At 64.4% G+C, this 56949-nt stretch carries 49 protein-coding genes and 1 riboswitch (2 of these 50 cut by a window edge); of the genes, 28 read left to right on the top strand and 21 right to left on the bottom strand.

Annotated elements, in window-relative coordinates:
- The 5 genes from ACWFUC_RS08050 to ACWFUC_RS08030 form a co-directional block, all read right to left on the bottom strand.
- Positions 1-362, bottom strand: the 5' end (the start) of a protein-coding gene (locus ACWFUC_RS08050) for a zinc-dependent alcohol dehydrogenase (protein WP_489624582.1). The gene continues 799 nt to the left of window position 1, outside the view; only the first 362 of its 1161 coding nucleotides appear in the window; it begins with the start codon at positions 360-362; its stop codon lies beyond the left edge, outside the window.
- A 262-nt stretch (positions 363-624) separates the two neighbouring features.
- Positions 625-855, bottom strand: coding sequence for a hypothetical protein (locus ACWFUC_RS08045; RefSeq protein ID WP_489624581.1), 231 nt, complete (start codon positions 853-855; stop codon positions 625-627).
- Between the two features lie 249 nt (positions 856-1104).
- Positions 1105-1530: a DUF4399 domain-containing protein gene (locus tag ACWFUC_RS08040; protein ID WP_121042891.1), complete on the bottom strand. Its 426-nt coding sequence runs from the start codon at positions 1528-1530 to the stop codon at positions 1105-1107.
- A gap of 130 nt (positions 1531-1660) precedes the next feature.
- On the bottom strand, positions 1661-2233 hold the full coding sequence (locus tag ACWFUC_RS08035) for a hypothetical protein (protein WP_489624580.1): 573 nt from the start codon (positions 2231-2233) through the stop codon (positions 1661-1663).
- Positions 2234-2244: 11 nt separating this feature from the next.
- Positions 2245-3060 (bottom strand): ZIP family metal transporter, encoded by an 816-nt coding sequence (locus ACWFUC_RS08030; RefSeq protein ID WP_489625523.1) that lies wholly within the window; start codon positions 3058-3060, stop codon positions 2245-2247.
- Between the two features lie 510 nt (positions 3061-3570).
- Between ACWFUC_RS08030 and ACWFUC_RS08025 the strand changes: the two genes are divergently transcribed.
- Entirely contained in the window at positions 3571-4473 is a 903-nt protein-coding gene (locus ACWFUC_RS08025; protein ID WP_489624579.1) for a manganese catalase family protein, read from the top strand.
- A 47-nt stretch (positions 4474-4520) separates the two neighbouring features.
- Here ACWFUC_RS08025 and ACWFUC_RS08020 read toward each other — a convergent pair whose 3' ends face one another.
- On the bottom strand, positions 4521-6491 hold the full coding sequence (locus tag ACWFUC_RS08020; RefSeq protein ID WP_489624578.1) for a putative bifunctional diguanylate cyclase/phosphodiesterase: 1971 nt from the start codon (positions 6489-6491) through the stop codon (positions 4521-4523).
- Between the two features lie 336 nt (positions 6492-6827).
- On the opposite strand from ACWFUC_RS08020, the gene ACWFUC_RS08015 reads away from it, so the two are divergent.
- Complete coding sequence (locus ACWFUC_RS08015) at positions 6828-9809, top strand: PAS domain-containing hybrid sensor histidine kinase/response regulator (RefSeq protein ID WP_489624577.1); 2982 nt, start codon at positions 6828-6830, stop codon at positions 9807-9809.
- Here the strand turns inward: ACWFUC_RS08015 and ACWFUC_RS08010 are convergent, their stop codons facing one another.
- Both ACWFUC_RS08010 and ACWFUC_RS08005 read right to left on the bottom strand, forming a co-directional pair.
- Positions 9810-10715, bottom strand: coding sequence for an IclR family transcriptional regulator (locus ACWFUC_RS08010; RefSeq protein WP_489624576.1), 906 nt, complete (start codon positions 10713-10715; stop codon positions 9810-9812).
- Positions 10712-11503, bottom strand: a complete 792-nt coding sequence (locus ACWFUC_RS08005; protein WP_489624575.1) for an IclR family transcriptional regulator — start codon at positions 11501-11503, stop codon at positions 10712-10714. The genes ACWFUC_RS08010 and ACWFUC_RS08005 overlap by 4 nt, the downstream gene beginning before the upstream one ends.
- Positions 11504-11845: 342 nt before the next feature.
- Here ACWFUC_RS08005 and ACWFUC_RS08000 point away from each other — a divergent pair, with 342 nt between their 5' ends.
- The 6 genes from ACWFUC_RS08000 to ACWFUC_RS07975 all read left to right on the top strand — a co-directional run bounded on the left by ACWFUC_RS08000 (position 11846) and on the right by ACWFUC_RS07975 (position 19769).
- Positions 11846-12805 carry an MBL fold metallo-hydrolase gene (locus ACWFUC_RS08000; RefSeq protein ID WP_252697296.1) on the top strand — a complete coding sequence of 320 codons (960 nt, stop codon included), beginning with the start codon at positions 11846-11848 and terminating at the stop codon, positions 12803-12805.
- A 52-nt stretch (positions 12806-12857) separates the two neighbouring features.
- On the top strand, positions 12858-14603 hold the full coding sequence (locus tag ACWFUC_RS07995) for an FAD-dependent oxidoreductase (RefSeq protein WP_489624574.1): 1746 nt from the start codon (positions 12858-12860) through the stop codon (positions 14601-14603).
- 43 nt (positions 14604-14646) lie between these two features.
- Positions 14647-14874: a DUF2783 domain-containing protein gene (locus tag ACWFUC_RS07990; RefSeq protein ID WP_121042872.1), complete on the top strand. Its 228-nt coding sequence runs from the start codon at positions 14647-14649 to the stop codon at positions 14872-14874.
- 67 nt (positions 14875-14941) lie between these two features.
- Positions 14942-16309 carry an MFS transporter gene (locus ACWFUC_RS07985; RefSeq protein ID WP_489624573.1) on the top strand — a complete coding sequence of 456 codons (1368 nt, stop codon included), beginning with the start codon at positions 14942-14944 and terminating at the stop codon, positions 16307-16309.
- Between the two features lie 356 nt (positions 16310-16665).
- Positions 16666-18411 carry an ABC transporter permease gene (locus ACWFUC_RS07980; RefSeq protein ID WP_039789481.1) on the top strand — a complete coding sequence of 582 codons (1746 nt, stop codon included), beginning with the start codon at positions 16666-16668 and terminating at the stop codon, positions 18409-18411.
- Between the two features lie 14 nt (positions 18412-18425).
- Positions 18426-19769, top strand: coding sequence for an ABC transporter ATP-binding protein (locus tag ACWFUC_RS07975; protein WP_039789920.1), 1344 nt, complete (start codon positions 18426-18428; stop codon positions 19767-19769).
- A gap of 51 nt (positions 19770-19820) precedes the next feature.
- On the opposite strand, the gene ACWFUC_RS07970 is transcribed toward ACWFUC_RS07975, so the two are convergent.
- Both ACWFUC_RS07970 and ACWFUC_RS07965 read right to left on the bottom strand, forming a co-directional pair.
- Entirely contained in the window at positions 19821-21467 is a 1647-nt protein-coding gene (locus tag ACWFUC_RS07970; protein WP_489624572.1) for a methyl-accepting chemotaxis protein, read from the bottom strand.
- A 327-nt stretch (positions 21468-21794) separates the two neighbouring features.
- Complete coding sequence (locus tag ACWFUC_RS07965) at positions 21795-23249, bottom strand: MFS transporter (RefSeq protein WP_489624571.1); 1455 nt, start codon at positions 23247-23249, stop codon at positions 21795-21797.
- Positions 23250-23377: 128 nt separating this feature from the next.
- Here ACWFUC_RS07965 and ACWFUC_RS07960 point away from each other — a divergent pair, with 128 nt between their 5' ends.
- The 3 genes from ACWFUC_RS07960 (at position 23378) to ACWFUC_RS07950 (ending at position 26778) form a co-directional block, all read left to right on the top strand.
- Positions 23378-24334 carry a LysR family transcriptional regulator gene (locus ACWFUC_RS07960; protein WP_252697222.1) on the top strand — a complete coding sequence of 319 codons (957 nt, stop codon included), beginning with the start codon at positions 23378-23380 and terminating at the stop codon, positions 24332-24334.
- A 22-nt stretch (positions 24335-24356) separates the two neighbouring features.
- On the top strand, positions 24357-24749 hold the full coding sequence (gloA2, locus tag ACWFUC_RS07955) for an SMU1112c/YaeR family gloxylase I-like metalloprotein (RefSeq protein ID WP_489624570.1): 393 nt from the start codon (positions 24357-24359) through the stop codon (positions 24747-24749).
- Between the two features lie 145 nt (positions 24750-24894).
- Complete coding sequence (locus ACWFUC_RS07950) at positions 24895-26778, top strand: AI-2E family transporter (RefSeq protein ID WP_134221313.1); 1884 nt, start codon at positions 24895-24897, stop codon at positions 26776-26778.
- 103 nt (positions 26779-26881) lie between these two features.
- Here ACWFUC_RS07950 and ilvD read toward each other — a convergent pair whose 3' ends face one another.
- Entirely contained in the window at positions 26882-28744 is a 1863-nt protein-coding gene (gene ilvD, locus ACWFUC_RS07945; RefSeq protein ID WP_121042856.1) for a dihydroxy-acid dehydratase, read from the bottom strand.
- A 198-nt stretch (positions 28745-28942) separates the two neighbouring features.
- Positions 28943-30385 carry an MFS transporter gene (locus ACWFUC_RS07940; RefSeq protein WP_489624569.1) on the bottom strand — a complete coding sequence of 481 codons (1443 nt, stop codon included), beginning with the start codon at positions 30383-30385 and terminating at the stop codon, positions 28943-28945.
- 409 nt (positions 30386-30794) lie between these two features.
- Between ACWFUC_RS07940 and ACWFUC_RS07935 the strand changes: the two genes are divergently transcribed.
- The gene (locus tag ACWFUC_RS07935) at positions 30795-31748 is read left to right on the top strand and encodes a 2-hydroxyacid dehydrogenase (RefSeq protein WP_134135567.1); all 954 of its coding nucleotides are present in this window, start codon (positions 30795-30797) and stop codon (positions 31746-31748) included.
- Between the two features lie 68 nt (positions 31749-31816).
- Positions 31817-32737, top strand: a complete 921-nt coding sequence (locus tag ACWFUC_RS07930) for a LysR family transcriptional regulator (RefSeq protein ID WP_489624568.1) — start codon at positions 31817-31819, stop codon at positions 32735-32737.
- 2 nt (positions 32738-32739) lie between these two features.
- Here ACWFUC_RS07930 and mntP read toward each other — a convergent pair whose 3' ends face one another.
- Positions 32740-33321 carry a manganese efflux pump MntP gene (gene mntP, locus ACWFUC_RS07925; RefSeq protein WP_134135569.1) on the bottom strand — a complete coding sequence of 194 codons (582 nt, stop codon included), beginning with the start codon at positions 33319-33321 and terminating at the stop codon, positions 32740-32742.
- A gap of 7 nt (positions 33322-33328) precedes the next feature.
- A riboswitch (yybP-ykoY riboswitch) is annotated at positions 33329-33510 on the bottom strand.
- Between the two features lie 103 nt (positions 33511-33613).
- Complete coding sequence (locus tag ACWFUC_RS07920) at positions 33614-34588, bottom strand: cation diffusion facilitator family transporter (RefSeq protein WP_489637561.1); 975 nt, start codon at positions 34586-34588, stop codon at positions 33614-33616.
- Positions 34589-34855: 267 nt separating this feature from the next.
- Between ACWFUC_RS07920 and ACWFUC_RS07915 the strand changes: the two genes are divergently transcribed.
- Both ACWFUC_RS07915 and ACWFUC_RS07910 read left to right on the top strand, forming a co-directional pair.
- On the top strand, positions 34856-36493 hold the full coding sequence (locus ACWFUC_RS07915) for a flagellar assembly protein A (protein WP_489624566.1): 1638 nt from the start codon (positions 34856-34858) through the stop codon (positions 36491-36493).
- Positions 36494-36604: 111 nt separating this feature from the next.
- Positions 36605-37003 (top strand): hypothetical protein, encoded by a 399-nt coding sequence (locus ACWFUC_RS07910; protein ID WP_209533619.1) that lies wholly within the window; start codon positions 36605-36607, stop codon positions 37001-37003.
- A gap of 21 nt (positions 37004-37024) precedes the next feature.
- Here ACWFUC_RS07910 and ACWFUC_RS07905 read toward each other — a convergent pair whose 3' ends face one another.
- Entirely contained in the window at positions 37025-37873 is an 849-nt protein-coding gene (locus tag ACWFUC_RS07905) for a LysR family transcriptional regulator (protein WP_034331884.1), read from the bottom strand.
- A gap of 123 nt (positions 37874-37996) precedes the next feature.
- Between ACWFUC_RS07905 and ACWFUC_RS07900 the strand changes: the two genes are divergently transcribed.
- From ACWFUC_RS07900 to ACWFUC_RS07880, 5 genes are all read left to right on the top strand, one after another.
- On the top strand, positions 37997-39010 hold the full coding sequence (locus ACWFUC_RS07900; protein ID WP_489624565.1) for a bile acid:sodium symporter family protein: 1014 nt from the start codon (positions 37997-37999) through the stop codon (positions 39008-39010).
- 127 nt (positions 39011-39137) lie between these two features.
- Complete coding sequence (locus tag ACWFUC_RS07895; protein ID WP_034331886.1) at positions 39138-39509, top strand: VOC family protein; 372 nt, start codon at positions 39138-39140, stop codon at positions 39507-39509.
- Positions 39510-39632: 123 nt separating this feature from the next.
- Positions 39633-40382 carry a helix-turn-helix transcriptional regulator gene (locus ACWFUC_RS07890; RefSeq protein ID WP_343741477.1) on the top strand — a complete coding sequence of 250 codons (750 nt, stop codon included), beginning with the start codon at positions 39633-39635 and terminating at the stop codon, positions 40380-40382.
- Between the two features lie 115 nt (positions 40383-40497).
- Positions 40498-40920 (top strand): DUF2325 domain-containing protein, encoded by a 423-nt coding sequence (locus ACWFUC_RS07885; RefSeq protein ID WP_252697210.1) that lies wholly within the window; start codon positions 40498-40500, stop codon positions 40918-40920.
- 177 nt (positions 40921-41097) lie between these two features.
- Entirely contained in the window at positions 41098-41619 is a 522-nt protein-coding gene (locus ACWFUC_RS07880) for a hypothetical protein (protein ID WP_034331888.1), read from the top strand.
- Positions 41620-41717: 98 nt separating this feature from the next.
- Here ACWFUC_RS07880 and ACWFUC_RS07875 read toward each other — a convergent pair whose 3' ends face one another.
- The 3 genes from ACWFUC_RS07875 to ACWFUC_RS07865 form a co-directional block, all read right to left on the bottom strand.
- Positions 41718-42542 (bottom strand): diguanylate cyclase, encoded by an 825-nt coding sequence (locus ACWFUC_RS07875; RefSeq protein ID WP_121042834.1) that lies wholly within the window; start codon positions 42540-42542, stop codon positions 41718-41720.
- A gap of 251 nt (positions 42543-42793) precedes the next feature.
- On the bottom strand, positions 42794-44362 hold the full coding sequence (locus ACWFUC_RS07870; RefSeq protein WP_134221305.1) for a methyltransferase regulatory domain-containing protein: 1569 nt from the start codon (positions 44360-44362) through the stop codon (positions 42794-42796).
- A gap of 54 nt (positions 44363-44416) precedes the next feature.
- Positions 44417-44851 carry a nucleotide pyrophosphohydrolase gene (locus ACWFUC_RS07865; protein WP_489637560.1) on the bottom strand — a complete coding sequence of 145 codons (435 nt, stop codon included), beginning with the start codon at positions 44849-44851 and terminating at the stop codon, positions 44417-44419.
- Between the two features lie 159 nt (positions 44852-45010).
- On the opposite strand from ACWFUC_RS07865, the gene ACWFUC_RS07860 reads away from it, so the two are divergent.
- The 5 genes from ACWFUC_RS07860 to ACWFUC_RS07840 all read left to right on the top strand — a co-directional run bounded on the left by ACWFUC_RS07860 (position 45011) and on the right by ACWFUC_RS07840 (position 49034).
- Positions 45011-45604, top strand: a complete 594-nt coding sequence (locus ACWFUC_RS07860) for an attG domain containing protein (protein WP_489637559.1) — start codon at positions 45011-45013, stop codon at positions 45602-45604.
- 400 nt (positions 45605-46004) lie between these two features.
- Positions 46005-47657 (top strand): methyl-accepting chemotaxis protein, encoded by a 1653-nt coding sequence (locus ACWFUC_RS07855; protein WP_489637558.1) that lies wholly within the window; start codon positions 46005-46007, stop codon positions 47655-47657.
- Positions 47658-47841: 184 nt separating this feature from the next.
- On the top strand, positions 47842-48051 hold the full coding sequence (locus tag ACWFUC_RS07850) for a hypothetical protein (RefSeq protein WP_034331894.1): 210 nt from the start codon (positions 47842-47844) through the stop codon (positions 48049-48051).
- Between the two features lie 81 nt (positions 48052-48132).
- Positions 48133-48759 carry a trimeric intracellular cation channel family protein gene (locus ACWFUC_RS07845; RefSeq protein WP_034331895.1) on the top strand — a complete coding sequence of 209 codons (627 nt, stop codon included), beginning with the start codon at positions 48133-48135 and terminating at the stop codon, positions 48757-48759.
- A 122-nt stretch (positions 48760-48881) separates the two neighbouring features.
- Positions 48882-49034, top strand: a complete 153-nt coding sequence (locus tag ACWFUC_RS07840; protein WP_166675556.1) for a hypothetical protein — start codon at positions 48882-48884, stop codon at positions 49032-49034.
- Positions 49035-49156: 122 nt separating this feature from the next.
- On the opposite strand, the gene ACWFUC_RS07835 is transcribed toward ACWFUC_RS07840, so the two are convergent.
- Together ACWFUC_RS07835 and ACWFUC_RS07830 are read right to left on the bottom strand one after the other, a co-directional pair.
- A complete protein-coding gene (locus ACWFUC_RS07835; RefSeq protein ID WP_489637557.1) occupies positions 49157-50194 on the bottom strand; it encodes a TRAP transporter substrate-binding protein in 1038 nt (345 codons plus the stop codon).
- 80 nt (positions 50195-50274) lie between these two features.
- Positions 50275-51024 carry an SDR family NAD(P)-dependent oxidoreductase gene (locus ACWFUC_RS07830; RefSeq protein ID WP_034331897.1) on the bottom strand — a complete coding sequence of 250 codons (750 nt, stop codon included), beginning with the start codon at positions 51022-51024 and terminating at the stop codon, positions 50275-50277.
- Positions 51025-51308: 284 nt separating this feature from the next.
- Between ACWFUC_RS07830 and ACWFUC_RS07825 the strand changes: the two genes are divergently transcribed.
- Both ACWFUC_RS07825 and tkt read left to right on the top strand, forming a co-directional pair.
- Complete coding sequence (locus ACWFUC_RS07825) at positions 51309-52196, top strand: LysR substrate-binding domain-containing protein (RefSeq protein ID WP_489637556.1); 888 nt, start codon at positions 51309-51311, stop codon at positions 52194-52196.
- A gap of 130 nt (positions 52197-52326) precedes the next feature.
- Positions 52327-54330: a transketolase gene (gene tkt, locus ACWFUC_RS07820; protein ID WP_489624561.1), complete on the top strand. Its 2004-nt coding sequence runs from the start codon at positions 52327-52329 to the stop codon at positions 54328-54330.
- A gap of 529 nt (positions 54331-54859) precedes the next feature.
- On the opposite strand, the gene ACWFUC_RS07815 is transcribed toward tkt, so the two are convergent.
- On the bottom strand, positions 54860-55069 hold the full coding sequence (locus tag ACWFUC_RS07815; protein WP_006461922.1) for a cold-shock protein: 210 nt from the start codon (positions 55067-55069) through the stop codon (positions 54860-54862).
- Between the two features lie 479 nt (positions 55070-55548).
- Here ACWFUC_RS07815 and ACWFUC_RS07810 point away from each other — a divergent pair, with 479 nt between their 5' ends.
- Positions 55549-56949: the 5' end (the start) of an HD domain-containing phosphohydrolase gene (locus ACWFUC_RS07810; RefSeq protein WP_489637555.1), read on the top strand. Its footprint extends 1536 nt past the window's final position; the window shows 1401 of its 2937 coding nt (coding positions 1-1401); its start codon is at positions 55549-55551; its stop codon lies beyond the right edge, outside the window.

Here is a 56949-nt window from a genome sequence, read left to right as displayed (position 1 = left end):
CGGATGCCCTTGTCATTCATGATGGCACCGCGGTCAGGGTTGGTGGTTTCGCAGGCGGCATACAGGTGCTGATCGCAGAAGAAGCACTGGCCGCAGGCGATGACGAAGGGCACTACTACGCGGTCGCCTTTCTTGAGGCGTTTGACGCCAGGGCCGGTCTCGACCACCACGCCCATGAATTCATGGCCGAGGATATCGCCGGCCTTGGTGGCGGGAATCTTGCCGCGATACAGGTGCAGGTCGGAGCCGCAGATGGCCGTGGCGGTGACTTTCAGGATGATGTCGTCGGCCTCCTGAATGATGGGATCGGGAACGGACTCGACCCGCACGTCATGGGCGGAATGGTAGAGCAGTGCGCGCACAGTGCCTCCTTGGCTGTCAAGATAAAGAAATGCAACAGCCTTCCACCCTACTTGTACCTGTCACCGCCGGCCATCAGCGCGCTCCGCCCAGCCGTGTGGGCAGTCGCTGTCGGACGCGTCAGCGCGGCTTGATGAGCGCACCAGTCACTGTCGGAAACCAATCCACGGGTGCAGCAACATCATCCCGCATGGCGGCCGTCGTAGTGCCGGAGAACTGATCTGCCTGGCAGATCAATGACGCTCGGCGAATCAACACCGCAGATCAATCCTCGCGGTCGAATTCGGCCAGCACCATCTCTACCTGCAGGCACTGCAGTTTCAACTCCTTCACGGCCCGGCGATAGCGACGGAAATTGCGCCGCTCTGGCACTCCCTCGCCGCCCTTGCTGACCCGCACGACCTCATGCACGATGCCCTGCAGGATCGCTGCCGCCTGCTCGTGCGAGGCCTTCAGACGATTCACGCCTTCGAACAGCGCTTGTTTCTTCTTCATTCTGGTATCCCGGTTTTTGCCGACATGGCAGAGCGTCCGCCGGTGCGACGGTTCCGCCCGGCGGTGCTCGTGCAATGAGTTGAACAAGCCATGGAGTGCTTTGCCGGACGTTGGTTCCAAGGCTCGCCTCTCGCGTCAGCGGCGCACACGCAAGCGCATTCATCGCTGGCACAGACCGATCGATATGCATTCATCTAGGCTATCGATCAATGCAATGCACGCAGGCCATGTCGTCAGTGCAAGTGCCGGTTACTTGACGGTGATGTTGATCCCGTGCGCCATCATGTGGCCGTAGGAGCGATGCTCGCCATCGGCGAACTGGGCCGTGAGCTTGTACTTGCCGGGAGGAAGCGACACCATCGTTTCGGTCTGCCCGTCATCCAGGTGGATATGGGTCTCGTCGTGCGGAATGACTTCGCCCTTCCCCACGGCACCGTGATTGATGAGCAGGTGATGATGCCCGGTGCCCTCCACCACCTTGCCCGCCGGCCGGGTCGTCATGGAATGCGCCGCCAGACGAACGCGGAAGGGACTGGTCACGGTCTGCCCGGTCTTGGGTTCGAGGATGCTGAGCGTAGGCTCATCCGCACGGGCGGGTGCGGCCTGCAAGGCCAGCATCAGCAGGCTGCCGCAAGTGGCGGTCAACAGGGTACGTCGGAAAACAGGGTTCAGCATGGTGGGCTCCTGGTGAGATGAAAGAAGAGGAATGACGTGCACATGGCGTGTACATAGCGTGCATATGGCGTGAACAGCGCGTGCAACCGGGTCACAGCAATCCGGCTGCGCTCAGCCTTTGCGAAGGTCTTCAGATGGACAAGGGGCTGCGCTCCTCGGGCGGCAGCCGCGCATGCAGCTTGGCCAGCAGGCTGCGCAACTGGGCGCGGTAATCGAGCACCACACTGCGCTCGCAATACGGGCTCCATGCCGGGTCGAGGGCCAGCTCGTCCGGGTCGCCTGCCATGGCGGAGAGCGAACGGCGCGCCGTCGATATGCCCGGCGGCGGCAGCCGTACCTGTGTTGCCTGGCCCAGGCTGTGACGCAGTTCCAGCAAGGTCAGCGCCACGGTGCGGTACTTGCGGGGTGGTTCCAGTTCCACGCCGCAGGCGGCGCAGATCAGCAGCAGCTTGCTCCGGGCGTCCTGCGTGCCATGCGCCTGCCGGCCTTCGTTCCAGCCGACACCGAACAACAAGGGTCCAGCATGGTTGAGATAGGCTTCCAGGCAGAACGACAGCATCATCAGCACCGACAGATAGACCCAGCGCGAACCGGACTGCTCTTCGCCCGCTTTCCTGATGAGCACTTCGGCACCGCGCCAGAGTTCCACATAGGTGAGTGACCCAGGGGCGAAGTCCGGTTCGGCAACAGTGAGGTCGTTCATGATCGCATTCCTCATGACAAGGCCGTGTCCATCACCATCATCAGCACGAAGCCGATGATGAGGCAGCAGGTCGCTGCCAATGCATCGCGTCGCCGGTGCGGATCGGGAATCACCTCATGCGCCAGCACGAACAGCATGGCACCGGCCGCCCCACCCAGCGCCCACGGCAGCATCGCTGCCGAGAGCGACACCAGCCCCGCACCTGCCACCGCAGCCAGCGGCTCAACCAGTCCGGAAAGGATGCCGCAGCCGATCGCATCGGCGCGGGAATAACCGATCCCGCGCAAGGCAGTCGCCACGATCATGCCTTCCGGGATGTCCTGCAGCGCGATGCCGAAGGTCAGCACCGAGGCCTGCTCGGGTGCCACGCCGCCATACGCCACGCCGACGGCCAATCCTTCAGGCAGGTTGTGCAGCCCGACCGTCAGCACGAACAGCCAGACACGGCGCAAGGCTGCCTGGCGCGCGAGATCATCATGGCCCTGTCCGGCGCGCTGCAAGGCCAGTACCAGCAGCGCACCACACAGTACGCTGGCACCGGCGATGAGACTGGCCATCTGCTTGCCGGTCCCGGCTTCCTGCAGGCTGTGCAGGGCGGGCAGGATGAGCGAGAACACCGAGGCCGCCAGCATCACGCCGGCACCGAATCCGGTGCAGCAATCGGCCATGCGCGGCGAGAAGCGACGCGAGAAGAACAGCGGCAAGGTGCCCGCTGCCGTCGCTGCGGCAGCGGCCATGCCGCCGCAATAGGCGCGCCAGATGCGTTCATCCTGCGCGCTCCACCAGCCGATGAGCGCCGCCAGCACCAGCACGCCGCCGGCCACCATCGGCCAGCTCAAGCGGATCGCGGCAGGCTGCTCGGCCGCCCCTGCGACTTCGGTGTAAGAGGCACAGGAGGTGGCGGTGGCAGCGGCCGGCTCCAGCGGTGCCAGATGCGTCAGTGTGGTCACGGAGGGCTCGACGTTCTTGAGCATGTTGTCCTTGCTTGTGTGCTGTGCTTGAGCCTGTCCTCCGTGCGCAATGATGACCGTCACGGAGGAGGATGAAAGTCTCCGAGTCTAGCGATGCTCCGCCGCGGCTTCCATCGGACTAACACTGAATGTCGGACCTGTGGTCGTCCGACGGCGGCTGCTGCCGCGCTAAGGATCTCCGACACGTTTCGTCGTTACCGCGCACCGTAAGTTTTCCGCTCCCGCCGATGGTATGGCTGAGCACTCGCCTCCTAGCATGAAGACTCTGTTGGACGTATCGCCTCAAGCCACGCTGCCAAGCGATCACGTCGATCACGTCCAGCATCTTTCCCCGTTCAATCCCTCGACCTCAACAAGGAGTCCGACATGTTCGCTCACAACAAGCGCCTGCAATACACGGTACGCGTCGCCGGCCCCAATCCCGGGCTGGCCAATCTGATGCTGGAACAATTCGGCGGCCCGCAAGGCGAACTCGCTGCCGCCTGCCGCTACTTCACCCAGGCCATTGCCGAGGACGATCCTGGCCGCAAGGACATGCTGTTCGACATCGCCACCGAAGAACTGAGCCACCTGGAAGTGATCGGCAACATCGTCGTCATGCTCAACAAGGGGGCCAAGGGCAAGCTGGCCGAAGGCGTGGAAGAAGAAGGCATCCTCTACAAGGAAATCACCGGCGCCGGCAACGACAGCCACATCACGCAAGTGCTCTACGGGGCTGGCGCACCGCTGGTCAATTCGGCCGGCGTACCGTGGAGTGCGGCCTATATCGACACCATCGGCGAGCCCACCGCCGACCTGCGTTCCAACATCGCCGCCGAGGCACGTGCCAAGATCGTCTACGAGCGGCTCATCAACCTCACCGATGACCCGGGCGTGAAGGAAGCGCTGGGCTTCCTGATGACGCGCGAGATCGCGCACCAGAAGTCGTTTGAAAAGGCGCTCTATTCCATCCGCCCCAATTTCCCGCCGGGAAAGCTGCCTGGCGATCCGCGCTTCTCCAAGATCTACGTCAATCTCTCGCAAGGACTGGGCGAACAGACCGGACCGTGGAATGACGGCAAACAGTGGGAACGCCTGGACGGTGCCGACGCACTGACCCCGGTCGACGGCGGCGACGGCCAGGCCACGGTCGAGCTCAATGCAGAGGAACAGGCCATGCTGGACCAGATGGCGGCGCGTACCGCATCCGCCCAGGATGGTGAGCCGCTGACCGGCGCCGAGATTGGCTCGGCCGAGCAGGATGTCAATTCCAAGACCCGAAAGCCCTGATTGCCATCCATGGAAGCAAATCGGCTGCCGCAGGCCGCCGATTTGCTTCAACCGTGCGACTGAATGTCGCGCGGGTTCAGGGAGGCCTGCTGTGCCTGCAGCCAGGGTTGGACCTGGTCCGCCGCCAGCGGCACCGCAAACAGGTAGCCCTGTCCATACATCGCCCCCAGGCCGCGCAAGCTCTGCAGATGCGCCGGCGTTTCCACCCCCTCCACCACACAGGCCAGTTGCATGTCATGCGTGAGTGCGAGCAGTGACTTCACGATCTTGTGGCTGACCGCATTGTGCTCAATGTCGGCGACGAAACTCTTGTCGATCTTGATGCGCGTCAGGGGCAAGGCGTGCAGGTGGCTCAGGCTGGCATAGCCGGTGCCGAAGTCATCGAGCGTGATGCCACAGCCCAGCTGACGCAAGGTCGTGACCAGCTGGCGCGATTTTTCCAGATCCTGCAGCACCGCCGTCTCCGTGATTTCCAGATCCAGCCGCGCGGGATTGAATCCGGACGAGCTGATCACCTGCACGATCTGCGCCATGCCTTCGCTGGTGTTGATGTCGTTGGCCGAGAGATTGAACGACAGCCGGAGCGAGGGCGGCCAGCTCGCCGCAGCCTGCAGCGCCTTCTTCAGCAGGATCACGCTCAACTGGTTGATGATGCCCATGCGTTCGGCAGCGGGAATGAATTCCATCGGCGCCACGCTGCCCTTGACAGCGCTGTGCCAGCGCGCCAGGGCTTCAAAGGCGATCGGCCGGCAATCATCCAGGCGCACGATGGGCTGGAAGAACACCGACAGTTCGCGATCGAAGTCGGCCAGTCGCAGGGCCTGCTCGATGTTAGCATTGCGCTGGATCTGCGCCTTGTCCTGTTCCGAGAACAAGGTGACGGTACCCCGCCGTTCGCGCTTGCCCTGATACAAGGCATAGTCGGCATGCTCATAGAGCGAGCTGGCATCCACCGCCATGTCGGGGAAGGTGGCTACGCCTACCGAGGCAGCAATCTGCACCGTCGCCTTGTAGAGTACGAAAGGCCGGCGCAGCGCGGCGCAGATACGGTCGCCGAATTCGGTGAGGACCGCATTGCTGAGATCGGCATCGATGATGATGGAGAACTCGTCGCCGCCCAGGCGTGCCAGGTGGAAACGCTCGTCCAGGCACACGGCCGTCAGCCGCTGCCCCACTTCCACCAGCAACTGGTCGCCATGGGTGTGGCCATACAGGTCATTGACGGCCTTGAAACCGTCGAGGTCGAGGATGGCCACGGCAAAGCGCTGTCCATTGCCGGTGGCGCGGGTACAGATCTCGTTGAGCTGGGCGAAGAACTTGCGGCGATTGGGAATCTGCGTGAGCGAGTCGAGGTTGGCCAGGCGCAGGTTCTCGTTGCCCAGCAGCGCCGTCTTGACCTGCGCTTCGATGAGCCGCGTGAAGTCGTTGTAGTGACTGTTGACGATGGCCAACATGCCGATGGTCACCAGCACCACGTTCATCGCTGCCGCCACGAAGGTCGGGATATGCGTATTGAGGAAGAAGACCGTGAAGATGCCGTTGACGATCAGCGCCACCGACAGCGCCGCCGAGCGCAGGTACATCAGGCAGAAGATGCAGCAGATGACGGTGATGCCCATGTAGAAGGCCACGTGGGCCTGGGCATAACTGTCGCCGTAGGGAAACAGCATCACCGACCACAGCGAGAAACTCAGCGCAATCGGTGTTGCCAGGAAATTGGTGCGCTTGAGCGCCGCCGCGGCCATGCCGGGCGTCGGGTCGACATGCCGTCCGCGCCACCAGAAGATCAGGCGCGTCACGCACAACACCGTCAGCATGGCCGGGAAGTACAAGCTGAGCCAGTGCGGGGCCAGCGGGTAATAGGTTTGTGCCAGTGCCCAGCTGTTGATCAGCAGGATCAGGTACATCATCGGCATCTTGCCGGAGAACGCACGGTACTGCGCGATCAGCAGCTCGGGCTGATCGTAGCCGACGCGCCAGTAGGCGCGCACCATGCTCATCAATGAAGAAGCAGACATCCTGTGCTCTTGCCTTTTCTACTTTTACGCCGCAGCCAGGGAGCCTTGAGGGACCGGCATCAGCCATGCAAGCATTTGTCATCCGGGCTTCGATTATAGGCGGACGCGGGACACCGCAAACTCAGGAAAAGCCTGATGTAACCCCGCTTTCCGTCCGATGAGGCGCATTTGCCACGCATGCCGGAACGCTGCGTTCCGCGTGTCCCCACGGGCAGCTTCAAGGAAGAGCTGGAACGCATCTTTCAGCTCCAGCGGCCTGCAAGTCAGCTGCTTGTCCTACAGCATCCTCACAAAGGCTCATCTACAATCGGGCGACCACAGAAATCAAGGTCCGCCATGTCCGAGCATTTTTCTCGCGCTGATTCCTTGCCGCCTGCCGCCGGATCAGCCGTTGCCCTCCTCCCCGCCACGCCGCCGGCCCGCTACCCGGCCGCCTATCTTGCGCTCGATGCGCACTGGCGCGTGGTGTATGCGGACGACGCTGCGCGGGCGCTGCTGGGCTCATCGCCGGGGTCGGGCGAAGCGACGGCGGGTGCCGTGCTGTGGCAGGTCTGGCCGGCACTGGCGGGCAGCCTGCTGGAAGAGGCCCTGCGCGCCACCCTGGCCGATGGCCAGAGCCGCCAGTGCCTTTACACCCCCGCCGGGCAGACGCAGTCGTATGAGGTGATCTGCACGCCGCAAGCGCAGGGCGTGGCGGTCAGCCTGCGGGCCGGCCGGCGCGAAGCCCAGCAGCTCCAGCAGCAGCGCACTGACCGCAAGCTGCACGAGAGCGAGACACGCTTCCGCCTCATGACCGGCGCGATCCCCCAGATCGTCTGGATCACCAATGACGCCGGCGTGCTGGAATTCATCAATGACCAGTGGCACCAGTACACCGGAGAGGCGCTGCACGAAGGCCTGGCCAGCCTCGACACCATGATCGTGCGCCACATCCATCCCGAGGACCGGGCGGACACCATGGCGGCCTGGCAACACGCACGCAGCGCCTGCATGGAAGTCGCCATCGAACACCGCATCGCCGATGCCCGCGGGCAATACCGCTGGTTCCTCACGCGCGGCAAACCGCAGCTGGAGGCCGGGAGCGGGCGGATCCTGCACTGGTACGGCACCTCCACCGACATCCATGTGCACAAGGAAGCCATCGCCGAACTGGCCTGCCTCACGCGTGAGTCCGAACGACGACGGCGCTTCTATGAATCCTTCCTCTCCACCACGCCCGACCTGGCCTATGCGTGGGATCTCAATCACCGTTTCACCTACGCCAACCGGGTCTTGCTGCAGATGTGGGGCAAGACCTGGGATGAAGCCATCGGCAAGAACTGCCTGGAGCTCGGCTACGAGCCCTGGCACGCCGAGATGCACAGCCGCGAGATCGAACAGGTGCGTGCCACCAAGCGCCCGGTGCGGGGCGACGTCCCCTTCAACGGGACCTTCGGCCGCCGCATCTATGACTACATCATCTTCCCCGTGCTCGGGCCTGATGGCGAGGTCGAGGCCGTGGCCGGCACCACCCGCGACGTGACCGAACGCAAGAACAGCGAGGCGCGCCAGCACGCCCTGTTCCGGCTGGCCGAAGCGATTCGCTCGGCCGGCTCCCTGGGCGACATCGCCAGCGCCGCCGCCCAGATCATCGGCGATGCGCTGACCGCACGCTGGGTCAGCTACAAATCGCTGGGACCTGCGCAGCAGGTCGAGGAACTGGGCCAGTGGAGCTTCCATCAGGACGCCAGCGCCCTCGCCGCCCTGGCCTTGCATGACGAGCGACGCGTCGCGCAGACCGTGCGCAGCGGCAGCGTGATGCTGGTCGCTGACGTCGACACTGATGCGCGCACCGCGGCGCTGCGGCGGGAGCACCTGGCCTGCGGTGTGGCGTCGTACATGGACGTGCCGCTGCTCGACCACGAAAAACTGGTCGGCATCGTTCATGTCAGCAGCAACCTGCCGCGCACCTGGACCGACAACGAACTGGCCATCGTGCGCGAGGTCAGCGAACAGACCCGTGCCGCCTTCGAACGCATCCGCAACCAGCAGGCACTGGCGGCCAGCGAAGCGCGCCTGCGCGAGATCAACGAATCGCTGGAAGCGGAGGTCAGCGCCCGCACCAGGGAACTGATGGCCACCGAGGAGGCCCTGCGCCACTCGCAGAAGATCGAAGCCATCGGCCAGTTGACCGGCGGACTCGCGCATGATTTCAACAACCTGCTCGGCGGCATCACCGGCAGCCTCGACCTGATGCGCGTACGCCTGGTCCAGGGACGCGGCGACGAGCTGTTCCGCTACATCGACCTGGCCGCGCGCAGCGCGCAACGGGCCGCCTCGCTCACGCAACGGCTGCTGGCGTTTGCGCGGCGGCAGACGCTGGATCCGCGCCCCACCAACGTCAACGCCCTGATCGGCGGCATGGAAGAACTGATCCGCCGCACCATCGGCCCGGCCATCACGCTGGAGGTGGTCACGGCCGTCTCCCTGTGGCCGACCTTCGTCGATGGTCCGCAACTGGAAAGCGCGCTGCTCAACCTGTGCATCAATGCCCGTGATGCCATGCCCGACGGCGGACGCCTGACCATCGAGACCGCCAACAAGTGGCTGGATGACAAATGGGCGCAGGAGCGCGATTTGCCGGCGGGCCAGTATGTCTGCGTCTCGGTGACCGATAACGGCAGCGGCATGCCGCCGGATGTGCTGGCGCGCGCCTTCGATCCTTTCTTCACCACCAAGCCGATCGGTGAAGGCACCGGCCTGGGCCTGTCGATGGTCTATGGCTTCGCGCGCCAGTCCGGTGGCCAGGTGCGCCTGTATTCGGAAGTCGGACACGGCAGCACGGTCTCGATCTACCTGCCCCGCCACCAGCAGAATGCGGACACCGAGGAAGCCGAACCGGCCCTGGCCCCGGCGGCCGCCGGCAGTGGCGAAGTGGTGCTGGTGGTGGACGACGAAGCCCCGATCCGCCTGCTGGTGGCCGAGGTGCTCAACGAGGCCGGCTACGTCACACTGCAGGCGGAGGATGGCCCGTCGGCACTGCGCATCCTGCACTCGGCGGCGCGCATCGACCTGCTCATCACCGATGTCGGCCTGCCGGGCGGACTCAATGGCCGCCAGGTGGCCGATGCAGCGCGGGCGGCACGGCCCGGATTGCAGGTGCTCTTCATCACCGGCTATGCGGAAAACGCCGCCGTCGGCAATGGCCACCTGCCCGCCGGCATGCAGTTGATGACCAAGCCGTTCAAGATGGACATGCTGGCACGGCGGGTGCAGGACATCCTGGAAAACCGCACCAAGGCCGAGCAATTACCAAACGATATAAATAATTATGAATGATTAATCGTTGCGATCGCTCTGGCCGTTCTCATCGTTCTCATCGCCCTGACCGCTCGCCTGCGGCGATGCTTGTGCAAACGCACCCAAGCGCCACGATACGTTATGCGCCGCCGCCCGCAGCAGGCGTGCCACCACGCCGTCGGCTGCGGTATCGAAACTGCCGCTGCTGCCCATGACGGCCATCACCAGCGCCAGTTGTCCGGCGTGATTGAAAACCGGCGCGGCCAGCGTATGGATGCCCGGCACCGGGCGGCCCAGTGCCTGGTCCAGGGACAGTGTGCGAATCTGCCGCAGGCGCTCGGCGTAGTCATGGCGCAGGCTGCCGTCTGGATGGCTGACGCTGTCGGGCTGGGCCCCTTCCATGCGGATCGGGTCCATCGCCAGCGCACCGGCCAGCATGTCCGGCGGCAAGTGCGCCGCGCACACGCGCCCGATGGCGGTGTGCACCATCGACAGCACCGTACCGATGCGCAGGCTCACGTGCTGCGGCCGTGACGACTCCTCCAGCCGCACCACCGTCGGCCCCAGCGGACCAAACACCGCCAGCGCGACCGACAGGCCGGTGGCCTGCACCAGGGTAGCCACTTCGGCCTCGGCTTCGCGCAAGGGCGAGAGGCGTTGCAGCGCCGCCAATCCGAGGTCGAGAGCCAATGCCCCGGGAAAGAAATTGCCCTGCGCGTCGCGCGCCAGCATGCCGATCTTCTGCAGGCTCACCAGATGCGGAAAGGCCTTGGCCGCCGGCATCCCGGCCAGGCGGGCCAGATCGCCCAGCGGCAGCGGACGAGCGGCTTGCAGCAAGGCATCGAGCAAGGCACCGGTGCTGTCGAGCGACTGGATGCCACGCTGGCTGCGGGTGCCGTCCTGATCGTTGTCCTCCGGTTCGGCTGCGGAACGGGTGCGCTTCATGCCGCCTCCTCTGCGGCTGCCGAAGCCTCGGCCAGCGTGGCCGCGATGGCATCGATGCAGAGCCGCAACTGGCGCGCCACCGTGCCGCGCCAGCCGGCATCGATCACGCCGCTGGAACCGATCACGGTGACCAGCAGCAGCAACTGCTGCTGTCCATCCAGCAAGGGCATGCACAGACTGGTCACGCCCGGACTGGGCAGGTCGACGGCGCGCTCCATGCCCCGCTTGCGGATGCCATCGAGTTCTTCCTGAAATTGCCTGAAGCGGCTCTTCGGCTGGCCCGGATGCTGCACTTCCCACAGCGCGTGCCAGTGCGCGGGCGCAACGAAGGCGCAATAGGTGCGTCCGGTGGCGGTTTCCGACAGGGCCATGACGGTTCCCACATGCAGGTTCACATGCAGCGGTTTGCCGGCATGGGCGTAATGCACGATGGTCGGGCCGGCCGGGGTAGGCAGCGTGATGGCCACGCTCAGGCCAGTCTCCTGGCTCAGCTGCTGCACCTGCGGCAAGGCCAGCCGATAGGCCGGCTCCTGCGCCAGCCGCGCCATGCCCAGGCGCAGGGCCAGCGGGCCGGGTTCGTAGTGGCCATCGCCGGGGGTGCGCTTGATCAGGCCCAGCCGCAGCAGGCTCACCAGATAGGTATGGGCTTGTGCCGAGGACAGCTCGGCGGCAGCTGCCAGCGCCACCAGCGGCAAGGGCTGGCGCGCTGCTGCCAGCGCCTGCAGCAGACGCCCGGCCACTTCCACGCTCTGGATGCCACGTTGTGTCTTGACGGGGGATGGACTCATCCGATGTTTCCAGGTTGACGATTTGCAATGCGGCCAATGTGGCACAACGGTCACGCCAGCGCGCTTCCTGCCCCATGGCACGGGAGCCTGGATTTTAATCCAACTCACGTGCAGCGCAGCACAAACAAGCCTTGGTGCAGAAAACGTCAATTAATCTTCAACAAGCATATTTGCCATTGACTAATCAAATGGCGATGACTAAGATGCCATCACCCTGCTCACCACAGGCAACAACAAGATTTGACCTGCATTGATCCATGACGGGTTGGACGGAGACCTCCCTTGATGGCGCAAGCCATGTCCAGCCACGTCTCCAACCCATCGACACTGAACGAGGCAGACATGGCCAAGGCTTTTGCATCCCAGGCGGATCTCGACGCCAAGAAGATCACCTTTGAACGCATCTCGGAAAACGCCTACGCGTACACCGCCGAGGGCGATCCCAACTCCGGCGTCATCATCGGCGACGACAGCGTGATGGTCATCGACACCACCGCCACCCCCGCCATGGCGCAGGATCTGATCGCACGCATCCGCAGCATCACCGACCTGCCCATCAAGTACGTGGTGCTGACGCATTACCACGCGGTGCGCGTGCTGGGCGCCTCGGCCTACTTCAAGGAAGGCGGCGAGCAGGTCATCGCCAGCCGCGGCACCTACGAGATGATCGTCGAGCGCGGCGAGGCCGACATGAAGTCCGAGATCGAACGCTTCCCGCGCCTGTTCGCCGGCGTGGAAACGGTGCCGGGCCTGACCTGGCCGACCATGGTGTTCGAGAAGGAAATGACGATCTTCATGGGCAGCCTCGAAGTGAAAATCGCCCATCTCGGGCCGGGCCACACCAAGGGCGACACGGTGGTGTGGATCCCCGGTCAGAAGGTGCTGTTCTCGGGTGACCTGGTGGAATACGACGCCGCCTGCTACTGCGGCGACGCCCAGCTCGAACCCTGGCCAGCCACCCTCGATGCGCTGGCCGCGCTGCAGCCCGAAGCCCTGGTGCCGGGCCGCGGACCGGCGCTGCGAGGGCGTGAACAGGTGGCGCAGGGCATCGCCTACACCAAGGATTTCGTCTCCACACTGCTGCGTGCCGGGCGCGAAGCGGTGGCCGGAAAGATGGGCCTGAAGGAAGCCATGGCCCACACGCGCCAGCTGATGGATCCCAAATTCGGGCAAGTCTTCATCTATGAGCACTGCCTGCCCTTCGATGTCACGCGCGCCTATGACGAGGCATCCGGCATCAGCCATCCGCGCATCTGGACTGCCGAACGCGACAAGGAAATGTGGGCCGCACTGCAGGCCTGACCCGATTTGCCCGCGCCAGCACACAGAAGAGAAAGGACAGCGAGGAGACACCATGCATCCCACCCCAGCGATCGATTACCAGCAGCAACGTTTCATGTACCAGCCCTGCCTCGAACAAACCCGTCCCGCCGATGCGGCCTTGCATCCGGTGGTGGTGATCGGGGCCGGTCCGGTCGGGCTGGTGACCGCCATCGACCTGGCCCGCCAGGGTATCCGCGTGGTGCTGGTGGATGACGACGACACCCTCTCCACCGGCTCGCGCGCGATCTGCTTTGCCAAGCGCACGCTGGACATCTTCGACCGCATCGGCTGCGGCCAGCGCATGGTGGACAAGGGGGTGGGATGGAACCGGGGCAAGGTCTTCCTGCGCGAGGAGGCGATCTACGAGTTTGATCTCTTGCCCGAATGCGGCCATGCGCGCCCGGCCTTCATCAATCTGCAGCAGTACTACGTGGAAGGCTATCTGCTGGAGCAGGCGCGACAGCACAGCCTGATCGAGCTGCGCTGGAAGAGCCGGGTCAGCGCCATTGCCCATCATGGCGATCACGAAGCGCTGACGGTGGAGACTCCCGAAGGCAGCTATCTGCTCAAGGCGCGCTACGTGGTGGCCGCCGATGGCTCGCGCAGTCCGCTGCGCAAGATGATGGGGCTGGAGAGCGTGGGCCATACCTTCCGCGACCGCTTCCTCATCGCCGACGTCAAGATGGCGGCCCCCTTCCCGGCCGAGCGCTGGTTCTGGTTCGATCCGCCCTTCCATCCCAACCAGTCGGTGCTGCTGCATCGCCAGCCCGATGATGTCTGGCGCATCGATTTCCAGCTCGGATGGGATGCCGATCCGGTGCTGGAGAGAGCGCCCGAACGCGTGATCCCGCGCGTGCAGGCGCTGCTGGGCAAGGACGCTCAGTTCACCCTGGAATGGGTGAGCGTCTACACCTTCTCCTGCGTGCGCATGGACCGCTTCCGCCATGGCCGGGTGCTGTTCGTGGGCGATGCCGCGCATTGCGTCTCGCCGTTCGGCGCGCGCGGTGCCAACAGCGGCATACAGGATGCCGAGAACCTGGCCTGGAAGCTGGCCTTCGTCCTGCAGGGCAAGGCCCCCGAAAGCCTGCTGGACAGCTATGCCAGCGAGCGTGAATTCGCCGCCGACGAGAACCTGCTCAACTCCACCCGCTCCACTGACTTCATCACGCCCAAGAGTGCGGTCAGCCGCTGCTTCCGCGATGCCGTACTGGCGCTGGCGCGCGAGCACGCCTTCGCGCGCAGGCTGGTCAACAGCGGACGCCTCTCGTTGCCGGCCACGCTGCACGGTTCGCCCCTGAGCAGCGCCGACAGCGCGCCTTTCCACGGCGCGATGCAAGCCGGCGCCCCTTGCACCGATGCGCCGGTGCTGACCGACACCATACCTGGCTGGCTGCTGCCGCATCTGGGCGACCAGTTCGTGGCGATGATCTTTGCCCCGCCGGCCTCCCTCTCTGCCGCGCTGCTGCCGGCGCTGGTGCGGCTGACCGAAGGCAGCCTGCCGCTGCGCCTGCTGTTCGTCAGCGGCGCGCAGGCGAGTGCGGAAGACCACACCGTGCTCTCGGCACTGGGAGACGGTGCCGTGCAGGTACAGGACATCGAGGGCCTGGTGGCGCAACGCTACGACGGCCAGCCGCATACCTGCTACCTGATCCGCCCCGACCAGCACGTCTGCGCACGCTGGCGCACGGTCGATGCAGCCGCACTGGAGCAAGCCCTGCAGCGCGCCACCGGCCACGAGCCCGCTGCGCAGCCGGCCACGGTGCTGGACGCGGCCTGATCCCTTTGCATGACCTGACAACACTTTCAACAAGGAGACGAGCATGAGCCTCAATACCGCCCCCAACCTGACGCGTCCGGACGACTTCTATGAAGCCCTGATCGAGATGCATCGCGGCCTGGACGACGCCACCAGCCAGGACGTCAATGCGCGCCTGATCCTGCTGCTGGCCAATCACATCGGCGGCCACGAGGTGCTGATCGAAGCCATGCAGCGCGCGCGTGCCGGGGTGGACCCGGCAGCATCGGCTGCGCTGGCCGAAGCAGCCTGAGCGACCCACCTCTTTCATCGACATCCACAAGAGCACCGCCACAGGTGCCTGTTCAACGGAGACTTTCATGATGACCCCATCCCCGGGTGCCGGCACGCTGGCCGCCCCTTCCGCACTCAAGCTGAGCGTGGCGGCCGAAGACGCGATCTATCGCAAGGTCTGGCTGCGCATCATTCCCTTTCTTTTCATCTGCTATGTGGTGTCCTTCCTGGACCGCATCAACATCGGCTTCGCCCAGTTGCAGATGAAGCAGGACCTTGGCTTCAGCGACGCCATGTATGGCCTCGGCGCGGCGGTGTTCTATGTCGGCTATGTCCTGTGCGAGGTGCCCAGCAACATGCTGCTGGCCCGCTTCGGCGCACGCCGCACCTTTTCGCGCATCATGGTGCTGTGGGGCCTGGCGTCGGTGGGCATGATGGCCGTCAGCGACGCGACGCATTTCTATGTCTTGCGCTTCCTGCTCGGCGTATTCGAGGCAGGATTCTTTCCCGGCATCGTGCTGTATCTCAGCTACTGGTTCCCGGCACGCCGCCGCGCGGCGGTGATGGCGATCTTCTTTGCCGGGGTGGCGGTAGCGGGCGTGTTGGGCGGACTGGTCTCGGGCTGGATCATGCGTGACATGGCGGGCGTGATGGGCCTCTATGGCTGGCAGTGGATGTTTGCCATCGAGGGCGCACCGGCGGTGTTGCTGGGGGTGCTGGTGATCTTCCTGCTGGCCGACGGACCGGCGCAGGCCACCTGGCTCACGCCGGAAGAACGCGGCTTCCTGCAGAACCGCCAGAGCCAGGAAGCGCTGCGCACGCATCACGTGAGCGCCCACTCGCTGACGGCGCTCAAGCAGGCGCTGTCGCATCGGCCGACCTACCTGTTCGCCTTCATCTACTTTGCGCTGACCTGCGGCTCGCTCACGCTGAACTTCTGGATGCCGCTGATGATCCGCGACTTCGGCATCAAGGATGTGGTGCAGGTCTCGCTCTACACCGTGATCCCCAACGCCATCGGCGCCATCGGCCTGATCCTGATCGCGCGCCGCTCGGATCGCCGCAATGAACGTCACGGCCACTTCCTGGTATGTACCACCGGCGGTGCGCTGGCACTGGCGGCGCTGACTCTGCATCCGTCGAGCTTTGCGGTGTCGCTGGGGCTGCTGTCGGTGGCGGCGGTGCTGATCTTTGCGGCCCTGCCGATCTTCTGGTCGCTGCCGCCGGGCTTGCTACCGTCCCAAACCATCGCGCCCGGCATCGCCTTCATCTCCAGCGTGGGCATCACCAGCGGCATCGTCAGTCCCTGGCTGATCGGCCTGGTCAAGACGCGGACCGGCAATATCGATATCGCGCTGTATATCCTGGCGGGATTGCTGTTGCTCAGCGGCTTGACGATGTGGACGATGATCCCGCGCAAGGGGGTGCCGGAAGGGCAACGGCAGCCCGCCTGAAACGGTCCTTCACTTCGATGCGCGAAGCCGTCCTGTGAAAACAGGGCGGCTTTTTTGTTGGCGACATGGCGATACGTTGCGGATCGAATTCGGCGGACGTCAGCCTTTTTCGTCTCCAAGGCGTTAAGCCACAAGTTTGCTTCCAGCGAAGAACCAAATGTCGGCCTCCGGAAAGCTGGTCAAGAAACTGTCAGAATTCCTTGATACAGTGACGCGCCGGTCCCGGGGGGTGACGGATCGGTCATGAATGGATCGTGCACGACCGGTCTCGGCGCGCCTGACCATGCCTTGCCGAGCCAACACCGCCACAACCGCACTTACCGCCAACACCGCCATCCAGCCTCGCCGCCATGACAATGAAGACCACCTCGCCGCAACTGACGGCCTATGAAGAAGTCAAGCCTGGCTTCGGCTGGATCGATGCGCTGGTGCTGGCGGTGCTGTTCGGCCTGCTGTGGAGCGCCCTGCACTTCGGCAAGGGCATGCTGGTGCACTTCGATCCGTCCGACCAGTTGGAGGTCGACAGCTCGCCCGCCATGATCCCCTATTACGCCGGCCGCACCCTGCTGCGCATGTGGATCGCCTTCGCGTTTTCCTTGTTCTTCGCCATCGGCACCGGCTACCTGGCCGCCAAGAGCCGCCGCGCGCGTGCCCTGATCCTGCCAGCGCTGGACATCCTGCAATCGGTGCCGGTGCTGGGTTTCCTCTCGGCCACCGTGGCCGGCTTCATGGCACTGTTCCCGGGCAGCCTGATGGGCGTGGAATGCGCGGCCATCTTCGCCATCTTCACCGGCCAGGTGTGGAACATGGCCTTCGGCTTCTATCACTCCATGGTCACCATCCCGACCGACATGCAGGAAGCCGCTTCCACCTACCGCCTCACCGCGTGGCAACGCTTCCGCACGGTCGAGCTGCCAGCTTCGGCGCACAGCCTGATCTGGAACTCGATGATGTCCTTCGGCGGCGGCTGGTTCTTCGTGGCGCAGAGCGAAGCCATCAGCGTCATGAACAAGGACCTGAAGCTGCCCGGCCTCGGTTCCTACATGGCCCAGGCGATCGACCAGGGCGACCATACGGCGGCACTGTGGGCGGTCATCGCCATGCTGGCGCTGATCCTGGTGAGCGACCAGCTGGTCTGGCGGCCGCTGCTGGCCTGGGCCGACAAGTTCAAGATCGAACTGACCGAATCGACCTCGCCGCCGACCTCGTGGGTGTATGACCTGCTGCGCGGCTCCTACGTCTTTACCTGGCTTGATGAAAAACTGTGGCTGCCGCTGGGCGACTGGCTGGCGCGCCGTCGTCCGGCCACCTCGGCCGCGCCCACGCCGGCCCGCATCACCCGTGAGCGCTGGACCAAGCGCGTCATCACCGGCGCGATCTGCGGCCTGCTGATCTTCGAAGCCCTGCGCGGACTGGTGGCCGCCATCGATGCCTTGCACGGGGCCATGAGCTGGAGCCTGTTCGGCCACATCGTCTGGCTGGGTTTCCTGACCATGCTGCGGGTGCTGGCCATGACCGTGATTGCCACCCTGATCTGGACCCCGGTGGGCGTGTGGATCGGCTCCAAGCCGCACATCGCCCGCTTCGCCCAGCCGCTGGCGCAGATCGGCGCGTCCTTCCCGGTCAACATGACCTTCCCGCTGGTGGTGGGCTGGTTCGTGGCCGCCAACGTCAGCATGAACTGGGGCAGCATCCTGTTGATCGCCATGGGCACGCAGTGGTACATCCTCTTCAACGTCATCGCCGGTGCCATGGCCATTCCCAATGACCTGAAGGAAGCCGCCCGCATGTATGGCCTGTCGCGCTGGAATTTGTGGAAGACCCTGATCCTGCCGGCCATCTTCCCGTTCTGGGTGACCGGTGCCTGTACCGCCGCCGGTGGCGCATGGAATGCCTCCATCGTGGCCGAGCTGGCCAGCTGGGGCGATGTCTCGCTCAAGGCCGATGGCCTGGGTGCTTATATTTCGGCAGTCACCAAATCCGGTGACACGCCCCTCATCATCGCCAGCATCGGCGTGATGTCGATGTTCGTCGTGTTGATGAACAAGTTTGTCTGGCGTCGCCTGTATGCCTTCGCCGAACGCCGTTTCCGCCTCGATTGACCTTGAGCCACGCCATGACCATGACTTCTCCGCAACAACGTCCCGCCGTCGCTGAACTGTGCGCCGTCAGCAAATCCTACAACACCGCCGGCGGCCACGAGCTCAAGGTGCTGGACAACATCGACCTGGCCGTGCACGAGGGCGAACTGCTGGCCCTGCTGGGCCAGTCCGGCTCGGGCAAGTCCACCATCCTGCGCTGCCTGACCGGCCTGGTCGAACCCAGCTCGGGCCACACCATGGCCGCCGGCAAACAGCTCAATGGCGTCAATCGCGATGCCTCGGTGGTGTTCCAGACCTTTGCGCTCTACCCGTGGCTGACGGTGGAACAGAACGTGGCCGTGGGCCTGATGTCGCACAACCCGACCCGCGAGGAACGTGATGCGGCAGTGGACCGCGCCATCGAACTGATCGGCCTGGGCAACTACCACAGCGCCTATCCGCGTGAGCTCTCGGGCGGCATGCGCCAGCGCGTGGGCATTGCGCGCGCGCTGGTGTCCAAGCCCAAACTGCTGTGCCTGGACGAAGCCTTCAGTGCCTTGGACGTGCTGACCGCAGAGAACCTGCGCCAGGAATTGATCAGCCTGTGGCGTGCCCCGGACAGCGGCCTGACCTCCATCTTCATGGTCACCCACAACATCGAGGAAGCGGTGGAAATGGCTACCCGCATCGTCGTGGTATTCCCGCGTCCGGGCCGCCTGGGCCTGGTGCTGGAGAATCCGCTGCCCTATCCGCGCGACTCCAAGAGCCCGGAATTCCAGCGCCTGGTCAACATCATCCACGAAGCCATCACCACGCTCTCCCTGCCCGACCTGCCGCCGGAAGTGCATGTGCCGGGCGAGCCGATCTCGCGCGGACGCAAGCGCATGGAATCCATCCCGCTGATCCCGGTGGGCCAGATCCTGGGCCTGATGAGCCTGCTGCACGACGAGCCGGAACTGAACAACATCTACGACATCTCGGACGAGATCGGCAAGGAATTCGGCGAGACCATCGGCACCGTGAAGGCCGCCGAGATCCTGGAACTGGTGGATACGCCCAAGCAGGAGGTCTACCTGACCGACCTCGGCCGCCGCTTCGTGGCCGCCGACCGCAAGGGACAGCGCGCCATCTTCGCCGAGCAGGTCTACAAGCTGCGCCTGTTCCACATCATCCTGGCGGTGCTGGGCGAAGCGGAAGAAATCGAGGCCGAACGCGTCTTGAAGGACATCGGCAGCGCCCTGCCCTACGACAATCCCGAAAAGACTTTCGAGACCATGATCGCCTGGGGCCGCTATGCCGGTCTCATGGATTACAACGCCAAGACCGGCATGGTCTTCGTCCCCAAGGACGAAGACGAGGAAGACGGCGGCCAGGGCTAAGGCTCGCTGGGCCGGCAAGCGCCGGCCTGCAACTGCTTCGCGCAGCCAGTCTCAGTGCAGGGCCGCCAGCGGCGCGCCCTGCAAGCCCGGTGCAGCAGGCGATGCATGGCCACTGCCGGGCATGGTCGAGGCATCCTGGCGGATCTTGAAGATCGACACCACCTTCAGCAAGCCACTGGCCTGTTGCGACAGCGACTGCGCTGCCGCACTGGCTTCTTCCACCAGTGCCGCATTCTGCTGGGTCACCTGATCCATCTGCACGATGGCCGTGTTGATCTGCTCGATGCCGCTGCCCTGTTCCTGGGTCGCGGTGGCGATCTCGTTCATGATCTCGCCGAAGCGCTGCACCGAGGCCACGATGCCGCTCATCTGCTCACCGGCGCTGGCCACCAGTTGCGAGCCAGCGCCAACATGCGCCATCGATTCCCCGATCAGGTCCTTGATCTCCTTGGACGCCACCGCACTGCGCTGCGCCAGCGAGCGCACTTCCGAGGCGACCACCGCAAAGCCGCGCCCCTGCTCACCGGCACGGGCCGCTTCCACCGCTGCGTTGAGGGCGAGGATATTGGTCTGGAAGGCGATACCTTCAATCACGCCGATGATGTCGGCCATCTTGCCCGAGCTGGCCGAGATCTTGTCCATGGTCGAGACCACGCGATCGAAGGCTTCGCTGCCGGTGGCTGCCGTCTCGGCCGCACCACCCGACAGGCGCAGCGCCTCGGCGGCGTGGCTGGTGTTCTGGCGCACGGTGGTGGTCAGCTCTTCCATGCTGGCGGCGGTTTCTTCCAGCGAGGCGGCTTGTTCTTCGGTACGTTGCGAGAGGTCGAAGTTGCCCTGTGCGATCTGGCCGCTGGCCACCGAAATGGTCTCGGCCGCCGACTTGATGCCGTGTGCGATCACGTTCAACTGGTAACGCATCTGCTCGATGGAAGCCATCAGGCTGGAGCCGTCGCCGTCCCGCAGGCGCACCGTGGCGGTGAGATCGCCCGAGGCAATCTCGCGCGCGATGGCCTGCGCCTCCGACGGCTCGGCTCCCAGCTGGCGCAGGATGCTGCGCGCAATCAGAGCCGAGGCGGCAATACCCACCAGCAGCGCCAGCACGACGGCGGTCAGCATCACCGTGCGCAGCCAGGCGTAGGTAGTACGTGCATCGGCGGCAGCTTCCTCATTGAGCTGGTCTTCAAAATCGGCCAGCTCGGTAAGCGAATTGATCCAGGCCAGTTGCTTGGGCCGCACTTCGGTGATGAGCACCTTCACGGCATCGGCCGGCTTGTTGTCCAGACCCAGCTGCAGCGCCTTGGCCATCAGCGGCACGGTGGCGGCTTCATCGGCCTTGATCTTCGACAGCAGCTGCTTCTCGCGCTCGGTGGTAGCGGCTTCCGTGCTGAACATCTTGTCGAGCGCAAGCAAGGCATCGGCGTAAATCTTTTCCTGCCGCGCCAATGTCTGCGACTCCACGCGCATGCTTTCCTGATCTTCCAGCAAGGCAATATTGCGAATCGCGATGGCGCGCTGACTCAATGCGTTGCGCAAGACGGTAACCAACTTGGTTTCGGCATTATTGATGGCAGTGATGTCGGTGAGTGCATCATTGATGCGCGACATGCCTGCCATGCCCAGTACGGAGATGCCCAGCAGAAACACGAGAATCAGGCCGAAGCCCAACGCCAGCCTGGTCACGACTTTCAACTTGCCCATGGTATTGCCCCCTTTTGCGGTATCCCCCGGCCGATGGAAGGTGAGGCCGGAGAGAGTTTGACGGAGCTTGCCCGGGAAGGACTGCGGGACCTGAACGCTTGAGTGGGCGAGGAGGGGTGAAGCGGGACGCTGTTGTGATTGTGGTTCGCCCTGTTGCAGTCAATCCGCCGGCAAGCAGAACCAGTCTATGCTCCTGCCTGCCGGGACAAAGCGAGAATCAGCGAGGATTTATCGGCTCACTAAAAAGTTACCAATTTGGGTACATTTCAGTCAATGATGAGCTCGGCGGGCGTTGACGTTTTCTGCACCATGGCCCGCGAGGGCAGATCAGGCGGGCGATTGCGCCTTGCGCCGAAGACGGCTGGCGCTGACCGCAGTCGCCAGCGCCGTGGCCAATACCGCGATCCACAGCGCGAGACGAATCGCCTCGCCATCCTGCGCCGCACTCATGCGCACTTCCCCTTGCGCGACGGCACCGGCGGTGTAAATCGCCAGGACCGTACCCAGCAAGGCGGCGCCCAGGCACTGGCCGAAGGTGCGCATGATGGCCAGCACGCCGGAGGCATTGCCGCTGCGTTCGCGGGCAACGTTGGACAACATCTCGCGATTGTTGGGACTCTGGAAGAAACCGAAGCCCATGCCGCACACCAGGGCACGCCAGCCGATGTCCCAGGCCTGGGCGTGATCGGGCAGCAGCGCCAGCAAAGCCAGGCCTACCGTAAAGAGCGCCAGGCCCAGGCTCGACAGCAGCGCGGGGGAATGGCGGTCCGCCAGTTTGCCCGCATGCGGCGCCACAAGCACGATGCCCAGCGGCCAGGGTGTGAACAGCGCCGCCGATTCAAACGCGGTATAGCCATAGCCGTTCTGGAACAGGAAGGGCAAGGCCACGAAGGCGATGCCCTGCCCCACGAAGGACGCCAGCGAGGTCAGTGCGGCCAGCGAGAAACGCGCATTGGCAAAGATGTCCAGCGGCAACAGCGGCTCCGGCACGCGGCGCTGCCCGCGCACGAAAGCGGTGCCGGCCAGCAGCGCCACCAGCGCGTAGGCTGCCGCCTCCAGCATGGCATGAGTGCCCTGCCCCGGTTCGGCAAAGCGCGCACAGGTGTCGGCGGCCATGATGATGGCACCCATGGCCAGCGCCGACCACAGCGCACCGGCCACGTCGAAGGGTGCCTGGACCGGTTTGCGTGTTTCCGGAATGGCACTCCACGACAGCAGCACGGCGACGATGCCCAGCGGGACGTTGATGAGGAAGATCCACTCCCAGCCCAGCGCGGCCAGCAAGGTGCCGCCCAGTACCGGACCGACGGCGGTGCTGGCGGCCACCAGCACGGCATTGAGGCCAAGGATGCGGCCCAGCAGGCGATTGGGAAAGACGGTGCGATGGATGGCCGGCGCTATGCTCAGCATGGCCGCGCCGCCCAGCCCTTGCAGCACGCGCATGGCAATGAGCAGATCCACCGAGCGCGACAGGGCGCAGCCCAGCGACGCCAGCGTAAACACGGCGAGCCCGGCCGTGAACTGGGTACGAAAGCCCAGCCGTGAGGACAGGGCCGCAAACGCGGCCAGCGTCATCGCGGTGGCCAGCAGGTAGGCGTTGGCCACCCACACGGAAGCCGCGGCCGAGGTCTGCAGGGCCAGGCTGATCTGCGGCAGGGCGACGTTGATGATGGTGCCGTCGAACACGGCCATGGTGGTGGCCATCATGACAGCCAGCATGGCGCGGCGGCGCTGCACGCCCGGCAGGCCTTCGTCGCCGGGCAGGTCGGTAAAGAGTGACATGGGGATCGCTTGGGAAGATCGAATCAGGTCTTCACTATAGCCAGCCGCGAGACAAGGCGGAAGACGCATGGCTTGCATTGGATCATTGCACGGGACGCCATGTCACCCCTCGCATGCTAGGATGCACCATGCCCGATACCGACCTCAACCTCCTGATCGCTCTGGATGCCCTCATCGCCGAAGCCAGCGTGGCCGGGGCTGCGCGCCGCCTGGGCCTGAGCGCCTCGGCCATGAGCCGCACCCTGACGCGCCTGCGCCAGGCGACCGGCGACCAGTTGCTGGTGCGGGCCGGGCGGCAGATGGTCCTGACACCCTGCGCGGAAGCGCTGCAGGAGCGTGTGCGCAACGTGGTACATGAAGCGCGCTCGGTGTTGCGCCCTTCGGTACCGGAACTGGATGTGGCGCGGCTGGAGCGCGACTTCACCATCCGCGCCAACGAGGGCTTCATCGAAGCCTGTGGTGCCGCGCTCATCCGTGCCGTCACCCGCGAAGCGCCGCTGGTGCGCCTGCGCTTCGCGCCCAAGGTGGAGCGCAGTCCGCTGCCCCTGCGTGAAGGCAGTGCCGATCTCGAAATCGGCGTGGCCAGCGAGATGGGACCGGAGGTGCGCCTGCAGACCCTGTTCCGTGACCGTTTCGTCGGTGCGGTGCGGATCGGCCATCCGCTGGCGGCCCTGCGGCGCGTGAGTGCCGAGCGCTATTGCGCCTATGAACATGTGAGCGCTTCGCCGCGCGGCGACCGCGCCAGTCCGCTCGATGCCGCGCTGGCCGAGCGCGGTCTGGTGCGCAAGGTGGTGGCGGTGGTGCCGAGTTTTCCCGGTGCGCTGGCGGTGGTGCGCAACTCCGACCTGGTGGCCATGGTGCCGCGCTCCTTCCTGACCACGGCCGGCGCGCCGCGCAAGGATGGCAGCGCGTCCGGCATCCATCTGTTCGAATTGCCGATCGCGACCGCTCCCATCATCGTCTCGCTGATGTGGCATCCGCGCGTGGAGCTGGACCCGGCGCACCGCTGGCTGCGCGACAAGGTGCGCGCGGTCTGTGCCGGACTGGCGCAGCACGGTGCGGGTGCCAAAGGCCGTCCCGGCTGAACCCTTTTCCTGAAAGCATTCCATGCAACTGCAAGGCATTCATCATGTGGCCGTCATCTGTTCCGACTATGCCGTCTCCAAGGCCTTCTATGTGGACCTGCTGGGTCTGGGCGTGATCGCCGAACATTACCGCCAGGCGCGCGACTCCTGGAAGCTGGACCTGGGCCTGCCCGATGGCAGCCAGATCGAGCTGTTTTCCTTCCCTGAACCGCCGCCCCGTCCTTCGCGCCCCGAGGCCTGCGGCCTGCGCCATCTCTCCTTTGCCGTGGCCGACGTGGCTGCCAGCAAGGCTGAGCTGGAGGCCAGTGGCGTGGTGGTGGAAGACATCCGCGTGGATGAATACACGGGCCGGCGCTTCACCTTCTTCGCCGATCCGGATGGGCTGCCACTGGAACTGTATGAAGTGATCCGCTGAACTGGCCCGTCCGCAAGCCGCGCCACAGCTGAGCTTGCGCGGCATGGTGCAGAAAACGTCAAGCCGCCATGCGCGCACCGCAAGGGCAACGGCTATACTCGCGCTGCATTCCTGACCGGCCTGCCTTCCTGCCCACATCCACGCCATGCAAAACCTCAAGACTTCCGCCTTCTCGCGCCTGAGCTCCACTACCTTGCTGGGGGCTGCCGTGGTGCTGGGCATGCTCTACTTCGGCCGCGACATCCTGGCTCCGCTGGCCGTAGCCGGCATCGCCAGCCTGATCATCCTGCCGCTGGTGAGGAAACTCGATGCCCTGGGCCTGAACCGGGCGGCGGCGGCCATGGTCTCGGTGCTGCTGGTCGGTGGCTGCCTGGTGGCACTGGCGGTGGTGCTGACCTTCCAGCTGGTGAGCGTGACCAGCGACCTGCCGCAATATCGCGAAGGTATCCAGGACAAGGTGGAAAGCGTGCGCGCCATGGCCGAGCGCCCCTTCGCCAGGCTGGAAGCCGAACTGAGCGCGGTAATCCCGCAGCCGGTTCCGGAGAGCGCGCGCAGCGGCAAGAAAAACAGCCGGACCGCAGCCGCCGCCGCTGCAGCGGCGGCCACGCCCGAAGCCGATACCCGCATGTCGGTACGCGGCGCCTTGCGGCGGCTGTTTGCGCTGGCCTGGGGGCCGATCGGCCAGGCCGGCATCGTGCTGGTGCTGCTGGTGTTCATCCTGCTGGAACAGGAGTCCCTGCGCGAACGCCTGATCCGCCTGGCCGGGCTGACCGAGATGAGCCGCACCATGCAGGCGCTGGGCGATGCTGCCGAGGGCGTGTCGCGTTTCTTCTTTTCGCAGTTCGTGGTCAACCTGGTGTTCGGACTCATCATGGGCGCGGTGCTGGCCGCCGGCGGCGTACCGCACGCGGTGCTGTGGGGTGCGCTGGCCGGGGTGCTGCGTTTCGTTCCTTACCTGGGCGCGCTGGCGTCCGGACTGATGATTTCGGTCTTCATCGCCGCCATTGATCCGGGCTGGTGGCTGGCGCTGTCCTTCCTCGCCTTCTACGTGGGGCTGGAAGTGATCGTGGCCAACTTCATCGAGCCGCGCGTGTATGGTCACAGCTCCGGTCTCTCTCCGCTGGCGGTGATCGTCTCGGCGCTGTTCTGGGGCACGCTGTGGGGCCCCATCGGCCTGCTGCTCTCCACCCCGTTGACGCTGTGCCTGGTGGTGGCCGGACGCCACGTGGCCGCACTCGAACCGATCACCATCCTGCTGGGCGAAGCGCCGGACATGACGCACGCTGAGCGCTTCTACCAGCGCGCCCTGGCCGGTGAATCCGAGGCCATCATCCGCGATGCACGCGGCCATCTTCAGAAGCAGAGCTTCGCCAAGTATTGCGACCAGATCCTGCTGCCGGGCCTGGCCTTGGCGGCATTGGACCTGCGCCATGGCCGCATCGAGGGTGCGCAGCAGGAACGGCTGCTGCATTCGGTGTCGCAGCTCACCGAAGTGCTCACGCAAAGCCCGGGCGCACCACGCAGCCTGCGTCGCCGGCGCGAAGTGCCATTGCTCAACAGCGGCGTCGGCGCACACCTGCGCGAACTGCGTCAGGCGCGGCTGGGCCGCTGGCAGGGTTCGCTGGATGTGCCGCAGGGCTCGGTGGTGCTGTGCGGCGGCTTGCGCGGGGAGCGCGATGACCTGCTCTCCGAACTGCTGGTGCATGCGCTGCGCGTGACCGGCATCGATGCCCGCAGCATCACGCTGGACCAGCCCGAGGATGAACAGCCCGATACCAGCAAGGCGGAACTGGTATCCATCGTGTTCCTGGTCTATCCGGTGCGCGAGAAGCTGGAGGCGTGGATGGCGGTGGTGCATGACCTGCGCGAGAACCTGCCGCATGCGCTGCTGGTCACCATCCGCCCCTCATTCTTCAATGAAGAGGTAGAGGCCACGACCGTGAAAGAACAGGTGGACATGGTGCTGTCGTCCTTCGAAGAAGGGCTGGCGTTTGCGTCTACGCATATGCGACCGGCGATCAAGGCGTAAGCCCGCGCAACCTCAATGCGCAGGAGAAAAAAACCGCCCGGCTCGCACCGGGCGGTTTTGCTTTTGCAGCGTCGTTTCGTCGCGGTCAGTGACGTCGCACGTATCAACGCTTCAACTGCGACAAATCACGCACGGCACCGCGATCAGCCGACGTGGTCAGCGCCGCATAAGCCTGCAGTGCCTGCGAGACCACGCGCTGGCGGTTGCCCGGCTGCCACGCGGCATCGCCACGGGCGTCCATCTCGCTACGGCGCTTGGCCAGTTCTTCACCGGAGATGCGCAGGTTGATGGTGCGGTTGGGGATGTCGATATCGATCATGTCGCCCTCTTCCACCAGGCCGATGGCACCGCCTTCGGCCGCTTCCGGCGACGCGTGGCCGATCACCAGGCCCGAGGAACCGCCGGAGAAGCGGCCATCGGTGAACAGCGCGCAGGCCTTGCCCAGGCCCTTGGACTTGATGTACGAAGTCGGGTACAGCATTTCCTGCATGCCGGGGCCGCCCTTGGGGCCTTCATAGCGCACGATGACCACATCACCGGCCTTGACCTTGTCGCCCAGGATGCCTTCCACAGCCGCATCCTGGCTCTCGAAGACGCGTGCGGTGCCGGAGAACTTCAGGATGCTTTCATCCACGCCAGCGGTCTTGACGATGCAACCCTTCTCGGCGATGTTGCCGTACAGGACCGCCAGGCCGCCGTCTTGCGAGTAAGCGTGTTCGCGATCGCGGATGCAGCCGTTGGCGCGGTCCAGGTCGCTGTCTTCAAAACGCTCTTCCTGCGAGAAGGCCGTCTGCGTGGGCACGCCACCGGGGGCGGCACGGAACAGCTTGTGCACGGCCGGATCGCTGGTGACGCGGATGTCGAATTTCTCGATGGCTTCGCCCAGGGTCTTGCTGTGCACGGTCGGACGCGAGGTGTCCAGCAGGCCGGCACGGGCCAGCTCACCCAGGATGGCGATGATGCCGCCGGCGCGGTGCACGTCTTCGATGTGGTACTTGTTGGTCATCGGCGCGACCTTGCACAGGCAGGGGACCTTGCGCGAGATGCGGTCGATGTCGGCCATGGTGAATTCCACCTTGGCTTCGTGGGCTGCGGCCAGCAGGTGCAGCACGGTGTTGGTGGAGCCGCCCATGGAGACGTCCAGGGCCATGGCGTTTTCCCAGGTTTCCTTGGTGCAGATGTTGCGCGGCAGGATGCTGTAGTCGTCCTGTTCGTAGTGGCGCTTGGCCAGTTCGACGATCAGGCGGCCAGCGCGCAGGAAAAGTTCCTTGCGGTCGGCGTGGGTCGCGAGAACGGTGCCATTGCCCGGCAGCGACAGGCCCAGCACTTCGGTCAGGCAGTTCATCGAGTTGGCGGTGAACATGCCCGAGCAGGAACCGCAGGTCGGACAGGCCGAGCGTTCCACTTCGGCCACGTCGGCGTCGGAGATGTTCTTGTCGCCGGCCTGGATCATGGCGTCGACCAGGTCGAGCTTGATGACCTTCTTGTCGGTGTTGACGGTCTTGATGACCTTGCCGGCTTCCATCGGGCCGCCGGAGACGAAGACCACGGGGATGTTCAGGCGCATGGCGGCCATCAGCATGCCCGGAGTGATCTTGTCGCAGTTGGAGATGCAGACCATGGCGTCGGCACAGTGGGCGTTGACCATGTATTCCACCGAGTCGGCGATCAGGTCGCGCGAGGGCAGCGAATACAGCATGCCGTCGTGGCCCATGGCGATGCCGTCATCCACGGCGATGGTGTTGAATTCCTTGGCCACGCCGCCGGCCGCCTCGATCTCGCGCGCCACCAGCTGGCCCAGGTCCTTCAGGTGCACGTGGCCGGGCACGAACTGGGTGAAGGAGTTCACGACCGCAATGATGGGCTTGCTGAAATCGCCATCCTTCATGCCGGTGGCACGCCACAGCGCACGCGCGCCGGCCATGTTGCGGCCTTGGGTGGTGGTATAGGAACGGTAGGTCGGCATGATGGGTGTCTCCTCAGGGCTGCTTAGGGAAAAAGGGAGCCCAAGAGTGCCTTCGGGGAGAGTGTTTGTCCAATATATAATTCGATGCCTATTAATATCCGTAGGATATTATTCCAAAACAACATGGATAGCCTCTTCAGGCAAGCAAAAGGCCCGCACCATGGCGGGCCCTTCGCGCTTTCACGGCTCAGATGAGACTCAGGCTTCCTCTCCGGCCTTCCTCACGGTAATCGGTTCCACCACGCTCAGCAGCAGCACCAGGCACAGCAGCGAGGTGCCGACCATGTAGAGGAAGACACTGTTCCAGTCATAGCGATCCAGCAGCATGCCCACCGCCAGGGGGGCGCAAGCCCCACCGATCTGCCCCAGCGAATTGACGATGCCGAACGCGGTCGGATAGGTGGACTTGGTCGCCAGCCCCATGGGATAAGCAGAATACCCGGCAAAGCCGATGCCCAGCATCAGGCCCGACAACATCAGCATGGCCCCGAGATACAGCACGCTGTCCGGCGCTTCCACCAGCATCAGCGTCATCACGGCCGTGCCCAGCGCACCCAGCAGCATCATGGGCTTGCGGCGGCCACCGAGCAGGCGATCCGAGATGATCCCGCCCAGCATGTTGCCGGCCACCGCACCGATGAACGGAGCCGAGGCCAGGAAACCCATCTTCACCGAGGCAAACCCCTTGACCGTCACCAGGTAGGTCGGGATCCATGACATGAAGATGTTGCTGATGCCGATCATGCAGCCATAGCCGATGGCCACGCCGATCACGTTCCACGAGGTGAAGACCTGGCGCAGCGTTTCCAGGCGCGGCACGCGGCGGGTACGGTTGATGCCGTCCAGCCAGGGCATCGGTGCCACTTGCGCGCCCTGGGCCGGGCGTGCGCCGCTGCTGGCTAAACCGGCCGGCACGTCCTGAGTGATGTAGCGGCGTTCGGCCTCATTGCAGAAACGATTCTCGGCCGGCGAATTGGTCACCAGGAAGAACCACAGGATGGCCAGGAAAATGCCCGGCACCGCAAAGACGTAAAAGATTTCGCGCCAGCCCCAGAGCTGGATGACGATGATGCAGACCGTCGGCACGATCAGCGGGCCGAGCTTGGAGGCGGCAATCCAGAGCCCGGTGGCGGTGCCCTTTTCCTCGGGCGGGAACCAGCGATTGATGACGTTGGTACAGCCGATGCCCAGCGGACCTTCCGACAAACCCAGGCCGACGCGGTAGAGCTGCAACAGCAGCACCGAGGAGGTCGTGCCCATGAGGCCGGTGAACAGCGAAGTCAGCAGCATGAAGACGGAAAAGAGAATGCCGGTGGTCTTCTCGCTCAGGCGCTTGTACATCAGCCCGACCGGAATCTGCACGATGCCGTAGGCAAACGAAAACAGGCTCACGATCAGCCCGGCTTCGGTATTGGAGATGCCGTATTCCTTCTTCATGTACGGCAGGGCGATGCCGAAATTGGCGCGGTCGGCGCAGGCAATGGCCCAGATCATGAAGATCAGGCCCATCACCACCCAGCGATAGCGGGTCGGTTTCTGCTGGGCCAGCGGTGCGGACGCGCTGGCGGCCGGGGCTGCGGATGAGGCGGATGCGGCGGAACTGCGGCGGCCGACCGGGTCGGCGGCGTCGACGTGATTCATCGTCGGACTCCTTGGGCGTGTCTCGTGTTTATCGTTATGGATGGCGGCAATGGCGTGGCACTGCCGCGCTCAGGACGGCAGCGTGCGGCCGGTCCGGGGTGATCCCAGGTTCATGCTTGTCTCCTGTGCGGGTGGCGGGCTTTGTTGTGTGTCCCCGGAGGGATCTGTTGACGCCCGGCATTCATTGCGGCCCCTGCGTGTCTCGGTGGCCGACGCTGGGAATCATGGCGGCGGCCCTGCATGGCGTCCAATCTTTTCTGGCTATCAGGTGATGTGCGGATTGAATCGATACTGATACCGAATCAGTCACCATTTCGTGAATCAATTGATAGCCTTTTCGGATTGGACGCCCTGCCCGAATGCCCGCATCATCCGCCGGCATTGCCACCGAACGAGAAGGAGTCCCCCCATGAAACGCCACGTGCTGCAGCTCAATCCCATCCTGGTCCCGGCCATCAACGACAAGCTGGAAAGCCTCTATCACATGCACCGCCTGTTCGAGCAGGACGACAAGGAAGCCTACATCGAGCGCCATGGTGCGGTGATCGAAGGCGTCATCACCGGCGGCCACACCGGCATCAGCAATGCGCTCATGGATCGCCTGCCGGCGTTGAAGGTTGTGGCGGTCAATGGTGTCGGGACCGATGCGGTGGACCTCAACCATGCGCGCAGCAAGGGCCTGCCGGTGACCGGCACCTTCGGCGCGCTGACCGAGGATGTGGCTGACCTGGCCTTGGGGCTGATGCTGGCGGTGAGCCGGCAGATCTGTCCGGGCCATGCCTTCGTGCAGCGCGGTGACTGGGTGCGCCATCCTTCGCCGACGGCCATTCCACTGTCGCGCCGCCTGAGCGGCAAGCGCGTGGGCATCGTCGGCATGGGCAAGGTGGGCCGCGCCATCGCCCAGCGCGCAGCGGCCTTCGGCTGCCCGATCGCCTATACCGACCTGCGCGCCATGGAGGACCTGCCCTACACCTTCCAGGCCGAGCTGCTGCAACTGGCGCGCGAGAGCGATGTGCTGGTCCTGGCGGCCGCCGCCGACAAGGCGCAAGGCATCATCAATGCCGCCGTGCTCGATGCGCTCGGACGCGAAGGCATCCTCATCAACATCGCGCGCGGCAAGCTGGTGGTGGAAGAGGATCTGGTGGATGCCCTGCAGCGCGGCGTGATCGCCGGTGCGGGTCTGGATGTGTTCGTGGATGAACCCAACGTACCGGCGGCCTTGTTGCAAATGGACCAGGTGGTTCTGCAAGCCCATCGCGCCAGCGCCACCGTGGAGTCGCGCACGGCCATGGGCGAGATGGTGCTGGCCAGCCTGGCGCAAGGTCTGGCCGGACAGCGGCCGGAGGGCAGCCTCACCACCTGAACAGGATCATGGCCGTGGCCGGGAGCGTAACTGCCTATAATGCACGCTCCCCTTACCGGCGAATCCCCATGCTCGATCTGGCTCAAGTCCGTTGTTTCGTGGTCGCTGCGACCGAACTCAATTTCCGTCGTGCAGCGGCGCTGCTGAACATGACCCAGCCGCCCCTGTCACGGCAGATCCATCTGCTGGAACACAGGCTGGGCGTGCAATTGTTTGAACGGGTCGGACGCACCGTGCGCCTGACCACCGAAGGCCGGGTGTTCCTGGCCGATGCTTCACGCCTGCTGCAATTGTCGGAGCAGGCCGAGAGCACGGTGCGCCGCGCCAGCCAGGGCAAGACCGGGCGGGTGCGGGTCGGCTTCACCGGTGCGGCCGGCTATGAGCTGATTCCTGAGCTGCTGATGCAGGCGCGCAAGAGCCTGCCCGAGATCGACGTGGTGCTGTTCGAACTGATTTCGGTGTCGCAACTGGAAGCCTTCACCGCCAACACCATCGACATCGGCTTCCTGCGGCCGGTCTCATCACGCCAGCCGCTGGAATTGCAACTGGTGGATGACGAGCCACTGGTGCTGGCCATGCCGCAAGGCCACGCGCTGGCCGCGCATGAGCGCATCGCCACGGCCCAACTCGATGGCCAGCCCTTCATCATGCATTCGCCCACGCATGGAAAATATTTCTACGAACGCATCATGGCCATGCTGGGTGCGGCGGACGTCAAACCCGATTTCACGCAATACATCGACCAGAGCCACACCATCCTGTCGCTGGTGCGTGCCGGGCTGGGCGTAGGCATCCTGCCCGCCTCGGCCCAGCGCTTCCATTACGACCGGGTGGAATTCCGTCCGCTGGCAGGCGACATGCCGCGTGCCGAGATGAGCATGGCCTGGCGCGCGGACCAGGACAATCCGGCGGTCACGGCCTTCCGCCTGATGGCCGCCGACTACTGTGCCGAACGCGCAGCCAGGCTGCGTCCGGCGGCACCAGCCTGATATCAGCCGCCCACGCGGCTCAGGTGTTCATAGAGGATCGCCGCGCCCACGCCAATCAACACCACGCCACCGATGATCTCGGCGCGCTTGCCGATCAGGTGGCCCAGCACGCGGCCGACCATCACGCCGATGGTGACCATGGTGGTGGTGGCCAGGCCGATCAACAGCGCGGCTTCGAGGATGTTGACGTCGATGAAGGCCAGGCCCACGCCCACGGCCATGGCATCGATGCTGGTGGCCACCGCAGTGAGGGCCAGCATGACCACGGATTGCTTCTGCGGGGTAGCACTGGCCTCTTCTTCCTCATCATCGTCGCTCAAGCCTTCGCGGATCATGCGCGCACCCAGCACCAGCAGCAGCACGAAGGCGATCCAGTGATCCCATTCCGAGACCCACTTGGTCGCGACAGAACCGGCGAACCAGCCGATGAGGGGAGTGATGGCTTCGATCACGCCGAACAGCAGGCCGATGCGCAGTGCCTGCAGGAAGCGTGGCTTCTGCATGGCGGCACCCTTGCCGATGGCGGCCGCAAAGGCGTCGGTAGACATCGCCAGCGCGAGGAGAAGGAGAGCGGGGAAATTCATGAGCGGGGATTCCTTGGCCGGGCGAAAAGTCCATGGACGCGCCTGCGCGCCCAGCCTGGCCGCAGGATACGTCTATGGTCTCGCCTACCTGGATGGCTACCCGCGCCACGGCAGCGATGCTGCCGAGAATGTTGACACGGGCTCTTCCGGATGACCCGGAAGCTGGCTACTCCCCAAAGAGAAGCCCGGATTTTAAACGAAGACGGCCGCGCTAGACAAGTTGTCGTGCCGGGTTCGTCAGAATGCTGCGGCGTACGCTACACAATGTATTGCCAGGCAGACATTGTGACGATCAGTACGCATCACCCTGCTCTACCGCATCGACCGCATCGACCGCATCGACCGCATCGACCGGATCCACATGCGTCATCACATCCAGCACAGGATGCGCTTCCAGCACCCGGCGCCGCGCGTCGATGGCAATGGCATGGCCTTCGGTGACGGTGAGCGTGCCATCGATTTCCAGATGCACGTCCACCAGCGTGAGATCGCCCATGCGCCGCGTGCGCAAGTCATGCACCCCCTGCACTCCGGGCGTGGCGAGGATGGTAGCGCGGATGGCCTCGCCTTCTTCAGCGGACACGGCGCGGTCCATCAGGTCATGCAGCGCGCTCCAGAAAAATCCCCAGCCGGTGCGCACCACCATCAAGCCCACCACCGCCGCAGCCACCGGATCCAGCAAGGTGAAGCCCGCCAGGCTGCCGACGATGCCCAGCGCCACCACCAAAGAGGAAGCCGCATCCGAACGCGCATGCCAGGCATTGGCCACCAGCATGCTGGAGCGCACGCGCTCGGCGATGCGCAGCATGTAGCGGAACAGCAGTTCCTTGGCCAGCAAGGCCGCCAGCGCCACCCACAAGGCCGCCACATGGACCGGTGGCGTTTCGCCATAGTGCTGGATCTTCTGGGCCGCCGACACCAGCATGCCCAGGCCCACCGCCAGCAGCAATGCACCCAGCGCCAGCGAGGCCGCCGTTTCGTAACGCTGGTGACCATATTGGTGATCGTCGTCAGCCTGCTTGCGGCTGTGATGGCCCGCCAGCAGCACCACGAAATCGGAAATGAGATCGGACAGCGAATGAATGCCGTCCGCAATCAGGGCCTGCGATCCGGAGAACACGCCGGCCGTGACCTGCAGCATCACCAGCGCGATATTGACCACGATGCTCACCAGCGTACTGGTGCGGCCAGCGCGATAACGGGCCGCACTCAATGCCTCATCGCGAGGATCTTCCCCCTTGAAGTCTTCTATTTGGGTACTTAACATAAAACCAACGATAAGAGCCTAATCTAGAGCCAAAATTGGCAAAACTTGTGCTATCGAACAAATTACTGGATCATCTTGCCACATTACAATGTCATCCGTATTGCGTCAGGGGGACTGCCGCCGCTTTTTTGCCGGTGCGGTCAGCAACGCGCCGGATCACGGCCCGCACCTCCATCGCACGACAAGACATCCCCGCGTACCTGGCTGGCGCCATGACACGCCAGCGATCCGAGACAGACCCGGTGCAGCCTTACATCGAGGAACAGCATGAACCAAGCAACTCCGCAACCGCTGTCGTTTGCGTTCGACAGGGCCAGCGGCGAACTGAGCGCCACCTGGCAACCCATACAGGGATTCCCGCCGCTGACGCTGGCCTTCCTGAAACAGGCCATGACCGATCATGGGCTGACCAAACTGTTTTTCCAGGATTCGGTCCTCAATGGCTTCGTGCGCAAGGCCGAGGATGCCAAGGAACCCATCACCCAGGTCATCGCCGAACGGCGCGATGGCGAGTTCTCGCTCGATGTGGCCGATGACCTGATGACGGCCTCGCTGACCCTGGTGCCGCCCTACGGTGGCCGCGCCAAGAGCGTGGAAGTGGTCAACGCCATCCGCGCCGCCGGCATCACTTACGGCATCCTGCACGAGCAGCTGCGCGGGGCGCTCTCTGCGGGCTTCTGCAACAAGCTGGTGGTGGCACAGGGCCTCATGCCCACGCCTGCCGAGCCGGCCCGTTTCGAGAGCCTGCTGGAAGAGAAGGAAGAAGAGCTGGCCGACATCGACGAAGATGCCGTGGTCTCCTATGCCGACATGGGCCACATCCTGCTGGTCAAGGTCGGTGATCCGCTGATGCGCCGCACGCCACCGGTACCGGGCCAGGATGGCATCGACATCCGCGGCGGCAAGGTGCCGGCACGGCCGATTGCCGACGTGCCCTTCGCCAAGGAATGCATCGGTGCCGAACCGAGCGAGGAAGACCCCGACCTGCTGGTGGCCATCGTGCCGGGCCAGCCCACGGTCATCAAGAATGGCGTGAAGGTCAACCCGGTGCTGGATGTGGAAAACGTCGACCTCTCCACCGGCAACCTGAGCTTCGAAGGCACGGTGCGCGTCTCCGGTGACGTGCTTACCGGCATGAAGATGAATGTGGGCGGCGACGTGGTCATCAACGGCACCGTGGAAGCGGCCGAGATCGTGGCCGGCGGCAGCGTCACGGTCAAGGGCGGCGTGATCGGCCACAGCGAAGGCGTCACCGCCCAGGCCGGCACCACCGCCATTGCCTCGCGCATCAGTTCACAGAAATCGGTGCAGGTGATGTTTGCCGAGAGCGCCCACATCGAAGCCGCCGACGACATCCTGGTACTCGGCAACGCCCGTCACTGCGAGCTGCTGGCCGGCAACGAGATCACGGTCGGCAAGGGCAATCCGCGTACCGGCCACATCATCGGCGGCCGCGTGGAAGCGACCAACATCATCCGCGCCAACGTGATCGGTGCGTCCACCACCACGCATACGCGCGTCCAGGTCGGCCTCGATCCGTATCTGGAAGAGAAGATCGCCATCAAGGAACAGGAATACACGCGCAAGGTGGCCGAGCTGGATCGCACCATCAAGCAGCAGAGCTATTACAAGCTCAATCCCGAAAAGGCCACCCCCGAACTGCTGCATGAGACCAGCGACAAGCGCAAGGCGCTGGCCTACGAGGTCAAGGTGCTGCTGGAAGAAGTGAGCCAGATGAAGGAAGGCATGGTCGCCGCCGAGGACGCACGCATCATCGTCGCCAAGGCCGTCTACGAAGGTACGGAATTGCGCATCGGGCACGAAGTGTGGCCGGTGCAATCCGACCTGGGTGGCGGCACCGCACAGCTGTTCGAAGGGGATATCCGCTACAACCCGAAAAAGTAGTTTTCCCGGGTTTTTCTTGTTTTCCGCCAGCCTGTGGATAAATCGTTTATAGCATTTGCACTTCGGTTATCCACAGGCCGTTCCGCGCTCACGCACTGATTGCTCCCGCTCATGCAAGACCTGCTCCCCCATCCGGACCTGGCGCAACTGCGCGCCCTGGCAGCCGACAGTGCGGCCATCACCATGGATTGCAATTGCCGCGCGGCCGACAGCAGCGGCTGGATCAGCCTGCCGCTGTCGCTGCCGGAAACGCAACTGGTGGACGTGGCCACGCTCATTGCCGATCCCTACGACGAACCGACCTTCACCGAATACCATCCGCAGGGCACGCGCTACGCCTCGCCCGAGGCTCCCATCGCGCCGGCCTGGTATCCGTACAACCGCTGCAATATCGCGCGCTGCACGCAATGCGCACGCCACTATCTGCGCTACATGGAAGCCGGTGGTTATTTCGTGGATCGCCGCATCCGTTCACTGAATGCTCCGGCGCTGATCGTCGAGGCGGCCTGAAACCCGCTCCCGCTGTGCTGTTCAGCCCCGGCTCAAGCGGCTGGCCATCAGGATCTGGTACAGCGTGTCCGCCGGCCGCGACAAGCGCCGCGCGGTGAGCGCCACATATTCCACATCCGGCAGGCGCGGCAGTGCCGCATGATTCAGCGGCACCACCAGGTCACGCGAGGCCAGATGCTGCGGCAATGCCGCCAGCCCCAGCCCGCCGCGCGCCGCCGCCATGCAGCCCGCATGACTGCCGCTGGTGCAGACGATGCGCCAGTGATGGCCTGACTTGCCCAGTGCCTGCAAGGTGGCCGCACGCGTGATGCTGGGCTCGGGCAGCAGGATCAGCGGCAAGGGTTCGGTGAGGTCAACCAGGGTATCGGGCCGCGTGAGCCACTGCATGGGCGTGGAGAACATGCTGTGCCCGCGCGATTCGCCGGCCCGCCGCTTGCCGACCAGCAAGTCCAGCTTGCCTTGGTCCAGCGAGGCATAGAGCTCGCTGGTGAGGCCGATGGTGATTTCCAGTTCGACTTCCGGATGCTGGCTGCGAAAGGCCGCCAGCATGTCCGGCAGCGGGCCCATGGCGAGGTCGTCGGAGGTGCCGAAGCGCACCCGGCCACGCAGGCGCGGGGCGCTGAACTGCGCTTCGGCGCGGGCATGCGCCTGCAGGATCAGGCGCGCATGGACCAGCAGGCTTTCGCCATCAGCGGTCAGTGCCAGCGAATGCGTATCGCGCACGAAGAGGCGACGGCCCAGGCTCTCTTCCAGGCGGCGGATGTGGTCGCTCACCGTCGATTGCGTCAGCCCGAGCTGGCGCCCGGCCTCGGTGAAGCTGGACGAGGTCGCGGCAGTAGCGAAGGTCTGGAGCCAGAGCGGATTGAGCATGCGGCCATTATCATCGGAGTTTCCGATGACAGTCAACGTGATCAGAGGGGTTCCCGATGGCCGTGCGCTTTCCTATCATGAGGGCAACCCGAATCGTCCCTTCATTTTTTCCGCGAGCGCGCCATGAACCGCTTTCTCCCCGACCGCTTCACCCAGTTGCTCATCGGCACCGTGCTGCTGGCCACCTTCTTCCCGGCCACCGGCAGCTTCGAGCACTTCATGCACATCGCCAGCAATGCGGCCATCTCGCTGCTGTTCTTCCTGCATGGCGCCAAGCTCTCGCGCGAGGCGGCGCTGTCCGGACTGAAGCAGCCGCGCCTGCACCTGCTGACGCTGGCCTCGACCTTCCTGCTGTTTCCCCTGCTGGGCCTGGCCTTGAAGAGCATCGTGCCGGATCTGCTGACGCCACAACTTTGGATGGGCGTACTGTTCGTCTGTACGCTCTCCTCCACCGTGCAATCCTCGATCGGCTTTACCTCCATCGCGCGCGGCAACGTGCCGGCGGCGATCTGCGGTGCCACTGCATCGAACCTGCTGGGCATCGTCATCACGCCGCTGCTGGTGACCTTGCTGCTGCATCGTCATCACGAAGCCAACGGCATGTCGCAGGTGCTGAGCATCCTGCTGCAACTGCTGCTGCCCTTCGTGCTGGGCAACCTGATGCGTCCCTGGATCGGTGACTGGATCAATCGCCACAAGGTCATCGTCAATGTCGTCGATCGCGGCGGCATCCTGCTGTCGGTCTATGCCGCCTTCAGCGTGGCCGTGGCACAGGGCGTGTGGCACCTGTTCCCGCCGGGGCAACTGGCCTTGCTGGTGCTGGTCAATGCGGTGCTGCTGGGAACCGTGCTGCTGGTGACCACCTATGGCGCCCGCGCCCTGAAGATGCCGCGCGGCGATGAAATCGTGCTGGTCTTCTGCGGCTCCAAGAAGTCGCTGGCCTCGGGCATCCCCATCGCGTCGGTGCTGTTTGCCGGCAGCGGGGCAGCGGTGGTGCTGCTGCCGATCATGCTGTTCCACCAGATGCAGCTGATGCTGTGCGCGGTACTGGCGCGGCGCTATGCGGCTCGCCAGGAAAGTGAACAAAGCGGCGAGCACCCGCAGCAGGAGGGCGTAACAGCGGTGGCGACGCGCTGATTGGTGACCGTTTCTTCCCGGGCGCGCGAGGGCTACTGACAGGACGTTGTCAGTAGCCCTCGCGCATGATGCGTTCCATGCCAGCCGGCATAGAAAACGCTCCCCTCCCAAGAAAAGGAAGACCACCATGCAAACCCAAGTCAACTGGTTCGAGATCGCCACCAAGGACCTGCAGCGCGCCACCCGCTTCTACGAAGCCGTCTTTGCCACCAGGCTGCGCCAGGAGCAGCTGTCCGAGGAAGGCCCCATGGCCATCTTCGTGCGCGATGACGGGCAGTCCATCGGCTGCCTGACCGCGCCGGGTTGGCTGGAACCCACGCGCCAGGGCACGCTGATCTACCTGGATGCCGGCCCCTCGATCCAGGCGGTGCTGGACCGCGTCAAGGCGGCCGGCGGTGAAGTGACCATGGAGCGCTTCCAGCTGCCCAACGATATCGGCTACATCGCCCAGTTCATCGACAGCGAAGGCAATCGTCTGGCCTTGCACGCAATGCATTGAACGGACCGGATCGGCTCGCCAGCCCAGCGCCATGCCCGCATCTTGCACAGCAGCATCGAAGTTCGTGGCGGGCCAGGAGCATGCGTGCCAGAATGGCGCGCATCATTTTTCCCTCCGCCTGTCATGCGTCGAGCCGACCGCCTGTTCCAGATCACCCAGTACCTGCGCGGACGCCGTCTCACCACGGCGCGCCAGCTGGCGCAATGGCTGTCGGTGTCGGAACGCACGGTCTATCGCGACATCCGCGATCTTTCGCTGTCGGGCGTGCCAGTGGATGGCGAAGCCGGGGTCGGCTACCGCATCAAGCCTGGCTATGACCTGCCGCCGCTGATGTTCAACGCCGATGAAATCGATGCGCTGGTGATCGGCATGCGGATGGTGCAAGCCTGGGGCGGCCCTCAGCTGGGCGCCTCGGCGGCCTCGGCACTGGCCAAGGTGGTGCTGGCCCTGCCCAAGGAAAAACGCGATTTCGTCGAGGCCACTCCGCTCTTTGCGCCGGCCATGCAGGACGACTGCGGCCAGGGCGAGCGGCTGGAAGCCATCCGCCAGGCCATCAACAGCCGTCACAAACTGCTGCTGCATTACACCGATGCCCAGCAACGCAGCAGCCAGCGGGTGGTGTGGCCGCTGGCGCTGGCCTTCTTCGGCGGCACCTGGCTCTTGGCCGCCTGGTGCGAAACGCGTGACGATTTCCGCTCCTTCCGCCTGGACCGCGTCCGGCAGATGAGCGAACAAGGCCATTATCCTGACCGCAATGGCCGCCGCCTGCCGGACTTCGTGCGGGCCATGCAGCGACAGGTGCGCGCACAGCAATCCTCGGCGGCAGCTCCGGCAACACCACCGACGCCTGCCGCCCCACCGCCCGCTGCCTGACCGGGCGTGGCGCTGCGCCAACGCAAAGCGCATATGCTGCTGCAAATTGATTCGTTCGCAAGCCGGGGCACCGGGGTTAGGCTGGGACCGTCACTCACTTCCTGCGAGTCCCTTCATGCGTGCTGCTGCCTCTGCTTCCGCTTCGGCCTCCACGGCCGGCCCCATCGCCTTGTCCCTCGATGACCGCTGTGTGCTCTGCGTCGGCGGCCTGACCGGTGCCCGCAATCACTACCGGGCCGAGATCGAAACCCGCGCCGGGCGCTTCCTGCATCACGATGGCGGACGCGAGGACAACCTGCACCGGCTCACGCCCATGCTGGCCGCCGCCGACATCGTCATCTGCGCCTCCGGCAACATCAGCCACAACGCCTACCACCTGGTCAAAAGCACCTGCAAGAAGCTGGGCAAGCCCTGCGTGCTGGTCAAAGGCACCGGCATCGCCTCTTTCCTCGATGGCCTGGGCCACCTGGCCGCCAGCGAAGCACCGCAGGAAGGACGCTCGGCCCGCGGCGACCGGGTGTTGCGCGGCAAGCGCTAGGGCCTGTTCCCATGCAATCTGCGAGATGCATGGGAACAGGCCCCAGACGATTCCTGCCAGCAACAAAAATATCCTGCTGTTTGGAAAAAATCTCAAATCCCCCCTACAATCGACTCCCCGGCCCGCCCTGCGTGCCGTACCGACAACATGCCAAGACGGCAATTTCCGGGAGTTCGTTTGAAGATCGTATCTCGCCTGCGCACCTGCCTGCGCCCGCGCCTGTGCGCGCTGGTGCTGACGCTGGCCGGTGCCGTGGCCGGCGCACCGGCGGCGCAGGCCGCGCCACAACCCAGCTTCGGCATTGAGGTCGGCAATGCCTTGCTGTGCCTCAACCAGCTCAACAGCAAGTATTTCTTCGATTACCTCGTGGCCGCCTTCGGCCCGCCCTACAAGACCGAGGGCGGGGCCTACTGGTTCAAGGCCACCAATGTCACGCTGTGGGGCATGCAGGCCACCGATTTCCTGGTCAATGACAGCAGCAGCCAGGCCGACTTCATCGGCGCGTATTTCAACACCACGCCGGTCAAGCTGACCGATGCCATCAAGGGCGCATTGGGCATTCGCTTCACCCCCGAGGATGATTCGGCCTATCCGATGAGGCAGTCGCAGGCTGGCAGCAAGATCGTCTACAACGATACCAACGCCAAGATGTATTGCGCCAAGTCCAAGTTCCTGGTGCCGGGGCCCGAGCAGCCCTGAACGCGGAGCGTCGAAGAACCATGAAAAATGCGGCCCGGTGGGACACCACGGGCCGCATTTTTCATTGGGGCAGCGGGTAGCGGCTAGCGCTATGCAGCTCAAGCCTTGCGGAAATCGTCGGTGGTGCGGATGCAATCGCGCCCCGCTGCCTTGGCCAGGGCCAGCGCCTTTTCCGATTCGCGCAGCACGGTATCGGGTTCGTCGACCTGACGCTGCGGGGCCACGGCGGCGATGCCGATGCTGATGGTCACGCGGCCGGTCGGGCTGGCACTGTGCTCGATGTTGAGCTGTTCGATCGACTTGCGGATGCGTTCGGCCACGATCAGTGCGCCATCCAGGCGCGAACCCGGCAACAGCACGGCGATCTCCTGGGTACCGAAACGCGAGAGCAGATCTTCCGGACGCACGTTGGTATCGCGGATGGCGCTGCCGACCCGGCGCAAGACCTTGTCGCCGGCCATGCGGCCATAGCTGGCGTTGTATTCATCGAAGAGATCGATGTCGATCATGATGATGGCCAGCGACAGGTTGGTGCGCGCCGCGCGGTTGAATTCTTCCAGCAGGCCGCGCTCGAACTGGCGGCGGTTGGCCAGGCCGGTCAGCGCATCTTCCAGGCCGACGCGGGCCAGGGTCTTTTCCATTTCTTCCAGGTGGGTGCGGGCATCATCGCGTTGCTCCACCAGTTGCTTGTGCTCTTCCTGCAGCTGCTGCATGCCGGCCTCCAGACCGGACAGCGGTTGCAGCAGTTGCCGCGCCAGCACCCAGGACAGCAGGGCCGACACCAGCACCAGGACCACGGCGGCGACCGCCAGGCCCTGCGTGCTGCCATTCATGGCCATGGCGGTCAGCACGATGGCGGTGAGCAGCGCAGCGGCGGTGCCGGACAGGGTCAGGCGTGTTTGGAGTTGACGGGACAGGGACATAAGCTGAAAACCGACTTTCCTAAAAGAGAGGTTCGGCACCGGCAGGACAGGCGCGGCAGGCACGGCAGTGATGGGCGGCAATATGGCCACGCGAAATCGTACAGGCTAGTTCGCTGCGATGCAACGCGATTGCCGCCCTGCACGCAGGATCGCCGTGCTTGTCAGGGGGCTGTCATGCGGACGTCAGGCCGGGTGTGAAGAATCCACGACAAATCGCCGCGGCAAGCTCATCCATGGCATCGGCACGCGCATCACGCCACCTGCAGCGCCCGCAGCAAGGGCAGCCTGGTACGCGCGAAGAGCCGCGCCTGCGTCGCCAGTTCAGCCAGGTTCTCGTCCTCGGCTTCCAGCCGCACGCCATCGCGCACCAGCCGCTTGCCCTGCGCAGCGATGTGCTGCCAGGCCTGGGCGGGCCAGGCTTCGACATCGTCACCGCAGACTTCGCGCGCCAGCAGGAACAACTGCTCGACGCGGTCCACCTTCACGCCACCGCCGGTCAGCGGGCTGACCAGATGAGCGATGTCGCCCTCCTGGCTCTCCGGCAGCACCAGCGCTGCGCGATGCAGGAGATAGGCATTGAGGTCGGCCGTGCGGCGCGCGATCTGGGCCTGGGTGGCGGCATCCAGCTCGGGGGGCAGCGGAGCGGCGTGGCCGGTGCCGATCAGCATCAGCGCCGAATCGATCACCTGCGACAGGTTCAGGTTGCGATGCGCCAGCGAGGCCGCCAGGTCCACCAGCGTGTGCGGCTGGTAGTCCGAGAGCGCCTGCAGGATCGGTTCGTAGATGAGCCGGTTGAGGGTGATCTCGGCGGCCACGTTCTGAATCGTCAGCGGCACCTTGTCCGGCTCGGTCAGCAGCACCACGCTTTGCAGCGCCAGCGCCTGCACGCGCTGGCGCTCATCCAGCACCTGCCCGCCGCGCACCCAGTAATCGCGGCGGAAGGTCTGGTTGACCATGAAGTCGCGCGTGCTCTGGTACAGCACCGGGTCGTCGATCTCGGCCAGGCACTGGCGCTGCGCCGGGGTCAGGTTGGCCATGTCGAGGTGATCGATGTAGTGCGCCGGGCAGGCGAACTGCAGACCGGCCTGCGAGAAGCGGCGATGGATCTCGGCAAAGGGCTCGGCGTGCCAGTCGCGATTGAAATATTCGTGTGCGAGGTAGCTGCGCGACTGCTGCTGCAGCATTTTGAAGCGGTCGCGCATGAAGGGGTTGGCCTGGGCATAGACCGGGTCGGTCTCGAAGAGCCGTGTGGCAAAGGCCAGCGCGGCCTCGATGCGAGCGGCCGTGGGCAGGCCGCGTTCCTCGTTGCCGGCCAGTTGCGTGTGCTGCACCAGCAGGTCGCGCAGCGGCATGAAGGCCGACCAGCCCGGCTGGGTGTTGTAGCTCAGATAGAGCACGCCGCCCGGCTTGAGCTTGCGGTCGATGAAATCGAGAATGATCTCGCGGTTGTCCTCGGAGACCCAGCTCCAGATGCCATGCAGGGCGATGAAATCGAAATCCGGCAGATCATCGCGGCGGCAGAAATGCGAGAAGCTGGAATCCTCCAGCTGCGCACCGCTGCCACTGGCCGCCGCCAGTTCCTGGGCGAAGGCCGCCTGCAAGGGATTGAAATCATTGCCCCACCAGCGCGTGGTGGATGCCGCTGCGTGAAAATTGGTCGACAGGCCCTGCCCGAAACCCAGCTCGCAGGCGGTCTGGATGGCCGGTGCCTGCAGGCCGTGGAAGGCGAAGGCCAGCGGCAGGCGGGCCGGATTCATGCCGGGGTAATAGCCGTAGGTGTAGGCGATGTCGACGACGTAACCGTCATTCCAGTTGGTCAAGGCGAGCTCCGGGCAGCGAACATGAGAGGGAGGAAAGCAAGGACAGCGCCAGCCTCAGCCGGCACCGGAGGCATCATCGCCGACGTCGGTACCGGCAGCCGGCCCGGCCAGTGCGCTGTATTTGCGCGCATTGCCACGGGCCAGTTCAACCGGATACTTGCGGCGATTCAGTTCCATTTTTTCCAGCACGGCGCTGCGCAGGTCGACGCCGGTATGGTCGGCCAGCTGGATCAGATAGACCAGCACATCGGCCATCTCATGACGGATGCCTTCGCGCGCGGCGTCATCGAGTTCATGATCGGCACCCGTGGGTAGCCACTGGAAGTGCTCCATCAGCTCGGCCACCTCCACCGAGAGGGCCATGGCCAGGTTCTTGGGCGTATGGAAACGCAGCCAGTCGCGTTCGCTGGAAAAGCTACGGATGATCTCGCGCAATTCGTGCAGATCGGAGGGGGCAGCAGCGGGCTGGCCGAAGGGAGAAGCGGTCATGGGCTTGGCGTGGGTCTGGATGTTGTCGTCTTGGCCTTGTTGTCGGCAAGGTACTTTATCACCAACCCACACAAACCGGCCTCCACACTTGATCTGCGACAGCTTGTATCCCACGGGAATGATGCACAATGTAGCGCAACACACGACATTCTGACGAACATGCTGACACTTTTACGATCTCCGCTGCGTCTTCTGTCCTGCACCCTGCTGGCCGCCACGCTGCTGGCGACCGGCTGCGACCGCCACATCGACCAGGAGCTGGCGGCGCACGAAGCGGCCCAGACCACGCTGGGCCTCACCCCCAAGCAATTTGCCGATCGCTTCAACAACCGGCTGGCTGACGTGCTCAGGGACATGAAAGTGGAAGAGCCCGAGCACATGGCCCACCTCTACATGCTGGACGCGTCGCGCCTGCATCCGGGCAAATATGAATACGTGCTCGACACCCAGGTCGGCCCGGCCCGGACCACGCTCATCGGCACGCTCAACAAGAAGGGTGAGCTGCGCAACGTGGGCGTGATGATGACCAACAAGGTCCCCGGTGCCCGTGACGAATTCCTGATCTGCGCCTCCAGTGCCGCGCGCAGTTTCATCTCCGGCAGCGAGGACAAGCTGCTGCCCCTGATTACCCGCCTCACCACGGTCGCCCTGGACAATCCCGGCCAGCGCATGACCGAGGTGGTGGCCGACCAATTGCTCTCGGTAGAACTGGTGCCGCAAGGCGTGCTGTTTCAGGTACAGCCGCGCCAATAAGCGACCACCGTCATGCCGATGACGATGATGAGCGGAAACAGTTTCCGTTCCTCATCGCCCCTGCCCCGCCCCGCCCGGCAGGAATGCTGCTCCCGTTTCTGGTTCACCCATGGAAAGTCCCGCCTTTTTGACCGATTGAAAGCGCGGTACAGCGTTTAGATTCTGGTCATCATGGTTTCCGTGTCGCGCCGCCCAAGCCGGATACAGGCTGGCGTCGCACATCTTTGCGGAAATGCCATGGAACGCCATGACACCGACACGCAATTCCACACCAGGCCGCACGCGGCCCGGTATGAAAACGGGGTCGCCGCGCTTGGGGACGAAGCACGGCGGCTTTCTACAACAGCGGCAGGACCGTGACCCCGCAAGGTCAGCAACGGTCAGGGCAACGGGGGCAAGCATGCGCACGAATCTACCGATCACCACCACCGAACGGTTGCTGGAGGATGGCAAGTCCATCGTCTCCAAGACCGACCTGCAGGGCAACATCACCTACGTCAATCCTTACTTCGTGGAAATCAGCGGTTTCGACGAAGCCGAACTGATCGGGGCCCCGCAGAACATAGTGCGCCATCCCGAGATGCCGCGCGAGGCCTTCGCCGACATGTGGGCCACGCTCAAGGAAGGCCTGCCCTGGAACGGGCTGGTCAAGAACCGCTGCAAGAATGGCGATTACTACTGGGTCCAGGCCAACGTCACGCCGGTGCGCGAGAACGGCCGCGCGGTCGGCTACATGTCCGTGCGCACGCGTCCTTCGCGGGAGCAGGTACAGGCGGCCGACAGCGCCTATCGTGCCTTCGTCGGCGGCCAGGCGCGCGGCCTGCGCATCCATCGCGGCGCAGTGGCGCGCACCGGCTTCATCGGCTGGCTGCAGGGCCTGCGTGATCTGCCGTTGGCCAAGCGGCTGGGCTGGATGATGGGCGTGCTCACGCTCATGTTCATCCTCGGCGGTGCGGTCGCGGGCAGTGCCGTGCAAACGGCCGGAGGCAGCCCCTATGCGGTGTGGCTCGGCACGCTTGGTGGCGCTGCGCTGCTGCTGGGCTCGTGGGCGGTGCTGCATGCCAGCGTGGTGGCGCCCTTGCAGCGCGCCATCAAGTCCGTCCATGGCCTGGCCGGCGGCGATCTCGACCTGCATATCGATACCGATGCGCGCGGCGACATGGGCTTGCTGCTGCAAGCGCTGCAGCAGCTCAACGTCAACCTGCGCGCCATCATCGGCGACGTGCGCCGCAACGTGGAATCGATGACCATCTCCACCGGCGAGATCGCCAGCGGCAACATGGATCTCTCAAGCCGTACCGAATCGCAGGCCTCGGCACTGGAAGAGACCGCCTCCAGCGTCGAGCAGTTCGCCGCCACCGTGCGCCAGAATGCCGACTCGGCGGCCAACGCCGATCGCCAGGCGCAATCGGCCTCCTCCATTGCGCAGCGTGGCAGCCACTCGGTGCAGCGCATGGGCAAGACCATGGACGAGATCGACGCGGCGTCGCACAAGATCGTGGACATCATCGGGCTGATCGACGGCATCTCCTTCCAGACCAACATCCTGGCGCTCAACGCCGCCGTGGAAGCGGCGCGTGCCGGCGAGCAGGGACGCGGCTTTGCCGTGGTCGCCGCGGAAGTGCGCACGCTGGCGCAACGCTCGGCGGCCGCCGCCAAGGACATCAAAGGCCTCATCGACGACTCGCGCGCGAAAGTCGAGAGCGGCAACCAGCTGGTCCGCGAAACCGCGCAAGCCATGGGCGACCTCGGGGGCGCGGTGGAAAACATGGCCGTCACGATGGCCGAGATCACGGTGGCCAGCAATGAGCAGAGCGGCGGCATCGAGCAATTGAATCAGGCCGTCAACGCCATCGACGAAACCACCCAGCAGAATGCCGCCCTGGTGGAACAGGCTGCCGCCGCTGCCGAGAACCTGCGCGACCAGTCGATCAAACTGAGCCAGGCCATGTCGGTGTTCAAGATCAGCTACAGCGGCCCGCGCTCACCGGCCTCTGCGAGCGCGAACACTGCCACGCGCCAGAAGGAAACCACGCTGGCACTGGCGCAGTAAGGCCCGGTGGCATGCCGTGCAAGCGGCATGCCTACACCGCTTTACAAGGCATTGCATTTCTTTACCCGATAAGGGGGTGTCCGCATCTTTGCACGGCCACCGCGCTTGCCTATGATGAACTCCTGTCCGCATCTCCCTCAGCAGAGGGGGATGCTGGCTGCCTACCACTACAAGGGAGTTTCACATGAGCGTGTCTTCGGTCTCCTCCGGCAACAGCAGCTTCTACAACACCATCATCCAGCCCATCAAGAACGTCGCCTCCGAAGTCGGTGACGAGATTGAAAGCGCCTACGACACCACGGTCGATGCAGTTTCCTCGGCCGCGCATTCGGTGGCCGACAGCGTGACCTCGGGCGTCAAGGCCATCGGCAACATCATCGATACCTCCGCCTGATCTTGGGTGCCGCAGCATGGCGCCGGGACCGCGCCATGCAATAATTCGGGCTTCGCGACTACCGCCAGCCCGGACCCTGCCATGCTGCTGCATACCATCTACCTCATCGCCATCTGCGCCGAAGCCATCTCGGGCGCGCTCATGGGCATCCGCAAGGACATGGACATCTTCGGCATCTGCCTCATCGGCACGGTGGCGGCGCTGGGTGGCGGGACCGTGCGCGACATCCTGATCGGCCACTATCCGCTGGGCTGGGTGGCGCATCCCGAATATCTGGGCTTCACCATCTGCGCGGCGATCGTGGCAGCAGTCGCGGCGCGCGCCCTGCATCATTTCAAGTCCGCTTTCCTGGTGGTGGATGCACTGGGGCTGGTGGCTTTCACCATCATTGGCTGCGATATCGCGCGCAGCTTCGACAACTTCCACCCGGCCATCGTGGTGATGCTGGGCATGGTCACCGGTGTCTTCGGCGGCCTGCTGCGCGACGTGCTGTGCAACGAGATTCCGCTGGTCCTGCGACGCGAGATCTATGCCAGCGTGTCGCTGCTGACCGGCAGCCTGTATGTGCTGATCCTGCACTGGCAGATCGATGGCCGCATCGCCACCCTGAGCTCCCTGCTGCTGGGCTTTTCGGTGCGCCTGCTGGCGATCCGCTTTCACTGGGAATTGCCGCGCATGGACAAGGAGCGCGTGCGCGGCTTCGACTGAAGCGAACGCCCTCCCCGGCAAATGACATCCTTTGTTGCAATTGCCTGACTGCGCTTAGCAGACTGGCGTAGTTCAATGCTGCCTCACTGCATCTCTTTCCATTTCTTTGCATGAGGTTGACCATGAAACGATTGACGACGCTGCTGGCTGCAGCGCTGCTGCTGACCACGCTGGGGGGCTGCGTCTGCGCGCCCTGGTTCTGCGGACCCGGCCCGGGCGGCGGCGGACCACGTGGAGGCTGGGGCGATGGCGGACCAGGCGGTGGTCCACGCTGAGATTTTTCCCCGGTGACAGACACGGAAGGCCGGAGCAAACTGACTCCGGCCTTCTCTTTTCCGCATTCTATATTTTGTATTCTAAATTACGTATTCCCTCTGCGGAGTTCTGATGCAGCTCCTCAGCCCAGTGCGCCGACGCTGGATTCCAGCAGCTTCCACGCCTCCTCGCCAAACCTGGCGCGCATGTCCTTGTAGAAATTGGCCTGCGCCAGTGCCTGTTTGAAGGAGTCCTTGTCCGCATCGACGATCTGCAAACCCTTGCCGGCCAAGTCATTGCGGGCCATGCCGGAGAAGCTGGCGATGTCGGCGCGCTCATCGGTGGCGGCCTGATCGAGTTCGCGGCGGACGATCTCCTGGATGTCCTTGGGCAGCTTGTCGAAGGCGCGGCGGTTGCCGAGAATCCAGTAGGCGTCCCAGACGTGATTGGAGAGCGTGCAGAACTTCTGCACTTCGTAAAGCCGTGCGGTGCTGATGATGGCCAGCGGATTTTCCTGCCCTTCCACCAGCTTGGTCTGCAGCGACGAATAGACCTCGTTGAAATTGATCGGCGTGGGACTCGCGCCCAGTGCCGAAAACAGCGAGGTCAGCATCGGTGCTGCCGGCACGCGCAGCTTCAGGCCCTTGACGTCGGCGGCACTCCTGATCGCCTTGGTCGAGGTGGTGATCTGGCGGAAGCCGTTGTCCCATGGCTTGGACATGGTCAGCAGTCCCACCTTCTCGATCTGCGCGCGCACGTGCGTGCCGAGCGGGCCGTCCATGGCCTTCCACACGGCCGCGTAATCCTGGAAGGCAAAACCGGTATTGACGATACCGGCGGCCGGCACCAGCGTGGAGAGCACGGTATTGGCCTGGTTGAAGAATTCCACACCGCCATTGCGGATCTGCGACATCAGGTCGGTATCGGAACCCAGCTGGTTGGCCGGAAACAGCTTGATCTCCATGCGCCCGTTGGTGGCGTTGCGGATGCGGTCGATGGCTTCCTGCGCGCGCTTGTTGACCGGGTGCGAAGGATCCTGGCCGGTGGCGAATTTATAAGTAAACTCGGCCGCATTGGCGGGCCGCGTGAGGATGGAAAACAGCGGCAGTGCAGCGCCGACAGCGCCTGCCTTCAGGATCTGGCGGCGGCTCAGCTTCTTTGATGCGATCTCGTCTTTCATCTTTTGTCTCCTGGCATTTTTTATGGTGGGAATCGATGGAAACCGCGCCGGGCCACACGACCGAGCGGCGCGTGAACAACTCAATGGATCAGCATGCCGCCGTTGACGTCCAGCGTGATGCCGGTGCAGTACTGCGACAGGTCGCTGGCCAGGAACACGCAGACGCCGCCCACGTCATCCGGCCCGCCCAGGCGGCCCAGGGGAATGGTCTGGGCGATCTCGGCTTTCTTCTCGGCACTGAGGATGTCCTTGTTGATGTCGGTCGAGATGAGGCCGGGCGTGACGCAATTGACGCGGATGCCGTCCGGTCCGAACTCGCGCGCCATGGCCCGCGCCAGCCCCAGCACGCCGGCCTTGGCCGCCGAATAGTGCGGACCGCCCAGGATGCCGCCACCGCGCTGGGCCGAGACCGAGGAGATGCAGACGATGGAACCGCCCTGCTGCGCGCGCATGGCCGGCAGCACTGCCTGCGACATGTAGAGCGTGCCGCGCAGGCTGACATCGAGGATGCGGTCATAGTCCTTGCCGCTGATGTCGAGGAATTTGGCGGGCTGGGTGATGCCGGCATTGTTGACCAGAATGTCGATGCGGCCGAACTGCTGCAGGATCGCTTGCGCTGCGGCCTCGCAGGAGGCCTTGTCGGTGACGTCGGCCACCAGGCCGAGATGGCCCTCGCCCAGACGGGCCGCAGCGGTGGAAGGCTCGGCGCGTTCAAGGTCGAGGATGACGACGCGCGCGCCTTGCGCAGCCATCAGGCGCGCGGTGGAAAATCCCAGGCCGTTGAGCCCGGCACCGCCGGTAATGACGGCAACTTTATTCTTGAGCAGCATGGTGTGGTCTCCTGAAAGTGGCATGCGAATGAGCAACGGTGAAGACCTCCGCGCAGTCCTCCTGCGAGCGGATGCCGCGCCAGATAGCGCGCATGGACGGATGTCTCCCTGTTGTTCTGGCGGCGATCTTCGAACTTTCATCCGGCTGCGACAAGTGATGCTTTGTCATGAAAATGTGACGAAGCTTCATCTGCCGGATCGATGCGCTAAAATCGGCCGCGAGCCCGCGCCCGCGCATGCCGTGACGCAGCAGAAACGTTCACAAGACCAAAAACCGAGACACCATGATTCCTCCACTGACCTCTCTGATGGCCTTCGAAGCGATCGCACGCCGCAAGAGTTTCAATCTTGCGGCGGCTGAATTGCATCTCACGCCGTCGGCCATCAGCCACCAGGTGGCGCGTCTGGAAAAGCTGCTGGGGCTGCGCCTGTTCGAGCGTTCCACCAAGGGTGTGGAGCTCACGCCGGCAGGACAGAGCTATCTCAACCGCGTGGCCGGTGCGCTCGGGGCGATCAATTCGGCCACCGACGATTTGCGGCATGGCGTGGAAAATTCGCTGCAGATCCATTCCAGCCCCAGCTTCGCGAGCCTGTGGCTGATGCCGCGCATCGGACGCTTTACGCAGTGCTATCCGGAGATCGCCTTCGGCTTGTCGGCCTCGCCGGAAATTTCCGATTTCGAGATCGGGCAGGTGGATCTGGACATCCGCTGCGGCGTACCGCACTGGCCGGATCTGGAAATCGAACCGGTGTTGTCGGAGCAGGTGATCCCGATGGCCAGTCCCGATTTTCTCGCGCGCCATCGCATCGAGACCCCGGAAGACCTGGTGCTGGCCCCGCTGATCCAGTCGCGCGGCAGCCTGCTGCAATGGCCGGAATGGTTTGCCCGCTACGCGCCGGACCTGCGTCCGGAACGCATCGCCCTGCGCTTCGACCGCGCCATGATGAGCATCGAAGCAGCGGTACAGGGATTGGGCGTAGTCTTCGAGAGCGATGCCTTCGGTGCCGGGCATCTGGCCAGCGGACGGCTGCAGCCGGTGTTTGCGAATGGCATGGCGCTGGAGATCACGCAGCACTTTGCGGTTTGTCCGGCACGCAACAAGTCGCGGCCGGAGGTGGTGTTGTTCCTGCAGTGGTTGCGTGAAGAGAGCGGGAAACTTGCGTCTACTTGACGCCAATTCAGCCAAGCCTGAATTTTCATCGCTTGCCTGCACCCGTACCGACCGCCAAGAATAAGTCTCCACCATTACAACGGAGACTGACGCATCGCCCTGTTCTGCCGGGCAGATGCGTCTTGCTGTCATGACCCCACATCCCCTGCAGCCGCTGGCGCATGCCATCCGCTTTCTTTCCATCGACGCCATCGTGCGCGCCACTGAAGGCCATCAAGGCGTGCCGCTGGGCATGGCCGAGATCGCCACCGCACTCTACGCCCGCCACCTGCGCTTTCACGCTGCCGATCCGACCTGGCCGGACCGCGACCGCGTGGTGCTCTCCAACGGCCACGGCTCAATGCTGCTCTACAGCCTGCTCTACCTCACCGGCTATGAACACATCTCGCTGGAGCAGGTGCGCAACTTCCGTGAATTCGGTTCGCACTGTGCCGGCCATCCGGAATACGATCCGCAACTTGGTATCGAAGTGACCACCGGCCCGCTCGGCCAGGGCATCGCCAATGCCTTCGGCATGGCGGTGGCCGAGGCTTACCTGAATGCGCGCTTCGGCGATGGCATCGTCAATCACCGCACCTACGCCTTCGTCGGCGATGGCTGCCTGCAGGAAGGCATCGGACAGGAAATGATTTCCCTGGCCGGCCATCTGCGCCTCGCCAAACTGACCCTGCTGTGGGACGACAACCAGATCACCGATGACGGCGCCACCGAACTCTCCATCAGCGAGAACGTGCCCGAGCGTTTCCGCGTAGCCGGCTGGCACGTGGTGGAGGTGGACGGGCATGACATCGAGGCGGTCTCGCGCGCACTCGATGCCGCACGCGCCTCGGACCGTCCCTCGATGATCGCCTGCCGCACCATCATCGGCCGTGGCATCCCGCGTGTGCAGGGCCAGCGCGGCGGCCACAGCGCACGGCTCCATGCGGAGGATGCACAAGCCGCACGCGATCTGCTGCAATGGCCGCATGCGCCCTTCGAGATCCCGCAGGACATCCTTGCGCCGTGGCGCAACTTCGGCCAACGCAATCGCGATGAACATGCCGCCTGGCATCAGCGCCTGCAGGCCCTGCCGCCCACACAGCGCGCCGAATTCGAACGTGTCCTGCGGGGTGACTTGCCCGATGGATGGCAGGAGGTGTTGCTGCAATTCAAGCGTAGCGCGCACGAGCCTGCGCGGGCGCAGGGTGGCATCCTGATCTCGGCCGCGCTCAATCAGCTGCTGGCCGAAGTGATCCCGGAACGCATGGTGGGCTGTGCCGATCTCGAAGCGCCCACGGCGCACAAGGGTTCGCTCAAGGCCTTCACCGCCAGCGACCGCAGCGGTGCCTACGTGCACTGCGGTGTGCGCGAACACGTGATGGGTGCGATGGCCAATGGCATGGCCGCACATGGCGGCGTGATTCCGCTGGCCGTGACCTATCTGGCCTTCTCGGACTACGAACGGCCGGCCATGCGCATGGCTGCGCTGATGGGCTTGCCGGTGAAATTCGTGTTCAGTCACGACTCCATCGGCATCGGCAAGAACGGGCCGACACACCAGCCGGTGGAAATCCTGGCCTCGCTGCGTGCCATGCCCAACATGCTGGTGATGCGTCCGGCCGATGCCAGCGAGGCGGTGGAATGCTGGGAAGTCGCCATGCAGCACCGCAGCGGACCGGTCAGTCTGGTCTTCGCACGACAGAGCCTGCCGCCGGTGCGCAAGCGCTTCGAGGTGAGCAATCTCAGTGCGCGCGGGGGATATGTGCTGGAAGAGGCGCAATGCGGTCCGCGCCAGGTGAGCTTGCTGGCCACCGGTTCGGAGGTGGCCATCGCTTGTGCTGCGCGCGACCTGCTGGAAGCGCGGGGCGTGGCCACTGCCGTGGTATCGCTGCCGTGCTGGGAATTGTTCGACCAGCAGGACAGCCGCTATCGCGACGCCGTACTGGGCGAGGACACGGTCCGGGTGGGGGTGGAAGCGGCGGTGCGCTTTGGCTGGGATCGCTATCTGGGCGCGCGCGGCGGCTTCGTCGGCATGGCAGGCTTCGGTGCGCCGGGGCCAGCGGATGTGCTGTACCGGCATTTCGGCATCACGCCGGAGGCGGTGGTGGCGCAGGCTTTGCAGCTGCTGGACAGTCCGCACAGCCAGACGACATAAACCATTTATATGATTTATATCGGTTCCAGAACGCAAAAAGCCCATCTGAAACCAGATGGGCCGTTCATTGATTAACGCTGGATTCCCTCATGACCCTGGCGATCTGCCAGGTGCTGCGAGAGTGTCCTGCCCGGTCTATCTGGCCGGTGCGGTCACAATCCAGGTGTTCGTGTTGTGGTCCGGAGGCCGCCGTTGGTGCGGGCCGGTGTCACGCTCTACGAGCGATTAATTAACTATTTGCTACACGGCTTGCGCCGTGACTGACGTGCTCCTGCCTTCGTGGTTCACCTGCCCGCGCTATCTGCACGGCCACAGCTGAGTCTCTGGCAGGAACGACGTCCTGCGCTGCCCTGACCTTCGGTACCGGCCCTCCCTGGCTATCTGCCAGGTGAGAGTCTGCGAAAAAATCGCGCCGACATGAAAGGACTGCGGAGTCTGCCGGCCTGGCCTCTGGAGCGTATGGAATTCCGAAGGCGTTCAGGCGCGGTCAGCGAGGATGTTCTGCTTCGCTTGCGCGAAAATCTTGGTCTTAGATGACCTTGATGTTGGTGGCCTTTTCACCCTTGGGGCCGACACCGCGGTCGAAGGACACGCGCTGGTTTTCCGACAGGCTGCGGAAGCCGTTGGACTGGATGTCCTGGAAGTGCGCGAAGACGTCAGCGCCGCCAGCATCAGGAGTGATGAAGCCGAAGCCCTTGGCATCGTTGAACCATTTGACTACGCCGGTTTGAGTGCTCATGTTTGTTTCCTTTGGAAAAGTTTGGGACGAATGAAGGCAGATGCCTGATAGGCACTTGAAACCAAGAACTGAAACCGAAGGAAAGAAAACAGAACGACCGAGGAGGGAACGACAGTCAGGCGGAATTGGAACCAACAAGAATACAACTTGATGCAAGTACAGGCCGTATTGTACACCACATGCGACATCTTGCAGGTATCTGTTGATAAATGTGTGGTTTTTCTGTAGGCATCGCCCGCTTGGCCGCCCCGGCAGGGCCGCTCCGCCCGGCTACTGCGTCGCCACCGGCAAGGAGCGTCACGCCATCACGATGCCCGGCAGTGCCGCCGACAGTGACTTGACCGCTTTTTGCTGGCCCAACGTAATTCCGGTATATTGGCCCGAAGAAAAAAGAGGCCGTGTCCCGTTGTGCGCCGGAGGTGGGCGGCGCTGATGGCATCGCGGGTTCCGTTGCATGTCACCCAGTCACTGCGTGCTCGATGCCCCTTCCAGAACGCCCCTTGTTTGATCCGTCCGACGACGATGCCACCGTGCCTGGCTTGCCGGTACGCTTCGGCATTTCCGCCCTGGTGATGGCGGGCATGGTCCTGCTGGCCGTGGTGCTGGTCTCGGTAGGCTGGTGGGGCGCGCGCCAGGTGCTGCTGGACATGGCCGAGCGCTCAGCCGAGGATGCCGGGCGCATCATGACCGAACGCTCGCGCCGCATCATCGATCCGGCCGTGGCTACGCTGCGCCAGCTGGCCTTCGATCCGATCACGCAAGCCACGCAACTCGATGAGCGTCTCACGCGCATCGCCGCCTTCTCCATCGACCTGGTCGCCAATCCGCTGGTGTCCGCAGTCTACGTGGGCTACCCCAATGGCGACTTCCTGCTGGTGCGCTCGCTGCGTGGCGCCGAGCAGCGCGCCTTCTTCTCGGCACCGGCGGCATCGGCCTTCCTGGTACAAAGCATCGTGCGCGATACCGATGGCACGCAGCACGGGCAATACCGTTTCTATGATGCCGAACTGAAACTGCTGGCCCTGCGCGATGAGGCGGACTATCTCTTCGATCCGCGCACGCGCCCCTGGTATGCCACGGCGGACCGCTCGCTCATCCCTTCCATCTCGGCCCCTTACGTCTTCTTCACCACGCGCCAGATCGGCATCAGCCTCTCGCAGCGTGCGCGCGACGGCGAGGCCGTGGTCGCCATCGACATGACGCTGGACGACCTCGCCGCCAGCCTCGGCAACCTGCGCCTGACGCCCAACAGCGAACTGGCACTGGTGGACGAACACCAGCGCGTGATTGCCTACAGCGACATGGCGCGCGTACTGGAACAGGAGGGCGAGAGTTTCCGTTTCCGCAGTCTCAAGGATCTGGAAGTCCCGAGCCTGTCACGTCTCTCCGCACGTGCGCTGGCCGGCGAGACCAGCGCGCTCTACAGCGTGAACGGGCGTGAGTGGCTGGGCTTGTCGCTGCCCTTCGACGTCATCGATGGCCATGCACTGAGGCTGCTCATTGCCGCGCCCGGCGACGAACTGCTGGGCCAGCTCGACCGCAATCGCAAGACCCTGGTACTGGTGGCCTTCCTGGTGGTGCTGGCGTTCCTGCCGCTGGGCTGGTGGGCCGGGCGCGCCATCGGACGCAGCATGGAGCGGCTGGCGGTGCGGGCCGGACGCATGTCGCGTTTCGACTTCCGCACGCAGGACCGGCGGCGCAGTACCCTGCGCGAAATCAACATGCTCACCGACATGGTGGACCACGTGAGCCTGACGGTAGAAGCCTTCCTCGACATCAGCGCCATCCTCAGTACCGAAACGCATGTCGAAGAGATGCTGCAGCAGGTGCTGGAGAAATTCGTGCAGGCCACGCGCTGCGACGGCGGTGCCGTCTATCTG

Source organism: Herbaspirillum sp. Her4, assembly GCF_057961335.1.
This window is presented reverse-complemented; position numbering and strand designations above follow the sequence as displayed.

Excerpts from the sequence above, each read along its gene's own strand:
- ACWFUC_RS08045 (WP_489624581.1), bottom strand. The coding sequence starts at position 855 with ATGAAGAAGAAACAAGCGCTGTTCGAAGGCGTGAATCGTCTGAAGGCC.
- ACWFUC_RS08040 (WP_121042891.1), bottom strand. The coding sequence starts at position 1,530 with ATGCTGAACCCTGTTTTCCGACGTACCCTGTTGACCGCCACTTGCGGC.
- ACWFUC_RS08035 (WP_489624580.1), bottom strand. The coding sequence starts at position 2,233 with ATGAACGACCTCACTGTTGCCGAACCGGACTTCGCCCCTGGGTCACTC.
- ACWFUC_RS08030 (WP_489625523.1), bottom strand. The coding sequence starts at position 3,060 with ATGGTGGCCGGCGGCGTGCTGGTGCTGGCGGCGCTCATCGGCTGGTGG.
- ACWFUC_RS08025 (WP_489624579.1), top strand. The coding sequence starts at position 3,571 with ATGTTCGCTCACAACAAGCGCCTGCAATACACGGTACGCGTCGCCGGC.
- ACWFUC_RS08020 (WP_489624578.1), bottom strand. The coding sequence starts at position 6,491 with ATGTCTGCTTCTTCATTGATGAGCATGGTGCGCGCCTACTGGCGCGTC.
- ACWFUC_RS08015 (WP_489624577.1), top strand. The coding sequence starts at position 6,828 with ATGTCCGAGCATTTTTCTCGCGCTGATTCCTTGCCGCCTGCCGCCGGA.
- ACWFUC_RS08010 (WP_489624576.1), bottom strand. The coding sequence starts at position 10,715 with ATGAAGCGCACCCGTTCCGCAGCCGAACCGGAGGACAACGATCAGGAC.
- ACWFUC_RS08005 (WP_489624575.1), bottom strand. The coding sequence starts at position 11,503 with ATGAGTCCATCCCCCGTCAAGACACAACGTGGCATCCAGAGCGTGGAA.
- ACWFUC_RS08000 (WP_252697296.1), top strand. The coding sequence starts at position 11,846 with ATGGCCAAGGCTTTTGCATCCCAGGCGGATCTCGACGCCAAGAAGATC.
- ACWFUC_RS07995 (WP_489624574.1), top strand. The coding sequence starts at position 12,858 with ATGCATCCCACCCCAGCGATCGATTACCAGCAGCAACGTTTCATGTAC.
- ACWFUC_RS07990 (WP_121042872.1), top strand. The coding sequence starts at position 14,647 with ATGAGCCTCAATACCGCCCCCAACCTGACGCGTCCGGACGACTTCTAT.
- ACWFUC_RS07985 (WP_489624573.1), top strand. The coding sequence starts at position 14,942 with ATGATGACCCCATCCCCGGGTGCCGGCACGCTGGCCGCCCCTTCCGCA.
- ACWFUC_RS07980 (WP_039789481.1), top strand. The coding sequence starts at position 16,666 with ATGAAGACCACCTCGCCGCAACTGACGGCCTATGAAGAAGTCAAGCCT.
- ACWFUC_RS07975 (WP_039789920.1), top strand. The coding sequence starts at position 18,426 with ATGACCATGACTTCTCCGCAACAACGTCCCGCCGTCGCTGAACTGTGC.
- ACWFUC_RS07970 (WP_489624572.1), bottom strand. The coding sequence starts at position 21,467 with ATGGGCAAGTTGAAAGTCGTGACCAGGCTGGCGTTGGGCTTCGGCCTG.
- ACWFUC_RS07965 (WP_489624571.1), bottom strand. The coding sequence starts at position 23,249 with ATGTCACTCTTTACCGACCTGCCCGGCGACGAAGGCCTGCCGGGCGTG.
- ACWFUC_RS07960 (WP_252697222.1), top strand. The coding sequence starts at position 23,378 with ATGCCCGATACCGACCTCAACCTCCTGATCGCTCTGGATGCCCTCATC.
- gloA2 (WP_489624570.1), top strand. The coding sequence starts at position 24,357 with ATGCAACTGCAAGGCATTCATCATGTGGCCGTCATCTGTTCCGACTAT.
- ACWFUC_RS07950 (WP_134221313.1), top strand. The coding sequence starts at position 24,895 with ATGCAAAACCTCAAGACTTCCGCCTTCTCGCGCCTGAGCTCCACTACC.
- ilvD (WP_121042856.1), bottom strand. The coding sequence starts at position 28,744 with ATGCCGACCTACCGTTCCTATACCACCACCCAAGGCCGCAACATGGCC.
- ACWFUC_RS07940 (WP_489624569.1), bottom strand. The coding sequence starts at position 30,385 with ATGAATCACGTCGACGCCGCCGACCCGGTCGGCCGCCGCAGTTCCGCC.
- ACWFUC_RS07935 (WP_134135567.1), top strand. The coding sequence starts at position 30,795 with ATGAAACGCCACGTGCTGCAGCTCAATCCCATCCTGGTCCCGGCCATC.
- ACWFUC_RS07930 (WP_489624568.1), top strand. The coding sequence starts at position 31,817 with ATGCTCGATCTGGCTCAAGTCCGTTGTTTCGTGGTCGCTGCGACCGAA.
- mntP (WP_134135569.1), bottom strand. The coding sequence starts at position 33,321 with ATGAATTTCCCCGCTCTCCTTCTCCTCGCGCTGGCGATGTCTACCGAC.
- ACWFUC_RS07920 (WP_489637561.1), bottom strand. The coding sequence starts at position 34,588 with ATGTTAAGTACCCAAATAGAAGACTTCAAGGGGGAAGATCCTCGCGAT.
- ACWFUC_RS07915 (WP_489624566.1), top strand. The coding sequence starts at position 34,856 with ATGAACCAAGCAACTCCGCAACCGCTGTCGTTTGCGTTCGACAGGGCC.
- ACWFUC_RS07910 (WP_209533619.1), top strand. The coding sequence starts at position 36,605 with ATGCAAGACCTGCTCCCCCATCCGGACCTGGCGCAACTGCGCGCCCTG.
- ACWFUC_RS07905 (WP_034331884.1), bottom strand. The coding sequence starts at position 37,873 with ATGCTCAATCCGCTCTGGCTCCAGACCTTCGCTACTGCCGCGACCTCG.
- ACWFUC_RS07900 (WP_489624565.1), top strand. The coding sequence starts at position 37,997 with ATGAACCGCTTTCTCCCCGACCGCTTCACCCAGTTGCTCATCGGCACC.
- ACWFUC_RS07895 (WP_034331886.1), top strand. The coding sequence starts at position 39,138 with ATGCAAACCCAAGTCAACTGGTTCGAGATCGCCACCAAGGACCTGCAG.
- ACWFUC_RS07890 (WP_343741477.1), top strand. The coding sequence starts at position 39,633 with ATGCGTCGAGCCGACCGCCTGTTCCAGATCACCCAGTACCTGCGCGGA.
- ACWFUC_RS07885 (WP_252697210.1), top strand. The coding sequence starts at position 40,498 with ATGCGTGCTGCTGCCTCTGCTTCCGCTTCGGCCTCCACGGCCGGCCCC.
- ACWFUC_RS07875 (WP_121042834.1), bottom strand. The coding sequence starts at position 42,542 with ATGTCCCTGTCCCGTCAACTCCAAACACGCCTGACCCTGTCCGGCACC.
- ACWFUC_RS07865 (WP_489637560.1), bottom strand. The coding sequence starts at position 44,851 with ATGACCGCTTCTCCCTTCGGCCAGCCCGCTGCTGCCCCCTCCGATCTG.
- ACWFUC_RS07860 (WP_489637559.1), top strand. The coding sequence starts at position 45,011 with ATGCTGACACTTTTACGATCTCCGCTGCGTCTTCTGTCCTGCACCCTG.
- ACWFUC_RS07855 (WP_489637558.1), top strand. The coding sequence starts at position 46,005 with ATGCGCACGAATCTACCGATCACCACCACCGAACGGTTGCTGGAGGAT.
- ACWFUC_RS07850 (WP_034331894.1), top strand. The coding sequence starts at position 47,842 with ATGAGCGTGTCTTCGGTCTCCTCCGGCAACAGCAGCTTCTACAACACC.
- ACWFUC_RS07845 (WP_034331895.1), top strand. The coding sequence starts at position 48,133 with ATGCTGCTGCATACCATCTACCTCATCGCCATCTGCGCCGAAGCCATC.
- ACWFUC_RS07840 (WP_166675556.1), top strand. The coding sequence starts at position 48,882 with ATGAAACGATTGACGACGCTGCTGGCTGCAGCGCTGCTGCTGACCACG.
- ACWFUC_RS07835 (WP_489637557.1), bottom strand. The coding sequence starts at position 50,194 with ATGAAAGACGAGATCGCATCAAAGAAGCTGAGCCGCCGCCAGATCCTG.
- ACWFUC_RS07830 (WP_034331897.1), bottom strand. The coding sequence starts at position 51,024 with ATGCTGCTCAAGAATAAAGTTGCCGTCATTACCGGCGGTGCCGGGCTC.
- ACWFUC_RS07825 (WP_489637556.1), top strand. The coding sequence starts at position 51,309 with ATGATTCCTCCACTGACCTCTCTGATGGCCTTCGAAGCGATCGCACGC.
- tkt (WP_489624561.1), top strand. The coding sequence starts at position 52,327 with ATGACCCCACATCCCCTGCAGCCGCTGGCGCATGCCATCCGCTTTCTT.
- ACWFUC_RS07815 (WP_006461922.1), bottom strand. The coding sequence starts at position 55,069 with ATGAGCACTCAAACCGGCGTAGTCAAATGGTTCAACGATGCCAAGGGC.